Source organism: Mucilaginibacter sp. L196 (assembly GCF_009765905.1).
Lineage (GTDB): Bacteria > Bacteroidota > Bacteroidia > Sphingobacteriales > Sphingobacteriaceae > Mucilaginibacter.
On sequence record NZ_LMUO01000003.1, the window covers coordinates 1 to 57,671 of the forward strand.

Annotated in this window: 52 protein-coding genes (1 of these 52 running past the window's edge); 26 read left to right on the forward strand and 26 right to left on the reverse strand. The window is 39.9% G+C overall.

Annotated elements, in window-relative coordinates; all coding sequences use genetic code 11:
* The first annotated feature begins 352 nt into the window (after nucleotides 1-352).
* The 3 genes from GSQ74_RS00140 (at nucleotide 353) to GSQ74_RS00150 (ending at nucleotide 3,536) form a co-directional block, all read left to right on the forward strand.
* On the forward strand, nucleotides 353-1,726 hold the full coding sequence (locus tag GSQ74_RS00140; protein WP_158988820.1) for an RNA methyltransferase: 1,374 nt from the start codon (nucleotides 353-355) through the stop codon (nucleotides 1,724-1,726).
* A 133-nt stretch (nucleotides 1,727-1,859) separates the two neighbouring features.
* Nucleotides 1,860-2,963 (forward strand): PAS domain S-box protein, encoded by a 1,104-nt coding sequence (locus tag GSQ74_RS00145; RefSeq protein WP_158988822.1) that lies wholly within the window; start codon nucleotides 1,860-1,862, stop codon nucleotides 2,961-2,963.
* Between the two features lie 48 nt (nucleotides 2,964-3,011).
* Nucleotides 3,012-3,536, forward strand: coding sequence for a hypothetical protein (locus GSQ74_RS00150; protein ID WP_158988824.1), 525 nt, complete (start codon nucleotides 3,012-3,014; stop codon nucleotides 3,534-3,536).
* Nucleotides 3,537-3,542: 6 nt separating this feature from the next.
* On the opposite strand, the gene GSQ74_RS00155 is transcribed toward GSQ74_RS00150, so the two are convergent.
* The 3 genes from GSQ74_RS00155 to GSQ74_RS00165 form a co-directional block, all read right to left on the reverse strand.
* Nucleotides 3,543-3,908, reverse strand: coding sequence for a CoA-binding protein (locus GSQ74_RS00155; protein ID WP_158988826.1), 366 nt, complete (start codon nucleotides 3,906-3,908; stop codon nucleotides 3,543-3,545).
* Nucleotides 3,901-4,380 (reverse strand): DinB family protein, encoded by a 480-nt coding sequence (locus GSQ74_RS00160; protein ID WP_158988828.1) that lies wholly within the window; start codon nucleotides 4,378-4,380, stop codon nucleotides 3,901-3,903. The genes GSQ74_RS00155 and GSQ74_RS00160 overlap by 8 nt, the downstream gene beginning before the upstream one ends.
* An 83-nt stretch (nucleotides 4,381-4,463) precedes the next feature.
* The gene (locus GSQ74_RS00165; protein WP_158988830.1) at nucleotides 4,464-6,014 is read right to left on the reverse strand and encodes an NAD(P)/FAD-dependent oxidoreductase; all 1,551 of its coding nucleotides are present in this window, start codon (nucleotides 6,012-6,014) and stop codon (nucleotides 4,464-4,466) included.
* 196 nt (nucleotides 6,015-6,210) lie between these two features.
* Here GSQ74_RS00165 and GSQ74_RS00170 point away from each other — a divergent pair, with 196 nt between their 5' ends.
* Both GSQ74_RS00170 and GSQ74_RS00175 read left to right on the forward strand, forming a co-directional pair.
* Nucleotides 6,211-6,783, forward strand: a complete 573-nt coding sequence (locus tag GSQ74_RS00170) for an RNA polymerase sigma factor (protein WP_158988832.1) — start codon at nucleotides 6,211-6,213, stop codon at nucleotides 6,781-6,783.
* A gap of 305 nt (nucleotides 6,784-7,088) precedes the next feature.
* Nucleotides 7,089-7,514 (forward strand): ankyrin repeat domain-containing protein, encoded by a 426-nt coding sequence (locus tag GSQ74_RS00175; protein ID WP_158988834.1) that lies wholly within the window; start codon nucleotides 7,089-7,091, stop codon nucleotides 7,512-7,514.
* A 73-nt stretch (nucleotides 7,515-7,587) separates the two neighbouring features.
* On the opposite strand, the gene GSQ74_RS00180 is transcribed toward GSQ74_RS00175, so the two are convergent.
* The 6 genes from GSQ74_RS00180 to GSQ74_RS00205 form a co-directional block, all read right to left on the reverse strand.
* Nucleotides 7,588-9,909, reverse strand: coding sequence for a glycoside hydrolase family 65 protein (locus GSQ74_RS00180; protein ID WP_158988836.1), 2,322 nt, complete (start codon nucleotides 9,907-9,909; stop codon nucleotides 7,588-7,590).
* Nucleotides 9,910-9,970: 61 nt separating this feature from the next.
* Nucleotides 9,971-11,824, reverse strand: coding sequence for a glycoside hydrolase family 13 protein (locus tag GSQ74_RS00185; protein WP_158988838.1), 1,854 nt, complete (start codon nucleotides 11,822-11,824; stop codon nucleotides 9,971-9,973).
* A 197-nt stretch (nucleotides 11,825-12,021) separates the two neighbouring features.
* Nucleotides 12,022-12,792, reverse strand: coding sequence for a SusE domain-containing protein (locus tag GSQ74_RS00190; protein ID WP_158988840.1), 771 nt, complete (start codon nucleotides 12,790-12,792; stop codon nucleotides 12,022-12,024).
* A gap of 63 nt (nucleotides 12,793-12,855) precedes the next feature.
* Nucleotides 12,856-14,499: a RagB/SusD family nutrient uptake outer membrane protein gene (locus GSQ74_RS00195; RefSeq protein ID WP_158988842.1), complete on the reverse strand. Its 1,644-nt coding sequence runs from the start codon at nucleotides 14,497-14,499 to the stop codon at nucleotides 12,856-12,858.
* A gap of 29 nt (nucleotides 14,500-14,528) precedes the next feature.
* Nucleotides 14,529-17,528, reverse strand: a complete 3,000-nt coding sequence (locus tag GSQ74_RS00200; protein WP_158988844.1) for a SusC/RagA family TonB-linked outer membrane protein — start codon at nucleotides 17,526-17,528, stop codon at nucleotides 14,529-14,531.
* Between the two features lie 389 nt (nucleotides 17,529-17,917).
* Complete coding sequence (locus GSQ74_RS00205; RefSeq protein ID WP_158988846.1) at nucleotides 17,918-18,928, reverse strand: LacI family DNA-binding transcriptional regulator; 1,011 nt, start codon at nucleotides 18,926-18,928, stop codon at nucleotides 17,918-17,920.
* A 305-nt stretch (nucleotides 18,929-19,233) separates the two neighbouring features.
* On the opposite strand from GSQ74_RS00205, the gene GSQ74_RS00210 reads away from it, so the two are divergent.
* Nucleotides 19,234-19,959: a glycosyltransferase family 2 protein gene (locus GSQ74_RS00210; protein WP_158988848.1), complete on the forward strand. Its 726-nt coding sequence runs from the start codon at nucleotides 19,234-19,236 to the stop codon at nucleotides 19,957-19,959.
* Between the two features lie 216 nt (nucleotides 19,960-20,175).
* Here GSQ74_RS00210 and GSQ74_RS00215 read toward each other — a convergent pair whose 3' ends face one another.
* The 6 genes from GSQ74_RS00215 to GSQ74_RS00240 all read right to left on the reverse strand — a co-directional run bounded on the left by GSQ74_RS00215 (nucleotide 20,176) and on the right by GSQ74_RS00240 (nucleotide 27,988).
* Nucleotides 20,176-22,617 carry an ABC transporter permease gene (locus GSQ74_RS00215; RefSeq protein ID WP_158988850.1) on the reverse strand — a complete coding sequence of 814 codons (2,442 nt, stop codon included), beginning with the start codon at nucleotides 22,615-22,617 and terminating at the stop codon, nucleotides 20,176-20,178.
* 443 nt (nucleotides 22,618-23,060) lie between these two features.
* The gene (locus GSQ74_RS00220) at nucleotides 23,061-24,080 is read right to left on the reverse strand and encodes an asparaginase (protein ID WP_158988852.1); all 1,020 of its coding nucleotides are present in this window, start codon (nucleotides 24,078-24,080) and stop codon (nucleotides 23,061-23,063) included.
* A gap of 29 nt (nucleotides 24,081-24,109) precedes the next feature.
* Nucleotides 24,110-24,877 carry a TatD family hydrolase gene (locus tag GSQ74_RS00225; protein WP_158988854.1) on the reverse strand — a complete coding sequence of 256 codons (768 nt, stop codon included), beginning with the start codon at nucleotides 24,875-24,877 and terminating at the stop codon, nucleotides 24,110-24,112.
* Nucleotides 24,878-24,974: 97 nt separating this feature from the next.
* Nucleotides 24,975-25,937 (reverse strand): FKBP-type peptidyl-prolyl cis-trans isomerase, encoded by a 963-nt coding sequence (locus GSQ74_RS00230; protein WP_158988856.1) that lies wholly within the window; start codon nucleotides 25,935-25,937, stop codon nucleotides 24,975-24,977.
* Nucleotides 25,938-25,991: 54 nt separating this feature from the next.
* Complete coding sequence (locus GSQ74_RS00235) at nucleotides 25,992-26,972, reverse strand: FKBP-type peptidyl-prolyl cis-trans isomerase (RefSeq protein ID WP_158988858.1); 981 nt, start codon at nucleotides 26,970-26,972, stop codon at nucleotides 25,992-25,994.
* Nucleotides 26,973-26,977: 5 nt separating this feature from the next.
* Nucleotides 26,978-27,988 carry a bifunctional oligoribonuclease/PAP phosphatase NrnA gene (locus GSQ74_RS00240; RefSeq protein WP_158988860.1) on the reverse strand — a complete coding sequence of 337 codons (1,011 nt, stop codon included), beginning with the start codon at nucleotides 27,986-27,988 and terminating at the stop codon, nucleotides 26,978-26,980.
* 435 nt (nucleotides 27,989-28,423) lie between these two features.
* On the opposite strand from GSQ74_RS00240, the gene GSQ74_RS00245 reads away from it, so the two are divergent.
* Together GSQ74_RS00245 and GSQ74_RS00250 are read left to right on the forward strand one after the other, a co-directional pair.
* Entirely contained in the window at nucleotides 28,424-28,843 is a 420-nt protein-coding gene (locus GSQ74_RS00245) for a nucleoside-diphosphate kinase (RefSeq protein WP_158988862.1), read from the forward strand.
* A 120-nt stretch (nucleotides 28,844-28,963) separates the two neighbouring features.
* Entirely contained in the window at nucleotides 28,964-29,164 is a 201-nt protein-coding gene (locus GSQ74_RS00250) for a hypothetical protein (protein ID WP_158988864.1), read from the forward strand.
* Here GSQ74_RS00250 and GSQ74_RS00255 read toward each other — a convergent pair.
* Together GSQ74_RS00255 and GSQ74_RS00260 are read right to left on the reverse strand one after the other, a co-directional pair.
* Nucleotides 29,151-29,441 carry a DUF721 domain-containing protein gene (locus GSQ74_RS00255; protein ID WP_158988866.1) on the reverse strand — a complete coding sequence of 97 codons (291 nt, stop codon included), beginning with the start codon at nucleotides 29,439-29,441 and terminating at the stop codon, nucleotides 29,151-29,153. The genes GSQ74_RS00250 and GSQ74_RS00255 overlap by 14 nt on opposite strands.
* Complete coding sequence (locus GSQ74_RS00260; protein WP_158988868.1) at nucleotides 29,434-30,534, reverse strand: DNA replication/repair protein RecF; 1,101 nt, start codon at nucleotides 30,532-30,534, stop codon at nucleotides 29,434-29,436. The genes GSQ74_RS00255 and GSQ74_RS00260 overlap by 8 nt, the downstream gene beginning before the upstream one ends.
* A 224-nt stretch (nucleotides 30,535-30,758) precedes the next feature.
* Here GSQ74_RS00260 and GSQ74_RS00265 point away from each other — a divergent pair, with 224 nt between their 5' ends.
* The 3 genes from GSQ74_RS00265 to ytxJ all read left to right on the forward strand — a co-directional run bounded on the left by GSQ74_RS00265 (nucleotide 30,759) and on the right by ytxJ (nucleotide 32,588).
* A complete protein-coding gene (locus tag GSQ74_RS00265) occupies nucleotides 30,759-31,439 on the forward strand; it encodes a tetratricopeptide repeat protein (RefSeq protein ID WP_158988870.1) in 681 nt (226 codons plus the stop codon).
* Nucleotides 31,440-31,529: 90 nt separating this feature from the next.
* Nucleotides 31,530-32,024 (forward strand): 6,7-dimethyl-8-ribityllumazine synthase, encoded by a 495-nt coding sequence (gene ribH / locus GSQ74_RS00270; RefSeq protein ID WP_158988872.1) that lies wholly within the window; start codon nucleotides 31,530-31,532, stop codon nucleotides 32,022-32,024.
* Nucleotides 32,025-32,258: 234 nt separating this feature from the next.
* Nucleotides 32,259-32,588, forward strand: a complete 330-nt coding sequence (ytxJ, locus tag GSQ74_RS00275; protein WP_158988874.1) for a bacillithiol system redox-active protein YtxJ — start codon at nucleotides 32,259-32,261, stop codon at nucleotides 32,586-32,588.
* Between the two features lie 80 nt (nucleotides 32,589-32,668).
* On the opposite strand, the gene GSQ74_RS00280 is transcribed toward ytxJ, so the two are convergent.
* On the reverse strand, nucleotides 32,669-33,073 hold the full coding sequence (locus GSQ74_RS00280; RefSeq protein WP_158988876.1) for an OsmC family protein: 405 nt from the start codon (nucleotides 33,071-33,073) through the stop codon (nucleotides 32,669-32,671).
* A 158-nt stretch (nucleotides 33,074-33,231) separates the two neighbouring features.
* On the opposite strand from GSQ74_RS00280, the gene lipA reads away from it, so the two are divergent.
* From lipA to GSQ74_RS00295, 3 genes are read left to right on the forward strand one after another with little or no spacing between them, the layout of a single operon-like run.
* Nucleotides 33,232-34,110 carry a lipoyl synthase gene (lipA, locus tag GSQ74_RS00285; RefSeq protein WP_158988878.1) on the forward strand — a complete coding sequence of 293 codons (879 nt, stop codon included), beginning with the start codon at nucleotides 33,232-33,234 and terminating at the stop codon, nucleotides 34,108-34,110.
* Nucleotides 34,111-34,136: 26 nt separating this feature from the next.
* Entirely contained in the window at nucleotides 34,137-34,688 is a 552-nt protein-coding gene (locus GSQ74_RS00290) for an RNA polymerase sigma factor (RefSeq protein WP_158988880.1), read from the forward strand.
* Between the two features lie 10 nt (nucleotides 34,689-34,698).
* A complete protein-coding gene (locus GSQ74_RS00295; RefSeq protein WP_158988882.1) occupies nucleotides 34,699-35,526 on the forward strand; it encodes an anti-sigma factor domain-containing protein in 828 nt (275 codons plus the stop codon).
* A 218-nt stretch (nucleotides 35,527-35,744) separates the two neighbouring features.
* Here the strand turns inward: GSQ74_RS00295 and GSQ74_RS00300 are convergent, their stop codons facing one another.
* The 6 genes from GSQ74_RS00300 to GSQ74_RS00325 all read right to left on the reverse strand — a co-directional run bounded on the left by GSQ74_RS00300 (nucleotide 35,745) and on the right by GSQ74_RS00325 (nucleotide 42,726).
* Nucleotides 35,745-37,247: an NAD(P)H-hydrate dehydratase gene (locus GSQ74_RS00300; protein ID WP_158988884.1), complete on the reverse strand. Its 1,503-nt coding sequence runs from the start codon at nucleotides 37,245-37,247 to the stop codon at nucleotides 35,745-35,747.
* Nucleotides 37,248-37,303: 56 nt separating this feature from the next.
* The gene (locus tag GSQ74_RS00305) at nucleotides 37,304-37,558 is read right to left on the reverse strand and encodes a Txe/YoeB family addiction module toxin (RefSeq protein WP_158988886.1); all 255 of its coding nucleotides are present in this window, start codon (nucleotides 37,556-37,558) and stop codon (nucleotides 37,304-37,306) included.
* On the reverse strand, nucleotides 37,555-37,809 hold the full coding sequence (locus GSQ74_RS00310; protein ID WP_158988888.1) for a type II toxin-antitoxin system Phd/YefM family antitoxin: 255 nt from the start codon (nucleotides 37,807-37,809) through the stop codon (nucleotides 37,555-37,557). Before GSQ74_RS00310 ends, GSQ74_RS00305 begins: the two co-directional genes overlap by 4 nt.
* Before the next feature lie 86 nt (nucleotides 37,810-37,895).
* Nucleotides 37,896-38,837, reverse strand: a complete 942-nt coding sequence (locus GSQ74_RS00315) for a DUF6624 domain-containing protein (RefSeq protein WP_158988890.1) — start codon at nucleotides 38,835-38,837, stop codon at nucleotides 37,896-37,898.
* An 89-nt stretch (nucleotides 38,838-38,926) separates the two neighbouring features.
* Nucleotides 38,927-41,773: an excinuclease ABC subunit UvrA gene (gene uvrA, locus GSQ74_RS00320; RefSeq protein ID WP_158988892.1), complete on the reverse strand. Its 2,847-nt coding sequence runs from the start codon at nucleotides 41,771-41,773 to the stop codon at nucleotides 38,927-38,929.
* Between the two features lie 176 nt (nucleotides 41,774-41,949).
* On the reverse strand, nucleotides 41,950-42,726 hold the full coding sequence (locus tag GSQ74_RS00325) for a lytic transglycosylase domain-containing protein (RefSeq protein ID WP_254060776.1): 777 nt from the start codon (nucleotides 42,724-42,726) through the stop codon (nucleotides 41,950-41,952).
* A 219-nt stretch (nucleotides 42,727-42,945) separates the two neighbouring features.
* Here GSQ74_RS00325 and GSQ74_RS00330 point away from each other — a divergent pair, with 219 nt between their 5' ends.
* The 7 genes from GSQ74_RS00330 to GSQ74_RS00360 all read left to right on the forward strand — a co-directional run bounded on the left by GSQ74_RS00330 (nucleotide 42,946) and on the right by GSQ74_RS00360 (nucleotide 51,188).
* Nucleotides 42,946-44,469 (forward strand): pseudouridine synthase, encoded by a 1,524-nt coding sequence (locus GSQ74_RS00330; protein WP_158988894.1) that lies wholly within the window; start codon nucleotides 42,946-42,948, stop codon nucleotides 44,467-44,469.
* Between the two features lie 418 nt (nucleotides 44,470-44,887).
* Nucleotides 44,888-46,021, forward strand: a complete 1,134-nt coding sequence (locus tag GSQ74_RS00335) for a lactonase family protein (protein WP_158988896.1) — start codon at nucleotides 44,888-44,890, stop codon at nucleotides 46,019-46,021.
* 168 nt (nucleotides 46,022-46,189) lie between these two features.
* Nucleotides 46,190-46,993 (forward strand): DUF6515 family protein, encoded by an 804-nt coding sequence (locus GSQ74_RS00340; protein ID WP_158988898.1) that lies wholly within the window; start codon nucleotides 46,190-46,192, stop codon nucleotides 46,991-46,993.
* Nucleotides 46,994-47,157: 164 nt separating this feature from the next.
* The gene (locus GSQ74_RS00345; RefSeq protein WP_158988899.1) at nucleotides 47,158-48,324 is read left to right on the forward strand and encodes an ATP-binding protein; all 1,167 of its coding nucleotides are present in this window, start codon (nucleotides 47,158-47,160) and stop codon (nucleotides 48,322-48,324) included.
* 198 nt (nucleotides 48,325-48,522) lie between these two features.
* Nucleotides 48,523-49,197: an OmpA family protein gene (locus GSQ74_RS00350; RefSeq protein WP_158988901.1), complete on the forward strand. Its 675-nt coding sequence runs from the start codon at nucleotides 48,523-48,525 to the stop codon at nucleotides 49,195-49,197.
* A 158-nt stretch (nucleotides 49,198-49,355) separates the two neighbouring features.
* Entirely contained in the window at nucleotides 49,356-49,745 is a 390-nt protein-coding gene (locus GSQ74_RS00355; protein WP_158988902.1) for a hypothetical protein, read from the forward strand.
* Between the two features lie 81 nt (nucleotides 49,746-49,826).
* On the forward strand, nucleotides 49,827-51,188 hold the full coding sequence (locus tag GSQ74_RS00360) for a hypothetical protein (protein WP_158988903.1): 1,362 nt from the start codon (nucleotides 49,827-49,829) through the stop codon (nucleotides 51,186-51,188).
* 73 nt (nucleotides 51,189-51,261) lie between these two features.
* On the opposite strand, the gene GSQ74_RS00365 is transcribed toward GSQ74_RS00360, so the two are convergent.
* The gene (locus GSQ74_RS00365; RefSeq protein ID WP_158988904.1) at nucleotides 51,262-51,789 is read right to left on the reverse strand and encodes a YfiT family bacillithiol transferase; all 528 of its coding nucleotides are present in this window, start codon (nucleotides 51,787-51,789) and stop codon (nucleotides 51,262-51,264) included.
* A 4-nt stretch (nucleotides 51,790-51,793) separates the two neighbouring features.
* The gene (locus GSQ74_RS00370) at nucleotides 51,794-52,318 is read right to left on the reverse strand and encodes a GNAT family N-acetyltransferase (RefSeq protein ID WP_158988905.1); all 525 of its coding nucleotides are present in this window, start codon (nucleotides 52,316-52,318) and stop codon (nucleotides 51,794-51,796) included.
* A gap of 82 nt (nucleotides 52,319-52,400) precedes the next feature.
* Here GSQ74_RS00370 and GSQ74_RS00375 point away from each other — a divergent pair, with 82 nt between their 5' ends.
* The 5 genes from GSQ74_RS00375 to infB form a co-directional block, all read left to right on the forward strand.
* Nucleotides 52,401-54,773, forward strand: coding sequence for a prolyl oligopeptidase family serine peptidase (locus GSQ74_RS00375; protein ID WP_158988906.1), 2,373 nt, complete (start codon nucleotides 52,401-52,403; stop codon nucleotides 54,771-54,773).
* A 50-nt stretch (nucleotides 54,774-54,823) separates the two neighbouring features.
* The gene (locus GSQ74_RS00380) at nucleotides 54,824-55,213 is read left to right on the forward strand and encodes a hypothetical protein (RefSeq protein ID WP_158988907.1); all 390 of its coding nucleotides are present in this window, start codon (nucleotides 54,824-54,826) and stop codon (nucleotides 55,211-55,213) included.
* 105 nt (nucleotides 55,214-55,318) lie between these two features.
* The gene (gene rimP / locus GSQ74_RS00385; protein ID WP_158988909.1) at nucleotides 55,319-55,789 is read left to right on the forward strand and encodes a ribosome assembly cofactor RimP; all 471 of its coding nucleotides are present in this window, start codon (nucleotides 55,319-55,321) and stop codon (nucleotides 55,787-55,789) included.
* A 77-nt stretch (nucleotides 55,790-55,866) separates the two neighbouring features.
* Nucleotides 55,867-57,102, forward strand: coding sequence for a transcription termination factor NusA (nusA, locus tag GSQ74_RS00390; RefSeq protein ID WP_158988911.1), 1,236 nt, complete (start codon nucleotides 55,867-55,869; stop codon nucleotides 57,100-57,102).
* A 61-nt stretch (nucleotides 57,103-57,163) separates the two neighbouring features.
* Nucleotides 57,164-57,671, forward strand: the beginning of a protein-coding gene (gene infB / locus GSQ74_RS00395; RefSeq protein ID WP_158988913.1) for a translation initiation factor IF-2. Its footprint extends 2,540 nt past the window's final position; the window shows 508 of its 3,048 coding nt (coding positions 1-508); it begins with the start codon at nucleotides 57,164-57,166; its stop codon lies beyond the right edge, outside the window.

Genomic DNA, 57,671 nt, shown 5'->3' on the forward strand with positions numbered 1-57,671 from the left:
GTATAAACCTTTTTCTTATCTCCAAACTTTATTTTAAAGTTTTTTCCGCCGCTTTCCTTCTCACTTTTCTCCTTCAATTGCGGGCTGCAAAGATGCGACTTTTATAGTTATCTAACAAGTAAAAACTTACTTTATTTTAGATTATTTTATTGTCGCCAAATGTTCAAAAAACAACCGCTTTTCTTTAGCGGGGCACAAATGTAATAAGAATATCCAACCCCACAAAAACATTTTTGCAAAAACTGTGTATACATTTATAACTAACTGTTAAACAGCCGATATTAGGGCATTCTTTTTTCGCTAGTATATAGTAAACAGGGCTATTATTGAATTCGTATCTTTGAAACACGATATGGACAAGCTTAATTTCCCTCCTAATTTCTTAGAATCATTATCCGGCGAGCCGGGTTTTGACGCAGAAAACTTTATAAATACTCACGAACTTTCTGAAACGCCTACCTCTATAAGGATAAATCCTTTTAAAAAATCAGCAATAAAGGGCAATAGCCAAGTGCCCTGGTGCCCCGAAGGCTATTATTTAGATACCCGCCCGTCGTTTACATTCGATCCTTTATTCCATGCAGGATGTTATTATGTACAGGAAGCATCATCCATGTTCATCGGTCATATATTAAAAAGCATTAAGCCCGATGGCGAACCTGTGAAGATATTAGATCTGTGCGCCGCGCCCGGAGGCAAAAGCACATTGATCAATTCGGCCATGCTGCCTGAGGATTTATTAGTAGCTAACGAGATCATCAAAACACGTGTACCGGTACTTGCTGACAATTTAAGCAAATGGGGAACTGCCAATGTCATCGTAACTAATAACGATCCAAAAGATTTTACCCGCCTGAAAGGCTTTTTTGATATTATATTGGTTGATGCGCCTTGCTCCGGTTCGGGTATGTTTCGTAAAGACCCTGCGGCGATGAACGAGTGGAGCGAAAACAACGTAAACCTATGCCAGCAAAGGCAGGAAAGAATTTTGGCCGACATCTATCCATGCTTAAAAGAAGGCGGACACCTTATATATAGTACATGCTCCTACTCGCACCAGGAAAACGAAGATATTTTGGATTGGCTTTGTGAAAGTTTTGAATTGGAGAGTTTGCCTATACCTATATATAAGGAGTGGGGCATTGTTGAAACTCAATCCGAAAAGAAGAAAGCATGGGGTTATCGTTTCTATCCCGGCAAGGTAAAGGGCGAAGGATTGTTCGCCGCCTGTTTAAGGAAAACCGGAAACCAGGAAGCGATGGGTGGTTTTAAAAATAAGGAACAGCAAAAGGTGGTAGCCAAAGAACTGGACCAGGTAAAGCAATATATTAACGAGCCTGCAGAATTTTACTATTTTAAAGTAAACGACGACTGGATGGCCATCAATCGTAATCATATTGAAAGTTTGAATATTCTGAGCCGGAACCTGTATGTAAAGAAATCGGGGGTGAGGATAGGCAAACTTGCAGGCAAGGATCTGGTACCCGACCATGAGCTGGCCCTAAGCATTATTGTTAATAAAGATGCCGTTTTACAAACCGAGCTGAATAAAGACCAGGCCATACAATATTTAAGGCGGGATAATCTTAACTTAACTATAGCTGAAACTGGCTGGAGTTTAATGAACTTTGAAGGTTATGCCTTAGGCTGGGCAAAATTACTGCCTAACCGGATCAACAATTATTATCCGAAGGAGATCAGGATATTTTCACAAGCTCCGCAATAATAGCCTAACAGCTGCTGAAACTGTCATTTTTTAAAATTGTTACCATAATAGCAAGGGCATTATACAACAAGTAGTAGTTAAATTGCGTACAATAAAACGTTAGGTTTTAACCGTGGACTAAGATTTGTGTACAATGGACGTTACTGATACCACTAATAATAATATAAAAGAAGATATATTTAATCTGGAGCATTTCTTCAACTTATCCCCAGACCTGCTATGTATTGCCGGTTTTGATGGGTATTTCAAAAAGATAAACCCTGCCGTCTCCAAAACACTTGGCTATACCAATGAAGAGTTATTTTCAAGGCCGATAGATTCATTTGTTCATGCTGAGGATCGTGCGCTAACGTCGCAGAAACGGGAGAATATTAAGAAAGACAACCCACTATTGCATTTCGAAAACCGGTATATAACTAAAGACGGCGAAATTGTTTGGCTATCCTGGACATCGATGCCAATTAAAGAAGAAGGGTTGGTTTTTGCCATTGCCAAAGTTATCACCCATAAAAAGAAACTAGAGGAGGATAGAAACTCGTTATTGAATAACTTAACTTCCATCAATAACGAGTTGAAACAACTAACCTACACAACATCTCATAATTTAAGGTTGCCGGTTAGTAACCTGCTATCTATTTTTAATTTCCTGGATATATCTAAAATTCAGGACAAAGAAACGCTTGAGTTTTTTGAAATGCTTAAGATCTCTGCCGAAAGTTTAAAGGATACGTTAAACGATTATGTTGACACCTTAAGCCAGAAAAACATTTTAGAAGTACACACCGAGGAATTAAATTTAAGTGAATGCCTTAATACAATCCTGCAATCGTTAGGATCATTGATACAAGGTGCAAAAGCAAAAATAGCTATCGATTTTTCTGTGTTTGAAACTATAAACTTTAACAAGGCTTACCTGGAAAGCATATTTCTTAACCTGATTACCAACTCTATTAAATACACCAAGCCTGATACAGCCCCTGTTATTACTATTTATACCAGAGAAAGAGATAATATTAAGCAATTGGTTTTATCTGATAAAGGATTAGGGTTTGATATGGATGCTGTGAAAGACAAGATATTCGGCTTCAATCAAAAGTTCCACAATCATAGCGATAGTAAAGGCATCGGTTTATACCTTGTTTATAATCACGTTACAAGTTTAGGCGGCAAAATAGCGATTGAAAGCCGACTGAATGAGGGGGCAACCTTTATTATATCGTTCCCTAAAAGTTTTTGATTATCTATACAATAGAATATACATCTTAGCTTATCACAATTAATAAACATGAAGAACAAATTACTGCTGATTGTATTTTTTGTTGCACCATTCATATCGCAAGCTCAGGTAAAAACCGTTATCGGCAATGACATTGTAAGCTTGAAAACTTTTACTACCGTTTTGGGTGATGCTGTTAGAATGGAAAAGCTTGATGATTATTTTAAACCATTGGGCTATAAGTTTACCGGTATGGAAAATATCTCCAGGCATGGGATGCAAGGGCATCAACTAACTTACATGGGCGATCATTCGGATTTTAGGATAGATCTGGTAAACCGGTTAAAACTTAATGTTTTGTATGAAACAGCATCTGCCGATGAATACAATACCATATTAACGGATTTGCAAACCAGCAATGGCTATAAAATTGTGGATGACGCGGATAGTGGCTTAACTACCTCCATAACGTTTGCCAATAGCGAATATCTGTTTGTTTTTATGACCAGGAAAACGCAAAATGGAATGCAATATTCCATCAATGCATCAAGCAAGGTGAGTAACCTGGTGGTTAATGATGGTAATAATCAATAAGTCTTATTAATATTGCCCTATTGATAATAGCACTAAGGTGCAGGCATATTCTGTTTCAATCCCTTTTTCGTTTGCCATTTTGCGCAGCTCAGTATTTTCGGTACCGGGGTTGAAGATAATACGCTTTGGGTGTGTATTTAATATATAATCATACAAAGGTGGCTGATTTTGCGTACCTACATATAAGGTTATCGTATCAATATCATCATGTATGATTTCGGCTTTTTCAATTTGCACGCCTGCAACTTCACCAGTTTTTATGCCGACGTTAACGATACTATGCCCATGATTTACCAATCGGTTTGCGGCCAGATATGCGTAACGGCTTGAATCCGGGGTAGCGCCTAAAACCAATGTCTTTTTATCAACCATTTATAATTCTATTTAATAATGCGATTTGCCCTGCATGATAAATATGATGCTGGATTAATCCATTGATCAATGCCTCATAAGTAACTACAGGCCTGTCGCCTCGTTGATCATCTATTGGCTCGCCCCATTGTTCCTCAGGAAAGTTTTGGATGATGCCTATCAAATTTACATTAACCAACTTTAAGTCATCAACATAATTCTGCCATTTTTGCTCCTCGGGCTTACCGGTCTCAGGCCAGTCTCCGCTGGTGGGTACGCCTGCGGTCATTCCGTTCATACGGTCCATCACTTCTTCTGTCCAGGCAACCATGTGCAGTACAATTTCAGCAATATTATGCACAGAGCCGGGCGGCTTTTCATAAGCGGCTTCGAAACTAATTTTGGCGATTGTATCATATATGCCTATGCCATACCATGGGCGGCCTGATAATACTTTTTCTAATTCTTGCTGTAGTTTTTCGGATGTTGTCATTTATAAAAATTTATCGCCTATTTACCCCCTCCGTCTCCTTCGTCGACACCTCCCCCTGATATCAGGGGGAGGCCGGGTGGGGGTTAAACTAATATTTTTAAAGCCGCTGTTGCACAGTTTATACCATCAATAGCAGCAGAAATTATGCCACCGGCATAACCCGCACCTTCGCCACAAGGGAATAAGCCGGTTATCTGTGGATGTTGTAATGTTTCTTTATCTCTCGGAACTTTTACTGGTGATGATGTCCGCGATTCTACACCTACTAATATAGCCTCGTTGGTATAATAGCCTTTCATTTTTTGCCCAAACACTGGTAATGCTTTGCGCAAACGTGCATTTATCCAATCGGGCAATATCTCTTTTAACTGGGTGCTTTTTGTACCGGGTAGATAAGAGTTTTTGGGTAGATCGATAGATTGCCAGCCATTCACAAAGTCGACCATGCGTTGTGCGGGGGCAACTAAACTACCGCCGCCTGCTATAAAGGCTAGCCGCTCAATTTCCTGCTGAAACTTGAGCATTTTAAATGGATCGTTTTCATCTCCGGCTACATCCTCTAAATTAATTTGGACCACTGTACCTGAGTTAGCATAAGGATTATTCCGTTTGGATGGACTCCAGCCATTCACTACAATTTCGTTAGCTTCAGTGGCGCAGGGCGCGATGATACCGCCGGGGCACATGCAAAAGGAGAATACGCCACGACCATCAACCTGTTCAACCAAACTATAATAGGATGGTGGCAAGTCATCACCCCGAACTTCGCAATGATATTGCGCACGGTCAATAATTTCCTGCGGATGTTCAATCCGCACACCTAAAGCAAATGGCTTGGCTTCGATCAATACATTTTGGCGATGCAGCAATTCAAAAACATCACGCGCGGAGTGGCCCGTTGCCAGTATTACCGCATCAGAGTTTATTTTTTCGCCTGATGCCAGTTCAACGCCTTTAATTTTATCAAAGGATATTATCAATGAGGTAACTTTCGCATCAAAGCGAATTTCTCCGCCTGCATTGAGTATCGTCTCGCGAATAGCGGTGATGATCTGTGGTAATTTATTGGTACCGATGTGCGGGCGGGCATCAACCAAAATATCAGTTGTTGCGCCATGAGCTACAAATATCTTCAATACCTGGTTTACATCGCCCCGTTTGGTTGAACGGGTATAGAGTTTACCATCAGAATATGTACCTGCGCCGCCTTCGCCAAAGCAATAATTACTTTCGGGATTTACCAAGCCTTGTTTGTTGATGTTCGCCAAATCGCGGCGACGATCTTTTACTTCCTTGCCGCGCTCTATAATGATCGGTTTTAGTCCAAGCTCTATACACTGCAAAGCGGCAAATAAACCAGCCGGACCAGCGCCCACTATAATAACAGGCTTGGCTTCTTTTACTTCAGGATAATTTACAGTGTAAGTTTCAGGTTTAAATGGTTCATCAATATAAACCTTTAGCTGCATGCGGTAAACAACCTTTCGACCGCGTGCATCAATTGAGCGCTTTAGTATTTGGAAGCCGGTAATTTTACTAAGGGATATTTTTAATGCTGATGCTGCAAAGCCTTTTAAAACGACTTCATCTTCATGCTGCCCGGGAGGGCATACTATTTCAATTTCTTTTATCATGCTTGTTGCCGGGTTTTTATCCCGGATAGGGCAAAGATAAAAGTTTTAGATGTTATTAGCGGCAACCGTCCGCAAGCAAACGTTAAACGTCCGTTATCGAACAGTTATACAATCTCGTTTATACATAATTAACTATAAATCAATAACATAAATTAAGGGTATCAATTTTGGCATAGCCTCATCAAATAGCAAAAAGATGAGCACAGATAATTATTTAAGGTTTATATGGGAAGGTTGCCTACGTAACGAGCCTAAATACCAGGAATTACTATATAAAACGTTATCGCCAAAAATGATGGCCATTTGCATTCGTTATGCAAAAGATAAAGACGAGGCGCAGGATATTTTACAGGAAGGTTTTGTAAAACTATTTAACAACCTGCACAATTATCGTGGCGAGGGTAGCCTGGAAGGTTGGATTCGCCGCATTATGGTACATTGCGCCATATCGCGCTATCGTAAAGCGCGCACTATGGTTTTGGTTGATGATTTTGGTGAAGATAACAAGATGATGGCAGGTACCACACGTAACGATAACACCCTTGAGGCTGCTGACTTATTACAAATGATAGATCAATTGCCTGATACTTATCGTTCGGTATTTAACATGTATGCTATTGAAGGTTTTTCGCATCAGGAAATAGGGACTAAACTTGGCATGTCGGAACTGCTATCAAGAACCACTTTATGCCGCGCAAGAGGCATTTTGAAAACCAGACTGAACAAACTGAATAAATTGGAGGACAGAGAATTACATGCAGTAGCCTGAATTTAATTTAAAAATCGTATTCTATTCAGCTCTATTTTGTCATAAAAATGTCATCTGAAAATTAGAAAAATCATCTTCTATTAAACTAAAGGTTAATTTAAATCGGTGTAGATTATACACTATAGTCGCATTTTATATAAATCTCGCGCAAACTTTTGTTTGTATACCAAATACATTGTTTCATATAACGAAAGTCAAAGTTCGTCATTAAAAAAAAGCGCGAAACCTTCAATTAAACATTAATTAATTCTTTTACGTTATTAGGGTAATTTTAACCGGCTTTGGGCCCCTAATTAATTTATTAAATGAAAAAGAAAGTTATTCTATTAAGCTTATTTGTGCTGTTCTCACTACCAATTTTTGCTCAAAACATTTTTACTGCTGCCAAAACAAACGACATCCCCGGCATCAAATTCCTGTTAAACAGTGGTGTTAATGTAAATTCTCGTGACGCGCAAGGTGAAACACCCTTAATTGTTGCTGTACAAAGCGGACAATTACGCGCTGCCAAACTTTTACTTGAAGAAGATGCTGACATCAACCTTCAGGATAAAGCAGGTGATACCGCTTTAATTGACGCGGTAAATTCAGGCAATGCCGCCCTTGTAAAAACACTTATTGATCGTGGCGCTAATGTAAAAATCGCCGATAAAAATCATAAAGTTGCCGCCGATTATGCAAAAGCATCTAATAATACCGACATATTAAATTTATTGAATACCAATATTTAATATCAAAATATCTACAAAAAGGAAAGCCGGTATTTATTAAATACCGGCTTTCCTTTTTGTAATAAACTAACAATTACACCCTCACCTTATGCGCTACAAAGATTTGCGCATTTGAGTTGATATCGCAATGCTCATCAAAAACATTTACCCTCAGGTTATGGGTTGAGTAATTACTTAAGCAAATACCATCCGTATTAACCAAAACGTTGATCAATGCCCCACGAAAGGTGATGTTAAACGAATATGATTTCCATTGATTTGGTAAAAATGGGCTGAAACTTAGTTTGCCATTCTTTACCTGCATCCCGGCAAAACCTTCAACTACACTCATCCATGTGCCTGCCATTGAGGTGATATGTAAACCATCTTCCGTATCATTATTATAATCGTCCAAATCGAGCCTTGATGTACGCAGGTAAAAATTATAAGCATCATCTTCCCTACCTAAACGTGCCGCAAGTATAGCGTGTACACAAGGCGATAAAGAACTTTCATGTACCGTTAGCGGCTCATAAAACTCATAATTGCTTCGTAACGTTTCCTCATCAAATTTATCACTGAAAAAATAAAGCCCCTGTAATACGTCGGCCTGTTTAATATAGCACGACCGCAGTATCCTGTCCCAGCTCCAATTTTGGTTTAATGGCCTTTCGGCTGGATTAAGATCATTTACCGGAATTATTTCTTTATCGAGGAAACCATCCTGTTGCAAAAAGATGTTTTTTGTTTCATCCTTAGGGAAGTACATATTTTTGCAAATATGATTCCAGAAGGAAGTTTCATCTGCTTCATTAAAGTTTAGTTTTTTTATTAATTGCTGATATTTTTCAGGCGTATTTGTTTTTACATAGTTTACAGTTTCGCTCGCGTATTCCATGCTCCAGCAAGCAATGGTGCTGGTATACCAATTATTATTTACGTTATTTTCGTATTCATTTGGCCCGGTTACGCCCAGCATTACAAATTTGCCCTGGTTTTCGCTCCAGTTTACACGTTGGGCCCAAAAACGAGCTATCCCAACTAATACTTCCAGTCCGTATTCATTCAAATACGCTGCATCGCCGGTATAATTAATGTAATTATAAATGGCATAAGCTATAGCACCGTTGCGATGGATCTCTTCAAAAGTAATTTCCCATTCGTTATGACACTCTTCGCCATTCATGGTTACCATAGGGTACAAGGCTGCTCCGTCATTAAAACCAAGCTTTTGAGCGTTCTCTATAGCTTTATCAAGTTGCTTGTAACGGTAGATGAGCAGATTTTTAGTTACCTGCTGTGGTGCGGTAGCCAAATAAAAAGGCACACAATAAGCCTCTGTATCCCAATAAGTAGAACCGCCATATTTTTCGCCTGTAAAACCTTTAGGGCCTATATTTAAACGATCATCCTTACCCGTATAGGTTTGATTTAACTGAAAAATATTGAAACGGATGCCTTGCTGTGCTGCCACATCGCCTTCAATAATAATATCGTTTTCGTGCCATTTTTCCTTCCAGGCTTCTGCTTGTTCGGCTAACATTTTATCAAAACCTTTCGTGCTTACTTGGTTCAGTACTTTTGTACAGGCCGAGAGCAAATCTTCGGGTTTATAGTTTTGTGAGGATACGTTTACCGCGTATTTATATATCGTTATATTCTCACTCTTATTGGCGTTTACATTGACAACAGTTGATGTATATTTCTCTTTAGGTGTGCTGATATATTTGACATCTGCGGGTTTACCATTTTGATAAACAATGGTACAAACACCGGTACAAACCTCGTATAATGTTTTTTTAGTTCTCAGGGTTAAATAAGCCTGGTTATTATCAACCTTACTATTTACCGCATCCCAAAACTTTTCATCGTAATTAGAATCCTTATTGGCAATGTCGCCATCTATATAAGAGTTAATAGTTATTGCTCCGCTAAAATTCACCGGGGTGATTGTATATTCAATAGCACCGGCTTCTTCATCTACAATGCTGCAAAGCCGCCTGGCGTTTACCTTTATTTGTTTGCCGCTTTTCAGTTCGGCGGTAAAGGTGCGCTGCAGGTAGCCATCGCGCATGTTTAGTACTCTTTTAAACTCAAGTACTTTGCAGGTTGCCAGGTCAAGCTGTTCGTTTTCGATGTTTATATCGATGCCAATCCAGTTTGCGGCATTTAATACTTTGGCAAAGTTTTCAGGGTAACCGTTTTTCCACCAGCCAACCCTTGTTTTATCCGGATAATAAACGCCTGCTATATAACTTCCCTGTAAGGTTTTCCCGGAGTACGCTTCTTCAAAATTAGCGCGCTGCCCCATACGGCCATTGCCTATGCTAAACAGGCTCTCTGATATTTCATTAAGCTTTGGATCAAAACCCTCTTCTATTATTTGCCATTCATCAGCCTTAATGTAGTTCTTCATTTGCTAAAATATTCCTTCTCTGCGAGTAATGGTTATTGTTTTAGTTCGATTTAAATAGTGCTTATTTTTTCAACTCAAGCACTAAAGTTGTTTTACCGGGTATTGCTATTGATCCAATGTTACTTATACTCTCATTGGTGATAACATTTGTTGCCCTGGTAAATCCGGCGGTACGCTCATTAAACCTATCTGTGGTAAGCGTTTGTTCTTTTGTTTCGCCGTTATAAATTATCATGATCGTTTTGGCTGCATCGTATCGGAAGTAAACATATATGCCTTTTTCAGGTATATATTGCATTAGTTTACCGGTTTGCAAAGCGGGTGTGTGCTTTCTATAATTGGCAAGCGTGCGCACATAATTAAATGCCATTCTTTCCGAATCTGTACGACCTTCATTCGTAAATTTATTAGCCTTATCTCCTGCCCATCCGCCCGGGAAATCACTTCTCACCAACCCATCAGGATTATCAACGCCTTTCATTAATATCTCATCGCCGTAATACATTTGCGGTATACCGCGGGTAGTTAAAAGCAATGCCATTCCTGCCTTATATTTGTTGAAATCCTCGCCTACAACTGAATAGAAACGACTCATATCATGGTTATCTAAAAACACCACGTTGCGGTTTGGGTCCTGATATAAAAAATCCAGAGCCAATACTAGGTATAACCTGTTAACACCATCTGTCCAACCTTCTTTGCCATTAAGCGCTTCGGCCAATGCATCTTTTACTTGCGAATCAACTACACCCGGCAACTCTGTATCGAAACCACGGTTAACTGTATTACCTTGTGTAAAAAAGGCCTGGTTTGCAACCGACCATACCAGCGTTTCGCCATAAATAGATAAATGAGGAAACTCAGCCTTAACTTTTCTTGCCCAATCTGCCATATACTCGGCATCATTGTAAGGGTAGGTATCCAAACGGAAACCATCAACCCCGGCATATTCCACCCACCAAATATGATTTTGGGTAAGATAGTTCTGCACATAAGGATTATTCTCGTTCATATCAGCCATGCTATGATCAAACCAGCCATCAAGCATGATCTTCTTATCCATAGCAGACGCATGTGGATCCATCACGGCAGCATCCCTAAAGTTTGAGTTGGTATACTTTGGCCATTGATGCACCCAGCTTCTCATGGGCATATCTTTAATAAAATAATCATTTATGCCGGAGTGATTGTGTACCAGATCCTTAATTACTTTTAAACCCATGGCGTGGCATTTATCTACAAAAGCTTTATACAACGCATTTGTGCCAAATCGAGGGTCGACATAATAATGATCAGTTACCGCGTAGCCGTGGTAGGATGCATGTGGCATATCATTAGTAATTTCAGGCGTTAGCCATACGGTGGTAACCCCCAGATCTTTCAAATAATCCAAATGATTCATCACACCCTGTATGTCACCGCCGTGGCGGGCATACATTTGGCTGCGGTCAACTTTCATCTCTGCCATTCCGGGGATAGAATCATTAGAAGGATCGCCGTTTGAGAAGCGATCAGGCATAATCAAATAAATTAAATCCTTATCGGTAACGCCCTGCGCCCTGTTAGGGGAGTGGTCGCGTTGTTTCAATTCATATTTATATTGGAGATTAGCTGCTCTCGTTTTTATGAAAGATATGGTAAACGCGCCGGGTTTTGCAGCTGCGGATATATCCAGATCTAAAAATAGATAGTTTGGATTTTCAACCTTATGAACCTGCGTAAGCTTTACGCCGGGATAATTAAGTTTTACCGCGCGTTCAGCAATTTTATCACCATGTACAATTAGCTGAAGTTTAGGGTTTTTCATGCCAACCCACCAAAACATGGGTTCAACACGCTCAAGTGCCGGTATTTGTGCAAATGCACTGGCTGACAGAAACAGTAAAAAAACAATAAGAGCTAACTTAATTTTCATAGTGATATAGTATTGAAGAATTCAGGGGTAGATTTATTACAACAAAAGTTAGGGTGTGTTTTTGTTGGTGTTAATTAACAATACAGTTTGTATTGTATGATGATCGGGCGGTTTTGCTATACCCCGATTGTTAAATGCAACAATCGGGGTAAACAAAATTTATAATAACCACTAGGCAATTTTATTAAATATTACTACTATTTAAAACCAATAGTAAGTGCATTAATATCAAATGTTATAGTATAAGTACCTGCGGCTGCTGGGGCGCTTATATTATTATTAGCACCTATGGTTAACACACTGGTTGGAACAGTACTAGTAGCTGTAGCATATTTTATATTATAGCTATTTTTTACAGGTAAAATCAAAAATTGATTGTTACCACTTCCAGCTTGAAAAGTGAATGTTCCAGTGTAAGTACCATTTGATGTAAGAGATACTAAACTATCGGGCGATGCCGCATTCCAACCCTGAAAAGCTCCTACAATATAGATGTATGATGCTAAACTATACGGTGTAACGGTAACTGGCAACACATTTGAGTAACTGGCTACTTCAGGGCTAAGCGCATACTGAACACGTACATTTACATTTGATGTAACGCCGCCGGGTACAATTTGTAATAATGCAGTGTTTAAAACTGAGGTACTGAGGCCTAGTGTAAGTGAACCTGAGTTGAATGCTATAGTAGCCGGATGTTTCCAATTATCACCTATAGAATCAATTTGCAACGCATTAGTTACAGATGCCTTAAAGTTATCCTGTGATGCTGTTGCGGTAAATGTAATTACTTTAGTAGCTGTATCGGCGGCATTGGCTTTAACCAATACTACTGTTGATCCTGATGCTGATAATGTTCCCGGAGTACCGCCATTGCTTACCACTTTAGGGTCGTTCTTTGTACACGAGGCAAGCATTAGCATCCCTACACTGCTAAATGCTAAAAAACTTAATATTAACTTTTTCATTTTTTTCATTTTTTAAATTAAACATGCCTATTTATAAGTAATTAACTTATAATACTCACTTTATTAATACCCCGGATTTTGTTTGAGGTTAGGATTTGCAGCCAAATCCGTTGCTGGTAACGGGAATAAATTCCGATAAGAAGCGACACCTGTTCCATTAGCAACGCCGCCTTTAAATGGCCATAGGTATGTTGAGCTTGTAAATAAACCGTAACGGATCAAATCTGTACGACGGAAACCTTCCCAAAACAACTCGCGTGCACGCTCATCTAAAATAAATTGAAGCGTAAGTTGCGCTGCCACAATGTCACCGGCATGGCCTCCATATGCGCGTTCACGAATTAAATTAACGTAGTTTAGTGCCGTGCCCTGATCAGTTCCTGCGGCGCCGTTTAATGCTGCCTCTGCATATATCAAATACATTTCGGGCACACGGAACAATGGTAAATCAACGTCGCTATAGGTATTGCTCGAGCCTTGCGCACCTGTACTGGTAACGTTTCTAAATTTAGTAACGGCTATACCATCAGTAAATGTTAACACATTATTAATAGTTGCGCTTTGGCCAGGATACCAGAATTGTGCACGTGAATCTGCATTTCCATTACTTGGGAACTGTGAACCATCGGTAGTTGCCGGCGCAGGGAATAAACTAATGATATTACTTGTGGTTCTTGACCCATCATAACCACCACTAATTCCAAAAAGGTCAGGTGGCATTGAACCTCCAACAGGAGCGTGCGTTAAATATTGTGAACCGCCATAAGTTTCTGATTTGGTACCATTATAATTGATAGTTAAAATGAATTCACTTATTTTACCACCACCAGATACGGTATTTAAAGAATCATCGGCCAGCATCAAATTTTGAAAGTTTGATATCAATCCATAATTAGAAGTTCCAATAACCTTTGAAGCATAAGTTGCAGCATCTGCATAATCTGCTGTGCCGGTATATACAGCTGCATTAAGATAAACACGTGCCAGTAATGCCCAAACAGCAGCCTCATCAGCGCGGCCATATAGATTTTGATTGGGTTTAACCATTAATGGGTCAATCGCCTTTAATTCACTTACAATGTAAGCATAAAGGTTTTTCCTTGTGATCTGCGGAGGAATAGTTGAACCAATTGTGGTAGCATCAGTTGCAAATGGCGGATTACCAAAAACATCCATCATTACCCAGTACTGATAAGCACGCAAAAAACGAGCTTCGGCGGCATAATAAGCAATGTTAGTTGCATCGGCGCCTGTAATGCCACGCTTTGCAACCATTGCAGGTGTTGATTGCTGTAAAAAGTTGTTACATAGTGTTATCTGATATAATGACCGGTAATATAAGCCTTGAGAAATGGCATTAGTTGCATCCCATGACATTGAATGCAGTGGCTGTACGCCCGGGTCAGTATAAGTTATAACAGCTTCATCGGTTGGTAATTCTTCACAATTCCAGAATTCACGAAAAAAGTCAGATGTGCCTTCATCAACACCCTGTATATCAGGAGATCCTGCAGGTCCTTCATTTCCGGTAAGGGCAAAAGCACCATAAACTTTCGCCATCGCCTGGGTATAACCCAAAGGTGTACTGAATACCTGTTGCGAAGTAACCTCATTATTAGGCGAAAGGATAAGATTTTTTTTGCACGATGTTATGCTAAAGGCTACTATGCCCGCTAATAACACCATATTTATTGTATGTCTTTTCATTTTCATTTATGTTGTAAATAAACTAAATTTTATAAAGTAAGGTTTAAACCTAAGGTATAAGTCCTTGGTCGTGGATATTCGTTGTTATCGATACCTGTTGTTGATTCAGGGTCTACACCTGTATATTTGGTAATGATAAACACATTTTGCACGTTACCTGTAACTTTAAGGTCGCCGGTATTTTTAAATACTTTACCAAAATTATAACCAATGTGCGTATTATCCATTCTAAAGAATGATGCATTTTGTATATAGTAACTAGATAAATATTGTGCTGTTGTAAAACCGGATTTTAAAACATCGCTCGAGCCATTTTCAATTATACCTAATCCGTTTATGAAGTTTTGTCCATAACCTGTACTTGACGCGATATTATTATAAACATAGTTGCCAAAGTTAGCACGTGCAGAGAAACCGATGCTCCATTTTTTATCCCTGAATTCTGAATTAAATCCAAAATATTCTTGTGGATCTGGGCTATGGTTTACTAACAGGTCACTACTATTGATTACGCCATCGCCATTCTGATCAACATATACCCCTTCAAGTGGTTTGCCATTTGTACCATAAACTTGTTGATAGGTATAAAATGCGTTTTTAGTATAACCTACTTGGTCTATCTGTATAGTTGTACCCACGCCACCAGAAATGCCACCTACTGGTAAACCCGGGAAATTTGGATTAGGAACCTCCGTTAAGTTCGTAATTTTATTTCGGTTGATAGTCATGTTAATATTGGCGCTCCATGATATATCTTTAGTAGTTATTAGTTGGCCTGTAATGTTAAATTCAACACCTTTATCCTGCATACTGCCCACATTTGCAACAATAGTGTTTGCAAAATTAGATAGCGCTGGTTCATTAATAGTAGCCAACAAGTCGGTTGTGGTACGATAGTAAAAATCAACACTACCTGAAATACGGCCATTTAAGAAACCATAATCAACACCAAAATTGCTGGTTGCTGTTTTTTCCCAGGTTCTGCCAGGGTAAAATGCTCCCGGCCTGTAGCCTTCGTAATAAGTATCACCTAACCGGTATTGTGCAGTACTGTTACTTAGTGAATAGTCAGATAAATAATCATAATCACCTATTCCGTCCTGATTACCCGTTTTACCATATCCGATCCGGAATTTAAGTTCAGTTAAAACTTGGTTCCCTTTCAGAAAATCTTCATTACTGGCAACCCATGCCGCAGCTACGGCCGGAAAATTTCCTGTACGGATGCCCGGTTCAAACCTGGTTGATACGTCACTACGGAACGAACCGGTTAACAAATACTTATCGTCATAGCTATAATTTACACGGCCATAAAATGACGTTAAATCATATTGCCCAATCCCGGTAGCATAAGTTGGTATAGTAGTTGGATTTATTATATTGTTAGCAAAATATGTTGCATAGTTATAAGTGGTTGTTGAAAAGTTTTGGTCTGAGTAACCTGCAACCGCGTCAACATGGCTCTTTGCTGATTTAAAATCATGTGAATAGCTTAAATGCCCATCCATAGTGCTATTGCCTACAGTAGCTTTATATTTTGTGTTAGATCCAAAATATGTTGTCCCGTTTACAATGGTACCCGGTTGTTGTGAAGCTGCGTATGCAGGATAGTCTGTATATCCTGAACCATTTGAGCCATCATAGCCATAGCTTACATTAACATGTAGATCCGGAAAAAAATGAACCTTGTAGTCTAAAGCTAAGCTACCAATACCCCTGTAAACGGTACTTCTGTTTTGCTCTTCTTCCAGTACACCAAGTGGGTTTAAAGGTGCAAGGCTTTTTAAGGCTTCAGGATTGGTTGATGTTGGCGCTAAAATCTCATAATAGCCACCGTAACTACTGTTGCCTGAATAAACCGGATCTGTAGGATTAAAGTTGTTTGCATCGCCAATAGCGGATGTGTTAGCAAATCTTTGTGTTTGCCTTGAGCCTAAAAAGTTGAAGTCAACCTTTAAATGATCACTAAAAAAGCTTGGACTTAAATTGATGCCCGTTGTATAACGGTTTAAGTTGCTTGTTTTTAAAATACCGTTTTGATCAGTATATCCAACAGAAACACGATATGGTAAAATCCCGGTTGTGCCAGATATACTTAAGTTATTATCATTGCTAACTGCGGTTTGATAAATTTCTTTTTGCCAGTCGGTATTAGCTGTACCCAACTGTGCAATATCAGCAGCGGTACCATTCGCTTCTACATAGCTGTGGAATTGGTCTGGGGAAAGTACCGGCGCTTCTTTGGTTATTTTACTAACCGATAGCTGAGTACTAAAATTAATCACCGGCTTGCCTGCTTTTCCTTTTTTAGTAGTGATAATAATTACACCATTTGATGCTCTGTTACCATAAATAGCCGCGGCTGACGCGTCTTTTAATATGGAGAAACTTGCGATATCATTAGGGTTAATCAAATCCAGTGGACTTGCTGCACCACTTATCGCATCGTTACTTAAAGGGACCCCATCAATTACGATTAACGGTTGATTGCTTCCATTTACCGAAGCACCGCCGCGGATAAGTATTTGGCTGCCAGAACCCGGAGAACCATCGTTTGAAATAATAGAAACACCTGCAACTTTACCTTGAATTAACTGTTCCGGGGTAGTTACATCACCAGTATTAAAATCCTTAGCTGTAACAGTCGCGATTGATCCTGTTAAATCCTTTTTCCTTTCGGTACCATAACCAATTACCACAACCTCATTTAAATCATTGGCTGTGGGTAATAAATTGATATTTACGGTAACGTTCCCGGAAGCATTTACAATTTTATCAACAGGTTGATAACCGACAAATGTTACGTGTAATGTTACTGTACCTGAAACTCCTGTTATGCGGAAAATACCGTTAACATCTGTTCCTGCTCCTTGTTGAGTTCCTTTTACCGTAACGGCAGCGCCGGGTAACGGTTGATTTGTTTCATCAACAACTTTACCTGTAATTACGCCTGATTGCGCGAATACAGCAGTTGCCGAAAAAACAAATAACAAAAGGAATACATACTTGATTAAGTAAGTGTTTTTCATTAATTTTTGGTTTTTAGTTTTAAACTGGTTAATTTTTAGCACGAAGTACTGATGTAAAATTAGATTTAACCCATGTAGCAGCAAACTTTAGGAACAACAAGTTATTAACATTTATTGAAAATTTAGTGAAGCAATATTCTATGCATTAAATGTAATATTTACATTTAAATAACTAATTGATATTAAACATTTTACGGTAACATATGTTATAATAATTGATATTTTATTTTTTGAATTGGAGAGAATTGGTTTCCGGGAATGTTCCCGATTGTTGAAAAAAGTGTTAATAACTTTTGTGGGCACCGGTGAAAATTCTGCCCAAAAAGGATAAAAAGGATAAACTTTTTGCAAATATCGCAATTTAGCTTTGCTCGATTTAGCAAATAAGTTTATAAAGTAGAACTGCGAGGGATAATTTTGGATGCTAATACTATCTGATCAGTAACGGGCTCATCCTGGGTAAGCATTTTGAATAACAGGGTGGCTGCCTGTATGCCCAATTCATAAGCTGGCTGCGTTATAGTGGTAAGGGCCGGGTTTAATAAAGGTGCTATCTCAAGGCTGGAAAAGCTAATAACCTTTACCTGGTTAGGTATACTGATACCCAGATCGTGGCAAACATAATAGGTAGCAAAAGCCAAACGCTCAACCGAAGCGAAAATGCCATCAATGGTAAGTGTTTTAAACGCGTTTGTAAGTATGGCGTAATTCAAATTAATATCGTTACTGCAATCAACTATTAATTCATCTACAAAAGGCAAGTTTGCGTGCCTAAGGGCATCCAGGTATCCCTGCATACGCATTTTTCCGATTGATAACTGTTTGTTGGTAACCAGGAAGGCAATGTTTTTACACCCGGCCTGAACCAAATGCATGGTGGCTTCAAAGCTGCTGGCATAATCGTCAGTTACCACTTTGGCCGTGTTTATATCATCGTAAACCCTATCAAAAAAAACAAGTGGAATTTGCTGTTGCTCCAGCTTCTTCATGTAACTGTGATCATTAGCTTCGCCGGATACCGACATAATGATTCCATCCGCGCGGCCGTTATATAAATCGTTTACGTAAGCTACTTCACTTTCAAAGTTGTCGGCCGTTAAATAAATCAGCAAATGATACCCTTTTTCACGGGCTACTGTTTCAATACCATCTATAGCTTGCGAGAAGAAGTTGTTGGCAATCTCAGGAACTATAATAGCAATGTTTTTGCTCTTTTGGGCTCTTAAATTACTGGCGTGATGGTTAGGTTGATAATTAAGCTCTTTAGCGACTTTAAGTATGCGTTCCTTTGTTTCCAGGTTAATATCACTATGTCCGGTAAAAGCTCTGGACACGGTAGACTTAGACAAGTTGAGGTGACGCGCCAGTTCTTTTATATTAATATTTCCATTATTAGCCATCTTACAACCTGATTATCAAGCGTAATTGCAAAGGGGTTAGGTCGCAATTAGCTGCCACAAATTTATTTTCAACGTGTGATTTTAACGATAAAATATTTTATAAGTGCTAATGTAACCTTAATTTCAAGAAATAAAATAATTAGCGTATTTAAATAATCCGATCATCATACATTTATGATTGACACCAATTAAAGTGTTCTTTTAACATTTTTGCATTTTACACTTCGGTAATTAAATAAGCAATGTACCGGTGATATTTTTATATTAGCTAAGAATTTATAAAAAAACAGGCAGAAATCCCCCAAATGGCTATACAAAAATTATCGATAATTATTCCTGCATATAACGAAGGCCGCACCATACATTTAATACTCGATAAAGTAAAATCAGTTGAGTTACTTAATAATATCAGTAAGGAATTAATCATCGTTAATGATTGCTCAACAGATGATACTGAACAGGCAATAGAAACTTATATTGCAGAGAACCCGGATATGTCTATCCAATATTTCAAGCATGCCCATAACCAGGGTAAAGGCGCCGCCATACATACCGGGATACAAAAAGCTACGGGTGAATACCTCATTATACAGGATGCTGATTTAGAATATGACCCTGAGGAGTATAATGACCTGTTAAAACCGGTTATAAAAGGTTTTGCCGATGTTGTTTTTGGGTCGAGGTTTATGGGAGGGAACCCGCATAGGGTATTATTCTTTTGGCATACTATAGGTAACAAGTTTTTAACCATGCTAACCAACATGTACAGTAACCTTAACCTAACGGATATGGAAACCTGCTACAAATTATTTGATACCAAAATGATCCAGTCCATCAACCTTGAAGAAAGCAGATTTGGATTTGAACCTGAAGTAACTGTAAAAATATCCCGGATACCTAATGTACGGATATATGAAGTTGGCATATCTTACTACGGCCGTACCTATGCCGAAGGCAAAAAGATAGGCTGGAAGGATGGATTCAGGGCGATATACTGCATACTGAAATACGGTTTATTCAAAGCTAAATAACACTGGGTGTACCACGTTACAAGTGAAACACCTGGTACATTTGGTACACTTTTACCCCTTAAAAGCGGTTTTTCATTACTAAAAAGGTGGTTTTTAGAATAAAAAATAGCTAAAATAAAGACTAAATCAACACAAAAAAGGTCTAAAATCGCTTAAAAACACTTCAAATTAGCCTGTTTTTCGATTAAAAAAGCTTGTTTTTCACCCAAAAATACCTTATTCGCTCCTTAAACTGATTACCGGGTTGGACATAGCTGCCCCTATTGTTTTAAATGCGATGGTAAAAAATGCAATAATTACACCTGCCGACAAGGATAACATAAAAGTTAACCATCCTATCTCTATCCGGTACGGGAAATCGCTCAGCCATTTATTCATATAGTACCAGGCTAATGGTAAGGCTATCAGGTTAGCAATTAATACCAGCTTAAAATATTTTTTATAAAACAGCACAACTATACTGCTTACACTGGCACCAATCACCTTTCTTATTCCTATTTCTTTAGCACGTTGATTTAAACTATGTGTTATCAAGCCTAATAACCCCAATCCGGATATCAGTATAGCTATAACAGTACAGGTAGCCATCATTTGTTGCTCCCGCTGATCCTGCAGATAATCCCATTTAAAGTTATCATTTAAAAAATCGTAGCTAAATGGGGTATCGGGATTTAGCGTTTTCCATACTTGCTGACTATATTTAATAGCCGCCGCCACATTATTGCCTTTAACTTTGGCTATAATAGTGCTAAACCGCATAGGATTTGCAGGCATGATCATACACGGGCCAATTGCTGCATGCAACGAAAAATAGTGGTAATCCTTCATCACGCCCATAATTTTATAGTTATAAACCACACCGTTATAAAAACGCGACAAATAATTGCCCGGCGCGGTATAAGGATTCAGGCCTAATGCTTTCGCGGCCTCTTCGTTTATGATTACTTGTCTGCCGATGTCAGTCGCTTCCAAATCGAGCGCTGTATTTTTATTGGCAAAATTGACAGGCGTAAAATTCGTTCCTGATATTAGTTTGATGCCTATCGTTTTTACATAATTATCATCAACCAGGTTCAAAAAAACGTCATGTTTGTCGTTAACTGTTTTCCCCTGCGCATACATATTCATATCGCCCGAAATAAGGCCGCTTGCCGCCGCACTCACTTGTTGAAAATTGGGGTTGTTAGCCAGTTGATCCCTGTAATAAGCAATATTATTCCGGGCTTGGTCGGTATTTAAATTGATAACCAATTGCTGATCCTGATCGAAGCCCGGTTTGGCATTTATCATAAAGTTTAATTGCTTCCATATCACCAGCGTGGCAAATATGAGGCAGGTTGAGATGATAAATTGCATCGATACCAATACCGTACGAATATTTACCAGACTTGATGAATCGCTTGCTTTTCCCTTAAGCACCTTTACCGGGTTAAATGCCGACAAGTACCAAGCCGGGTAAAGCCCCGCCAACAAACCGGTTAGTAACGTTACCAGCAGCATCCATAAAATAAGTGTACTATTCTCCGGCGCGAAAAAGGATAATTCCTGCCCCGTCATCGTGTTAAAAACAGGCAGCAACAGGAACGCGAGCAGGATAGCCACCAATAATGCCATCAGACTGATAGCAACCGTTTCCATTAAAAACTGGTAACGTATAGCCGATCTATCCGCCCCCATTACCCTGCGCACGCCAACCTCGCGGGCCCGATCAATGGCTTGCGCGGTTGATAAATTCATGTAGTTAATACATCCCAGCAATAGTATCGTTAAAGCTATGCTGCCCAACAGGTACAGGTATTTCATGTTGCCCTGTTTAACCTCCATATAGCTTTGGTATTGCGATGAATGCAAATGAATATCTGTAAGCGATTGTAATGAATTGCTGATATTATCATTTGTCGCCTTCATATCAGTAGCGGCATGTCTTTGCGTATACGCCTTTAGTTCTTTAATAACATGCTGCTTATTGCTGCCGGATTTTAGGCTCACATAGCAATAGTAGTTAGGATCAACGACCCAATTATGTACAGAGGCGATTTTCTCGCGGACACCATTGCTATTATTGGAAGCGAAAAAATCAGCATTAAAATGATTCAGAAAGTCTTTTTTAAACACCCCCGTAATGGTGTAGATGTTATTATCCGTTTTAATGGTTCTACCTACGGCACTACTATTACCAAAAAGTTTTTGCGCAAGCATTTCAGACAATACTATCGCATTTGGTGAACTAAAAGCAGAGCTACGATTTCCTTGAGAAAAATGGAAAGAAAATATATCGAAAAACGATGCATCGGCCCAATAACCATTGTCTACAGTATAAGGTGTGTGGTCGTTACCATCATTCACCTGTATCACACAGGTACATTTGGAAGCATCAAGCCTGCTTACCTGTTTTATTTCGGGTATTTCACTTTTTAAATAAGTGGCATAAGGCATTACCGTAGTAGGGGCGGTGCTGCCTTCTTTAAATATGCTCGTTACCCGGTAAATATCGCCTGCATTATCAAAACCTTTATCAAAGCTGAACTCGTGCTGCACAAATAGAAAAACCAGGGCGCAACAAGCCAAACCTATCGCCAGGCCAAAAACATTAATAAATGTGGTAGTCTTTCTTTTCCAAAGATTGCGCAAGGCAAGTTTAAAGTAGCTTTTGAACATAATCGTTAGGTTATATTCAAAAGTAGAGGATTTACACTAAAGCACTAAGCTATAGCTAGTTATTTAACAGAATTTAACTTATGATGTTATTAGAAAACCTGCTCATCCTTGTCATTCTGAACGCAGTGAAGAATCTGTACGTTGACTTTTTAACCATGTCATTGCGAGGAACGAAGCAATCGCGAACTATGCAAGACCACTTTTCTACGTGCGATTGCTTAGTTCCTTACAGCAATGACAAGCTCTTTTATAAACTCCTTGTCATTCTGAACGTAGTGAAGAATCTTCTAAAAGCGATAATCAAACTTTGTATGTCGAAGAAGATTCTTCGTACCTCAGAATGACAAATCATATAATCCAGATACACATTCCTTTCCTTACCCTCTATGCGTCGCAGACGGAGAGAGGGTCGACAAGCGAAGCGAAGTCGGGGTGAGTAAACGCTATGATACCGTTATCTCGCCTCTCAAATCAGTCTCCAACCATTCTTTCACCTGCAAAGGATCATTGGTTTGGCCTAACAGGTACATCATTTTGGTAACAGCGGCTTCAAAGGTCATGTCATAACCATTGGCTATACCCATGTCTTTTAACTCTTTACTGGTTTCGTAACGACCTAACTCAACAGTGCCAACTTTACATTGTGAAATATCCAGTATTACTTTCCCGCTAGCGATAGCTTCTTTCAGCAGATCAATAAACCATTGCTCAGTTGTGGTATTACCGGCACCAAATGTTTCCATCACAACACCACGAACATCCGCCCTTAAAATAGTACCTACCACCTTAGGGCTTATGCCCGGGTATAATTTAAGTACAGCAACATCGCTAACCAGGTTTTTATGCACAATCATGGGCGCATCAGCAGGCTGACGAATATCATTTGCACTAAAACGAAGGTGTACACCAGACTCTGCCAATATCGGGTAATTCGGTGAGCGGAAGGCTTCGAATTTTGATGAGTTATATTTAAACGAACGGTTACCCCTGAACAGCTTATAATCAAAATAGATACAAACTTCAGGCACGCGCGCGCGGTCATTCTTTTTAGCATTGGCAATTTCGATGGCTGTCATCAAATTTTCCTTTGCATCGGTACGTATAGCGCTGATTGGCAATTGTGATCCGGTAAAAATTATGGGCTTGGCCAAATTCTCCAGCATAAAACTCATTACCGATGCCGTGTACGACATCGTATCTGATCCATGCAGTATCACAAAACCATCAACATCGTCGTAATTCGACTCTATTAGTCCTGCTAGTTCACTCCAAATCTCCGGATTCATGTTTGATGAATCGATGATCTTATCAAAAGAGTGTACCTTAATTTTACAGTTTAATCTATCAAGCTCAGGAACATTGTCCATTATTTGCTCAAAGTTTATGGGTTTGAGCACCTTTGTAGTAGGGTCGCTCATCATACCAATTGTCCCTCCGGTATAGATGATAAGAATCTGGCTCATGAATGGCTAAAATCAAATGTATAAATTAATTATATACCAAATATCTTCTTTGAATTTTCTGTGGTGATAGCAGCCACAGCTTCAACATTAAGCTGGTATAGCTCCGCAACCTTTTCGGCAATGTAAATTAAGTATGAACTTTCATTAGGCTTACCCCGGTACGGAACGGGGGAAAGGTACGGAGAATCTGTTTCTAAAACGATATGCCGTAAATCAATTTCCTGTAAAAATTTGTCTAAGCCACCGTTTTTATAGGTAACTACGCCGCCAATCCCTAAATAAAAACCTAAATCAATAGCTTTTAACGCTTGCTCATGGTTGCCGGTAAAACAATGTAAAATGCCGCGCAAATCTTCGCTACGCTCTTCTTCTAACACCTCAAAAACTTCGTTGAAAGCTTCGCGGCAATGGATAACGATGGGCAATTTTAACTCCTTCGCTTTTTTTATCTGTGCCTTAAATGCAAGTACCTGCTCGGGCAATGTGGTTTTATCCCAATACAAATCAATACCAATTTCGCCTATAGCATATATTTTACGGCCCAGCTGCGTATTCCAAATGGTTTCGAGTACAGTTTCCCAATCGGCCTTAACCGAGCAGGGATGCAGGCCAAGCATTGGGTAACAAATAGCAGGGTACTCTGCCGCCAGATCAAAAACTTGCGTAGCCGATGAAACATCAACATTGGGTAAAAATAATCGGCCGATGTCGTTTTGCGTGCAACGTTGCATTAATGCCGCACGCTTTTCATCATCTGTTTCGTAATATAGGTGGGTATGCGTATCGGTAAGTAACATGGTACAAAAATAAAAAAGCCTCCCGGTTATCAGGAGGCTTAACATAAAATAGTTGCCAATTTAGGCTAAAGCCAAATAATCAACAGTAGGCTTTATATTAATTGTTTGTTTTTTTAACCGGATAATGATGTTTTTTCGCAAGTGGCTTTTTAGCTACTATTGCATGTTTAATACGTTTTACGCTAACCAGCTCTACATCAAAAACCAATGTACTGGCAGGTGGTATAGGGCCGCTGCCCTCGTTACCATAAGCCAATGCTGATGGGATAATGAATATAGCTTTTTCGCCTTCGTGCAATAATAATAAACCTTCGTCCCAACCTTTTATAACCTGGCTGGTATTAACCGGGAATTTAATAGGCTCATAAGTACGGCCCGGCTGATCCAGATCAGACATTTTAGCGACTGCTGCAATGTTTGAATCAAATACCTGCCCACTTAATAATTTGCCTACATAATTTACTGATACAGTGTCGCCGGTAAGCGGCCTTGGTTTAAGCGATGTTTTTGTGATCACATACTTTAACCCTGATGGCGTAGTTCTTACTACCAGTTTATTATCAGCAATGTATTTGGCTGCTTGCGCGCCTTCTTCTGATTTTACTTTTTCAATATCAGCATTACGCTCAGCAATAGCATCGTTTAACGATTGGATCTTTTGAACTTTTATGTAAAAGTTGATGTTGCTGCCTTTCGGGAAAAATGGTGGGCGACTTTCCTCATGTCCATTAAAAACAGAATCTGCGGGCATTTTTACCAATGCGCTGTCGTTTGCAGCCAATAATGGAAATATGTCCATCATATCGGTAAGTGCTTGCGATGGTTGTACCTGTATTTTAATAGGATGCCCCATAGTATAAGTACTTGAAATTACCGAATCCTTATCTGTTTTTTGAATAACATCAATGGTGATAACATCATTTTGTTTTATTTTTTCACCCGGATTATGAGTGAAGATAACATACTGTACGCCTCTGGCCGTACGCTGCAAATCAGTTTGCGCTTTTACCGAAATAGTACTTGCGCAAAGCAGCAAAATACCGAAAATATATTTTTTCATATAAATAAAAAAACCTTCCCGTGTTAGCGGGAAGGTATGTATGTTTTGAGGTTATTATTTTCTAACCGGTTGGCCTTGTGGCATAGTCGGCATTATTGGGGCTACCGGTTTTGGCGCATTCGGGTTTGGTTTGATGATATCAACCAATTCAATTTCAAATGCTATTGGAGTGTATGGGCCAATGATTGAAATACCACGCTCGCCATAAGCAAGGCTTGATGGTACAATAAAGATGGCTTTAGAACCTTTGTTTAACAATTGCAAACCTTCGTCCCATCCTGGTATAACTCTTTTTTGGCCTACAGGGATATGAATAGGTTTGTATTGACGCATTGGATCTACAGGCATTTTACCTTTAACAGCTTCGTCTTTAACTGATGTATCAAATACTTTTCCGTTAAGTAATTTACCGGTATAGTTTACAACTGCTGTATCACCAATAACAGCGTTAGGGCCTGTACCTTGTTGTGTAATTACATAGTATAAGCTATCAGGTGTTTCTTTAACAGCCAGTTTGTTATCAGCAATATAGTTTTTGATCAATCCTGGTTCGCGGTTTTTGAAAACAAGTGCTTGGCTTTTGATGTAATCAGTAATCTCAGTTTGGAAAACCTGGTCGCTAAGTGTGCCTTTAGCAATAACTTTGTTTACTTTAATAGTGTAAACTAAGTATTTGCCTTTAAAGCCCGGTGGCTTAGGTTGTCCTTTTTTGAACATTGAGTCGGCAGCGATTTTGATAGTCGCGCTATCACCTTCAGATAATTTTTCTAATCCTGTAAAAATATCACCTTTAAACTGTGGTTTAGGAACCAAAGTTTCTACCGGATGACCTTGCTCATAAGTGCTGAATAAAACTGAATCGTCATCTCTTCTAGCGATAAGGTTAACGCTAACAAAATCACCAGTTTGAATTTTCGGTCCGCCTTTATCTACATAAATATTATAAAGCAATCCTCCGTCATCTTTTTTAAATCCGCCATTGCAGCTTGCTAATCCCACTGACGCAAGGGCTAAAAACATTAGGGTTTTTTTCATTTTAATTATTGAATTAATAAATTTTTATATTTAGGTAAAATTAATTTAAACTGTTCCACAGTCTCTTGCAGACTGTCTGATGATACTCCTCCGGCTGCGTTACGATGCCCGCCGCCGCTAAAATACTTTTTACAAATTTCATTTGCCGGAAAATCGCCTTTCGAGCGCAAAGATAGTTTTACTTTATCTTTCCGTTCAACCATAAATGCAGCTAAACGCACATTACTTATTGATAATGCATAGTTAACAATTCCTTCCGTATCTCCGGTAATTACATCGTATTCTTTCAGCTCGTCGGCAGTAACTGTTATCAGCGCTGTATTGAATTCATTAAAAACCTGTAATTTATTGGCTAAACAATGGCCTAAAAATCTAAGCCTCATTTCGGTCGAATCATTATAAACCAGCTCATGTATACGAGCGTTAGGCGCACCTGCGTCAATAAGATCGGCAACTATACGGTGCACTGCAGATGTCGTATTCGGCAAACGGAATGATGCTGAATCCGTCATGATACCTGTATAAAGGCAACTCGCCACATCAGCATTAACCAATTCTTTATGGCCAAGCACTTCAACAATAAACGTATATATTAATTGCGCGGTAGCGCAGGCATTTATATCCCAGTGGCGATAATCATCAAAATCCTGTGGTTCCAGGTGATGATCGATCATAATTTTCAGCGCGTTGCTTTCACCCACTTTTTCGCCCATCTCATTAATACGCCCAAGCGCGTTAAAATCAAGGCAAAATATCATATCCGCCTCCGCTATAAGCTGGTCGGCAATGGCTACGTTATCAGTATATATAATAACATCGCCATTGCCCGGCATCCAGTTTAAAAACTGGGGATAATCTGTTGGGGTAATAACTTGTGCATGATGCCCTTGCTGTATTAAATAATTATATAAGCCCAACGACGAACCCATAGCATCACCATCAGGTTTATGATGGGTAGTAATAACTATTTTCTGGGGCTGAGCTAAAAGATCAATAAGCGAAGCGGTATCTAACATCAAATTTTAAAAAAGAGTTGCAAAGCTAAATAAATTTCCAACTGATTGACAGATAAGTAAAACATTTTTTTGTTCAGGTGTTTATAAACGTTAAAGTTGTATATATAGTATATAAATAGGGCAATCGCCTTTAAGAATTTTAAGTGCTTTGTAGTTAGATGGCTTTAACCTCCCCCAATATAAATGCGGGCCCTATCCCCTCCTTTCCCTGAAATAGGGAAAGGAGGGGATAGGGTAAAACATCCGACTGGCTTTAAAACCTCCATATTTATTATAGTTATAAAATGCAGGCCCTGTGCCGATACCTTTCCCTGGAGTCAGGGAAAGGAGGAGGATAGGGTAAACCAAGCGATTAACTTTAATTTTACTATACAAACCAACACTTTATACTTAAATTAAAAACGCTACTTTTGCACCAATTTTTAAAAAACAGATATGGCAAGTAACAGAACATTCACAATGGTTAAGCCTGACGCGGTTGCAGCAGGGCACACAGGTGCAATTATTGACCAGATTATAAAAAGCGGCTTTAAATTAGTTGCTATGAAATACCTTTTTTTAAGCCCTGAAAAAGCAGGTCAGTTTTATGCGGTACACAGCGAACGCCCTTTTTACAAGGATTTAGTTGCTTTTATGTCTTCAGGCCCGATTGTAGCTGCAATACTTGAAAAAGACAACGCTATTGAAGATTACCGTAAACTAATTGGCGCAACAGACCCAACTAAGGCTGAAGCTGGAACTATCCGTAACTTATTTGCAAAATCAATTGATGCAAATGCTGTACATGGTTCTGATTCTGACGAGAATGCGCAGATCGAAGGAAGCTTCTTCTTTTCGGCTTTCGAGCAATTTTAACCCTCGGTTAACGTTTTAAAACTGGTAAAACAAAATGCGGAAATATAAATCCGATATTTTGTTTTATCAGTTTTATATATTTACATTTACTCTCCTAAACGGATTTTAAATCAATAAGTTATGAAAAGCATATTCAAATTAATGATATACTCAGCAATAGTAGTATCATTATGCGTTTCTGTCGCTTTACTGTTTAAAAACCACCCCGAAGTTCAACTTTCTTTCTTACTTCCCGGCATATTCATTTTTGTTTACTCAAAAATCAGGGACGAAGTTTATGTAAGCCTGCCCACACGTTTACGTATGGCTAGAGGAAGATAATCTCTTCAACTAATATCTCTTTCGCTTTATCGTTTATCTTGGTTATTATCTGGTTGCGCATCAGCATCAGCTCATTTTTTATTACTGACGATTCTATACGCAGGTAAAGCTTTTTATCGTGTATAAAAATCTCCTTAGTACGATTAGCTACCGATTTACCAACCAGTTCGGGCCAATGGGCCACAATACCGGTTTCCTCAAAACGTTTTTTGATTTTATAAACGTTAAGCATTTGCTCAATAGCTTCTTTTAATGATTTATCGTTGGCTTTACGCATCAATTTCCCCTCCGGTAACTTTAAATAATTTAACCGCCACGCCCATATCATTAAATATGGCCTGCACCCGGCTTAAACTGGTGTCGGTAATAAAAACCTGGCCGAAATCATTATCGCTCACCATCTGCATTAGTTTGGTAACACGTTTATCATCCAGCTTATCAAAAATATCATCCAGCAACAATAAAGGCTTAAATCCCTTTTGTTGTGTTAAAAAAGTATACTGTGCCAGCTTAAGCGCTATTAAAAACGATTTCTGCTGCCCCTGCGATCCAAACTTTTTCATTGGCAAGCCATGTATGGTAAATTGCAGCTCGTCTTTATGTATGCCGGCGGTAGTTCGTTCAAGTACCCGATCGCGCTCAATGCTCTTTTTTAATAAAGCCGCGAAATCATCCTGCAATAACTGCGACTCATATATAAGGTCTACCTTTTCAGCATCGCCTGTTAAAAACTGGTAATGCTGATTGAATATCTCGGTAAAGCCCTGCATAAAAAGCTTACGCTTATTAAATATACTATTACCGGCCTCAATTAATTGCTCATCCATCACTTCTAACAAATGCGGATCATATCTGCCCGTATCTGCTATCAGCTTTAAAAAAGCGTTACGGTTACCTAATACCTTATTATATACTATCACTTCATCCAGGTAATGGTTATCGGTTTGCGATAGTACGTTATCAATAAACTTGCGCCGTTCCTCACTGCCTTCGGTAATAATACTCGTATCATAAGGCGAGATCATCACCAAAGGAAACAGTCCGATATGATCGGCCAAACGGGTGTAATCCTTTTTATTATGCTTGAATTGTTTTTTCTGGTTACGCTTTACCGCGCAGGCAATTTTTTCAGGCTTATTGTTTTTGCTGAAGTTGCCATTGATGATGAAGAAATCCGTTCCCTGTTTGATCTGTTGGGTATCAATCGGGTTAAAATAGCTTTTACATAACGACAGGTAATGTATCGCATCCAGCAAATTAGTTTTACCCGCGCCATTATCCCCGGTAAACGCATTTACCCCTTCGCTGAAGGTTAATTCGGCTTCGGAATAATTTTTAAAGTTGATTACGGATAGTTGCTGCAGATACATATTGAAGTGCCCCAAAGTTAGTGATTAGTTTTGAGTGAATGAGTGAGGTAGTGAATGAGTGATTGTAAAAACCAGCATGCTATAATCATTGCCTTATTAACTCACTCATCACCAAATAATAATCACTAAATCGTTCATTCACTCAATCACTAAATAATTCACACAAAAGCTATTGCGAGAAATTTATAAAACCGTAAGTTTGCAAACTTAATTTTAGAACAGAAATGGCCATAAAGCAGGATAACACAAGGATTGTTGCAAATACTAACAACGATCTGGGACAGACAGGTAAATTTGTACGCGAAAATCAAAAAAGCTTATTATTTATAGTTGCAGCAATAGTTGTAATGGCTGTAGGTTATTTTTTATACCTTAAAATGTACCTTGCCCCTCGCGAAGTTCAGGCTGCTAACCAAATGCACGTAGCACAGGATTTCTGGGAAAGAAAAGATTGGGATAAAGCCATCAATGGTGATGCAGGCTACCCTGGTTTCGCCAAAATATTGAGCGATTACAGCAATACCAAAGCTGCTAACCTTGCTTATTTTTACTTAGGCACTGCCTATTTAAATAAAGGCGATTACAATAAAGCTATTGATAATTTAACCAACTATCATGGTGATGATACCATGGTTGCTGCTGAAGCTTTAGGCTGCACAGGTGATGCTTATGTTGAATTAAAAAACTACGACAAAGCTGAAACCTATTTCAAAAAAGCGGCTGATATGGCGAAAAATAAGTTTTTATCGCCGATGTACCTTAAAAAATTAGGCTTGGTTTACGAAGCCGAAAACGACAATAAATCAGCTGAGGAAACTTATAAAAAGATCAAATCTGATTACTTCGGCAGCGCCGAAGCACAAAATATTGACGAATACATAGCCCGCGCGCAAGCTAAGTTGTAATTGATTTCGAATTTCGGATATTCAATTTCGGATTTATAGCATTTGTAAATCCTTGAATCCGAAATCGTAAATCGCAAATCCGAAATCAAAATGTCTAGTCAACATAAAAATTTAAGCGATTTCTCTAACAGCGAAGTACCTTCGGGCGCTTCATACCGTTTTGGCATTGTAGTAGCCGAATGGAACGCTGAGATAACTAATGCCTTATACCAGGGCGCTTATGAAAGCTTGCTTAAATATGGCACCCCTGCCGAAAATATTTTCACTTACCCTGTTCCGGGTAGCTTTGAATTAACATCCGGCGCCGACCTGCTATTACAAAAAGGGAATTTAGATGCTGTTATTTGTTTAGGCTGCGTTATACAAGGCGAAACAAGGCATTTTGATTTTATTTGTAACGCGGTAGCAAATGGTGTGAGTAATGTTGCTATAAAATACTCAAAACCTGTTATATTTGGAGTATTAACCACAGATGACCACCAACAGGCATTTGACCGCGCCGGGGGCAAACATGGCAACAAAGGCGACGAGGCGGCAGTAACAGCTATAAAAATGGCTCATTTAGCTGAAACCTTGAAAGCTTAATTTACGTTAAAACTAAAAAGTTATAAAATGAAAAAATTACTTTATATAGCTGTTATAGCTTTAACATTAGGTAGCCTTGCTTCTTGCTCAAACAAGCTTTGCCCGGCTTACAACACTTATCCTCGCAGCGGACGCTAATCTTAACGTGTCATTTTATTATCAAAAAGCTTAAAACTAAATACAGCATTACACTGTAATTACGTTAGGCAAGCTTAAATACAATATTTTTGTAACATGAATTGGACATCGTTAGACTCGGCGAATCAGATAGATACGATCAAGCAGCAAACCGGCTACAGCTTAATTTTTAAGCACAGCACACGCTGCTCTATCAGCATGATGGCAAAAAGGCGCTTTGAAATGGATATGGATAAATTGCCTGCCGATATGCCCTTATATTTTTTAGATCTTATAAAATACCGCGATCTATCAAGCAAAATTGCGGAAGATTTTCAGGTTCACCACGAATCACCTCAAATGCTGTTGATTAAAGACGGCGACTGCATACTCGACCAATCTCACGGACAAATTTCTGTGGAAGAGGCGATGGAAGTGCTTGTGTAGCCCCACCCAAACCCTCCCCGGAAGGGAGGGCTTTAAAAGACTTTTCAAGTCTCCCCTTCCGGGAGAGATTTAGAGGGGGCTCATACCCACCCAAAATCAATCGTTTGCTTTAAATCCGGATGCAGGCTCGCATGTACCGGGCAACCATGAGCAGCAAGCTCTAATATTTTCTTTTCTTTATCCGAATATTCTGACGGGAATTTAATATTCACAATAATTTCACCCACACGGCGCGGGTTGGCAGCCATTACCTTGGTTACTTCGGCCTTTGCACCATCCATATTAATATTATGTGTGCGTGCCGCGATGGCCATGGTGGTTAATATACAACCTGCCAATGACTCTGCTAGCAAATCAGTTGGCGAAAATGCTTCACCCTTGCCCTGGTTATCTGTTGGCGCATCAGTTAAAATTTTAGTGCCCGATTGTAAATGTGTTGCCTCTGTGCGAAGATCGCCTAAATAAGTTGTTTCAATTGTTGCCATAGTTTATTCGCCTAACCCCCTAAAGTAGGAGCCCGGGTAAGCAAATTTAGCTTTATCATTTTTAATGCAGAAATTTCCAGTCTGTAATTTTGCAGTAATAAATTCAACATATTGTTCCCCCTTTAGGGGGTTAGGGGGTTTTTGCCTACATTTGTATTATGATTGATCTGCCAGTAATTCCTGCACAGCCGGTTAACCGCAAGCCTGATTGGCTTAGGGTTAAGCTTCCTGTGGGAAAAGAGTATGCCCAGGTTCGTAGTTTGGTTGATACACACAAGCTGCACACGATTTGCGAAAGCGGTAATTGCCCCAATATGGGCGAATGCTGGGGCGCAGGCACAGCTACGTTTATGATATTGGGTAATATATGTACCCGTTCATGTTCATTTTGCGCGGTAGCAACCGGCAGACCATTAGCTGTTGATATAGATGAACCTGCCCGTGTAGCCAACTCGGTTAAGTTGATGCAGGTAAAACACTGCGTAATTACATCAGTAGATAGAGATGATTTAAAAGATGGTGGTTCCATTATTTGGGCCGAAACCATTAACGCTATACGCAGGGAAAGCCCTGAAACTACTTTAGAAACCTTATTACCTGATTTCCGTGGCGTTTGGGAAAACCTTGACCGCGTGCTTGAAACTAGGCCTGAGGTTGTTTCACATAATTTAGAGACCGTACGTCGTTTAACCAAAGAAGTACGCATCCAGGCTAAATATGATCGCAGTTTGGAAGCCCTTAACCGCATATCAAAATCGGGCTTGCGTACAAAATCGGGCATTATGCTTGGTTTGGGCGAAAAGGAAGAGGATGTTTTGGAAGCGATGGATGACCTATTAAATGCAGGTGTGCAAATACTCACCTTAGGTCAGTATCTACAACCAACACGCAACCATCACCCGGTGATTGATTGGATTCATCCGGACCAATTTAGTTTTTACAAACAAGTTGGCCTTGATAAGGGTTTTAGATATGTGGAAAGTGGGCCATTAGTTCGTTCATCATACCATGCTGAAAAACACTTGTTTGAAATCTGATAATTCTTTATATCTTCACAACGAAGTTGAGCAACAAAAGTAAAATATCATTATCGGAAGAGGAATTAGTGCTTGCACTAAGGCGCCACGAAAAAATCGCGGTGGAAGCATTATATGATATGTATTCCTCTTCGTTGTATGGAGTTATATCCCGCATTATTGTTGACACTGCCGTGGCAGAAGACGTTTTACAAGAGACTTTTGTAAAAATATGGCACTCTTTTGCCAGTTATAGCACAGAAAAGGGCCGTTTATTTACGTGGATGGTAAATATTGCCCGAAACCTGGCTATTGATAAACTCCGCTCAAAGGATTTTAAGAACCAGAACAAAAACCAAGAACTTGAAATTAACGTAACTTTCATAGACGAACAAAGAAACACAGTTTACAAACCTGAGTTGCTTGGTATTAAGGACTTAGTGCAAACACTAAAAGCCGACCAGAAAGAAATTCTTGAATTGGTTTACTTTAAGGGTTACACCCATGTGGAAGCTGCCGATGAATTAGGCATACCATTAGGAACCATTAAAACCCGCTTAAGAATGGCAATACAACAACTCAGAAAACATTTTAATTGAAAGTTTGAAAGTGGAAGATATTAAAGCATATATTGAATCAGGGATATTGGAACTTTACGTTCTGGGGGATGTAACCCCAAGCGAAAAGTTGCATGTGGAGGAGATGGCATCCAAGCATCCGGTTATTAAAGCCGAGTTGGGTGAGATAGAGCGTTCAATGGAATTATTTGCTTCAGCAAATGCTGTAGAACCATCCGCACAATTACGTGATAGAGTATTAAACAGTCTGCTTACCAATTTTGGGGATGATAACAATTTCCCATCAAAACACCCACAACCTGTTAAGGATAATGTTATTGCTATGGCTGCACCAAAGGCCAATAGTTTTTATAAATATGCATTCGCGGCTTGCCTCCCGTTATTAATAGCAAGTATTGTAGTCTTATTTAGTGTTTACAATAAATTGGAGAATGCCAATACGCAATTAATCGCATTAAACTCCACTAATCAAAAATTCAGTTCAACGGTTAATTTTATGGACCGCCAGCTGAGCATCTATCGTGATACATCTTTTAAAGTTATCAAACTAAAAGGAACAGCCAATCATGCTAATGCATTAATGCTGATAGCTTTTAGTCCCGCTAAAAAGAAAGTTGTAATAGACATGGCCGACCTTAAAATGCCTGCGAATGACAAAGAACACCAATATCAGCTTTGGGCATTAGTGAGCGGTAAACCTGTTAGCTTAGGTGTATTTGATAAGGATGCCGCCGATAGCTCTTTGATGAAAGAAATGAAGTCGGTGCCTGTAGCTCAGGCATTTGCAGTAACTCTTGAACCAAGAGGCGGCAGTATTAACCCAACAATGGATCAGATGATGGTAATTGGCACACTTTAACCCTGAAAGATACTTTTCAGATTGTTAAATTTATGTTAAAAACACCTATTTATAGGTAAAACCTCCTAACTCAATAAAATAATAAACTTTATCCGTCGTTTTTGTAACTAATAGGGTGCGCTTAGCGTCTTATGTACACTAACATCGAGTATTTAGTTCTTTATAAGATCAGTTAATAGTTAATAAAAAAGGGTTGTTTAATACTGACGACCCTTTTTTTATGCCGTAAATTTCGCTATGGTTATAGGCAATTGACTAATCAATTTACCCGGCAGCACCACATGCATCCGATTAGGGAGCGCCAACTCATCCCCAGCCTTCCCGTGTATATAAGTGCCAATAATACAGGCATCCCGCGATGAGTATCTCTGAGCCAATAAAGCCGTTATTATCCCGGTAAGCACATCACCCATACCACCACTTGCCATAGATGCATTGCTTGTCGAATTAAAATAAGCCTTACCCTCCGGTGTAGCGGTTATGGTATAATCGTTTTTTAGTACGATACATATTTTATGCTCTTTAGCTTTTTCGATAGCGGTTTGTAAACGTTGCCACCAGCCGTTGCTTTCACCAAAAAGGCGGTCAAATTCTTTCATATGCGGGGTTATAATACTGCCTTCCGGTATCATAGCCCAAAGCTGCTTATGTTCAGCAAGAATGTTTAGGGCATCAGCATCAATAACAATAGGCTTTTTATAGTTTGTTAAAATATCGCACAAAAGATTTAATGAGTTTTCATCATTACCCAATCCCGGGCCTATACCCATCGTACTAAATGTATCCCAGCCGATCTGAGGCAAATCATTTCCCTGGCGTACAATCGCCATAATTTCGGGCAGATAGCTGTTTAATGCAATTAATCCGCTCTCGGGTACGCAGGCTGTAGTTAAACCAGCGCCCGCATGCGCACAGGCAGATGAACATAGCAAAGCCGCACCCATGGTTTTAGCTTGCCCGGCCACAATAAGCGCATGGCCAAATGTTCCTTTATTACTGAATTTATGGCGGGGTTTCATCAGTTGCCTGATGTCCTTTTCAGTTATAAACTGATAAGGTGAATTAAGCGACATTACAAACTTGTCATCAATCCCAATATTAACAGTCTCCCAGCACTCCATTACAGGGCCAGATTCCGGCAATAAAAAATTAATCTTAGGTTGTTGGAAGGTAATAACCAACTTGGCTTTTAATACGATACTATCAGGTTTAGTTTCACCTTCAGAAAAAAAACCAGTAGGAATATCAACAGCAACTACCGTTTTTTCTAAGGAGTTCAGGTGCTTTACTAATTTTTCGTAATCGCCATGCAGCGGTTTATTCAAACCGCTGCCCAGCATGGCATCAATTAAAACCGGACTGTCTTCATCAGGAAAACCATCTCCCGGCTTAATTTCCGTTACCGTAATAGTACTTTGCAGCTTTTTCAGGTTGACATTAAAGTCGTCCGATGCTTTATCAGAAAATCGGGTGACCTTGATATTTACAGCCTTATAATGATGCCCATGCAATATCCGCGCGATCGCTAAACCATCACCACCATTATTGCCCGTTCCACAATAGATAGAAATAGCCTGCTTCTTATCCGGAAAATGATTCACAAACCAACCCACAAAAGCTTTAGCCGCTCGCTCCATTAAATTAACAGAACTTATGGGTTCATTAACGATGGTATAAGCATCAGCTTCGCGAATTTGAGGGGATGTGAGTAACGGTAGCATATTTCATAAAGTTATGATTTATGCTTTTTGTTTTGAGATATTATTCAGTGAATAAATTAATAATGATATCTGCATTGCAGAATAACTATCGAATCATTTTCAACCTTGTAAACCAGTCGATGTTCTAAATTTATTCTCCTCGACCACCATCCGGCAAGATTATGTTTCAGCGGTTCTGGTTTTCCGCTTCCTTCAAATGGCATACGCTCAACTTCTTTTATTAAGGTGTTTATTTTCTTAAGCATAGACTTATCTGTGCCCTGCCAATATAAATAATCTTCCCAGGCAGTATCTATGAAAATTATTTTCATTCTTCAATAAGACCTTTTTCCTGACCTAAGCCTTTTTCATAATCTTCAATACCCTTTAATAGTCTTGTGGCATTATTGGGACTTTTAAGCAAGTAAAAAGTTTCTTCCATACTTTCATAGTCAGATTTGGAAAGCACTACAACATCTTCTCCGTTTGCGCTGGTAACATATAATGGGGTATGATTATTACGAACCTTATCCAAATAAGATTTTAGCTGTTGGCGAAATGATGTATATGTTGTAACCTGCATGGCTTTCAAATTTAAATAAAGATAAAAAAGAATACCAACACGTACAACTTTATGTACATGTTATTTATGCTTTTTGTTTTATGCATTTATTGTTTGGGTAATTTATAATCAATACCCCAATCTTTTGCATAATCCTCAAGCGGGTTTAAGCCAACTGCTTCTCTTCGTTTATCTACATTAGGCTCATCTTCAATTGGAGAAATATAATATTTACCTGTTTTGTTATCCCGCCCTATCTGGCTACCATAAATTTGCTTTTTGCCATTTTCCAATGCCGATCTATCCTCCATTAAAGCCAATTGCGAAGCTTGCGCTTTACCATTTTTAACCGCGGCACGCATCATTGGCAAATATTTGTCCCTTGTTAAACTATCGGCATGTTGTATAACCAAAAAAAGGGTAACATTCCCCTTACTTCCAACTATCTCCGGCCCCACCCAGCCATATTTATTTAAAACAGCTTCAACTTTTATAAGGTTGATGCTATCGCTTTTACTCATAGCAGCCCATAAGGCATTCATCTCTTTTGAATTATCGCCGTATTTATTTTCAATTGCCTGAATTTGCTGCCTGCCACTCTGATCAGAATCATAAATGCTATCTAACTCCCTGGTCAGTGGCTTGTTGTAGTTTGCTTCAGCCTTGTCTTTGTTTTTTTGTATGATGACCAATAAAGGCGCCCAGCGTTTATCTGCATGCAAGCTATTCAGATCCGCATCTACAATAATATGATCGTAACTGGTATAGCTGCCGTTAGCTGCAATTAATTGCAAATTACTAAATGCACTATCAGGATAATTGGCTTGCGACCATGAGCAGGCAGCATCATAACGGTCTCTAGCTGTAGCCAGATTATGATACCGTTGAAATGCGCTTGAAAAAGTAAGGGCGGAATTTTTATAATCTTTAGTGAGGTATAGAGAATCGGCTTTTCTGGTTAAAGATTTATAGACATGGCGTTCGTTATTCTGTGCAAAAACAGGTGATAGAGAAGCAAGGCTGATAACAAGCAAAATTATTTTTTTCATACTGAAATATTTAGGTTTACTAATTAACTAAATATTTAGTTAATTAGTAAACCTTATAAAAAAATAATTAATAGCTTTAAGAAACAGGATTATTTTATCCCCATTTCCTTTTTCAAAAATTGCCCGGTAAAGCTTTCTTTCACTTTACACAAACCTTCCGGTGTACCGCTAAATAATATTTTGCCACCGCCTGAACCTCCCTCGGGGCCAAGATCAACCACATAGTCAACTGTTTTAATCACATCAAGGTTGTGTTCTATTACTAAAACGGTGTTGCCTTTATCAACCAATTGATTTAATACACCAAGAAGCACGTTAATATCTTCGAAATGCAAACCCGTTGTTGGTTCATCTAAAATATAAAAGGTATTACCGGTATCTTTTTTGGATAGTTCGGTTGCCAGCTTAACACGTTGCGCCTCACCACCTGATAATGTGGTAGAGGCCTGCCCTAAACGGATATAGCCCAAACCAACATCCAATAAAGTTTTAACCTTACGATAGATTGCGGGGATATGCTCAAAAAATGGCGTAGCATCTTCAATGCTCATATCCAACACATCACTGATGGATTTGCCACGATAGCGAACCTCTAAAGTTTCACGGTTATATCTTCTCCCGCCGCACTCTTCACAAGGCACTTGTACGTCAGGCAAAAAATTCATTTCAATCACTTTCATGCCCGCGCCCTGACAAGTTTCGCATCTGCCACCTTTTACGTTGAATGAGAAACGCCCCGGTTTATAACCACGAATACGTGATTCCGGCAAAGCCACAAATAAGTTCCTGATATCAGAGAACACACCGGTATAAGTAGCCGGGTTTGACCGTGGCGTACGGCCGATTGGTGTTTGATCAATCTCGATCACCTTATCAATATGTTCTAAGCCCTCAATTTTATCATAAGGCAAAGGATGCTTTTTAGCCCTGAAGAAATGATGATTTAAAACAGGATATAAAGTCTCCGTTATTAAGCTTGATTTACCGCTACCAGATACACCGGTAACGCCGATCATCTTACCTAATGGAAAATCAACACTTACCTTTTTAAGGTTATGACCGGTTGCCTTTTTCAGGCTGAGCGTTTTTCCATTGCCTTCACGTCTTTTTTCGGGAATAGCGATCTCTCGCTCACCGTTAATGTATGACGTAGTAAGGGTGTGCACCTTCATTAATTCGGCAGGCGTGCCCTGGGCAACAATTTGTCCGCCATGTACGCCGGCTGCCGGGCCCATGTCAATCACGTGGTCAGCTTCCAGTATCATATCCTTATCGTGCTCTACTACCAAAACGGTATTACCCAAATCGCGCAGATTTTTTAGTGCGGTGATGAGCCTGGCATTATCACGCTGATGCAGTCCGATACTCGGCTCATCCAGAATGTACATTACATTCATTAACTGTGAACCGATCTGTGTAGCCAGCCTGATACGCTGCGCTTCACCACCCGATAATGTTTTGGCGGTACGGTCAAGCGTTAAATAGCTCAAACCAACATCCAGCAAAAACACAATACGGGCGCGGATCTCTTTTAATATTTCTTTGGCGATAACATTCTGGCGCTCGGTTAAACGATCTTCAAGATTATTAAACCAACCCTGCAGATCATTAATATCCATGGTAGCCAACTCGAAGATGTTCTTACCATCCACCTTAAAGTGTAACGATTCTTTTTTAAGTCGGGCACCCTCACATACCGGGCAGGTTTTTAGTACGCGATAGTTTTCCATGTCATCCATGCCCTCATCACTACGGCGTTCCTGCTGTTCTTCCAGCATGCGGATCACACCGTCGAAAGTGATCTGGTAGCTTTGAACATTCCATTTATTGTACTCAACCGCGACAGTTATCATTTCCGGCGTGCCGTTCAAAATAATGTCGAGTTTTTCTCTTTCCAATTTCTCAATCGGTACAGATAAACTAAACTCATATTTCTTAGCCAATGCTTTTAACACCTGGAATATCCATGTTTCGCGAAATTCACCCAAAGGCGCTAAGCCACCATTCAGGATGCTCAATTTGGGGTTAGGGATTACTGAAGCTTCATCAACCTCAAAAATATATCCTAATCCATTACACTTTTCGCAAGCGCCATAAGGTGAATTGAATGAGAATGTGTTTGGCTGAGGCTCATCATAAGAAATACCCGAAACCGGATCCATCAAAAATTTACTGAAATAGGCAACATTGTTATCCTTATCGCCAATCCTGATGATGCCTTTTGATATTTTTAAAGCCGCTTGTATCGAAGTATATAAACGCTTGCTGTTTTCATCGCTCACCTGCAACCGGTCAACCACAATATCAATATCGTGGATCTTGTAACGGTCGACTTGCATTTTGGGCTCAACATCCGCGATAGCGCCATCAATCCAAACCTTTAAATAGCCTTGTTTACGTATCTGTTCAAACAATTCGCGGTAATGGCCTTTACGGGCTTTAACTACCGGGGCAAGAATGTTTATAGGCTGACCATCAAAGCGTTCGTAAATGGTTTTCAATATCTGATCTTCAGACATGCGTTCCATTTTCTCGCCGGTTTCATACGAAAAGGCTTCGCCCGTACGGGCGAAAAGTAAACGCATAAAATCATAGATCTCGGTAATGGTACCAACGGTAGACCGTGGGTTTTTACTGGTTGTTTTTTGCTCTATAGCGATAACCGGGCTCAGGCCTGAAACCTTGTCAACATCCGGGCGCTCCATGCCGCCCATAAACTGGCGGGAGTAGGCCGAAAATGTTTCCATGTAACGGCGCTGCCCTTCGGCATAGATAGTATCAAAGGCCAACGACGATTTTCCGCTACCACTCAATCCGGTAATTACTACCAGCTGATTGCGCGGAAAAGAAACATCAATATTTTTTAAGTTATGTACCCGGGCCCCGTAAACTTCAACTTCACTTTGCTCACCCAGATCGAGAGGTTTTTCAATCATATTTTATTTAGATATATTGATTTAAGTTGGTTCAAACTGACTGATTAAGTACTTTTAACTCAATCAACTACTCACTTAATCCAACCTAATCAACCAAACCGCAAATATACGCAAAAAAAAGCCCGATTCGCTTAGCGCGGACCGGGCTGATAAGTGCTCCGTAATCTTTTTACAAATTAATTATATGCCAGCATTTGCGAGGTTTGCGTGTGCGCGTAAATTGGTTTAAAACCATAACTTACAGGCTTGCTGATAACCTCTTTCATGGCAATTAGGTTGTATACATACACACCGGTTTCGCGGTTTAAATGCATACGGAAATAATTGTCCTCGTTTTGCTTGGTAATCTGTCTTTGTAATTTAATCTCTCCGTTGTTGTAGGCCGCCGCCGCCAGGGTCCAGCTATTAAATTCGCCGTAAAGCTCTTTAATATACTTGCATGCCGCGATGGTTGATTTACGAACGTTTAACCGTTCATCAACACCGTGGCCTACTTTTAAACCGTAAGTACGTGCAGTACCGGGCATAAACTGCCAGATACCTTTTGCACCTTTGGGCGATGTGCCACTGCACAATCCCGATTCAACTAAAGGGATGTACTTAAAATCTTCCGGGATACCATACATCCTGAGGATGGGCTCGATAATAGGAAAAAGCTTTTGTGCTTTAAATTGCAATACATTTGATTGTATCGACAAAAAATTATGCTGCTTAATGGAGTGCCTCAACTTGGTATTTACGCGGGCATCATTTACCGGCAATGCCTCATTGGCAAAGTTATAATCGGTAGATGGCCTATTTTTTGTAAACAGAAAATTAGTTGAGTGTTCAGTTGCAATATTGATGGGTTTTGACACCGCTGAATCACTAATTGCAAACCGGGAGATGATAACCAGCACGAACATTACGGAGCACGTAATTAGGTGTTTTTTAATCATTCCTGTTTTTATCATATTTATTATGTAAGTGAAAACTCGCTGCAAAGGTAAGGATATTAATCAGATTATCAAATACTTACCAAAACCTTAGTGTTTTAGGGCCGTCAAAAAGCGCCCAAAATCGTTGTTTAAAGCCTTTAAACGTAGATTCTGATCATCAACAAAAAAATAAAATTATTGTTTAAAAAACCGTAACTTTGACCCTCACGCTGCGAAAGCGCTAAACAAAAAATTATGGCATTTAAGAGACCACCTACCGGCCGCGACAGCGCTCCGGGCAGATCATCAAACAGGACAAATAAGTCCGATGACAGGCCAAAAAGACCCGCCTCAAAAGGCAAATCATCAGGTTCCGACAAAACAGATTGGAACAAACCCCCTAAAAAAGAAAGCGCATCAGAACGCCCGGGCGAAAGAAGAAGAACAGCAGGCAGCAGGCCTAGTGCAGGCAAAAATGAAGGCGGCGATTTTAAAAGCAGCTTTACCGGCGGCGAGAAAAAAGCATACGCTCCACGCAAACCATATTCAGGCAGGCCAAGCGATGGCGGTGATGACAGGAAAGCACCCGGACGCAGTAAACCTTATTCAGGCAGGGTAAGTTCAGCAGATAGCAGCAGCGACCGTCCAAAAAGAAGTTTTGGTGGCGATGAAGGCGGCGAAAAGAAATCATACTCAGCACCACGCAATAAATCATATTCAGGAAGAGCAGGTTCATCAGACGACCGTCCGAAAAGAAGTTCTGGCGGCGATGCAACCGGCGACAAAAAACCGTTCTCTTCTCCACGCAAAAAATCTTACTCAGGTAGGCCAACAGGAGATAGTGAAGGTGGTGAAAGAAAAACAGGTACAGAAGGTGCAAGATCAGGCGAGCGTAAATTCGCGCCAAAGTCTTCAACCGGTGGTACTTTCAAAAAACGCGAAGGCGCAACAAGCGAACCTTTCCGCAAATCACCAAAATCATCATATAATAAAATAACTCCGGATAGGGACGCGCCTGCTAAAACCATGCGTAGCCGTAAAGAAAAACCAAAAGACGATTCAGGTCTTATTCGGTTAAATCGTTATATAGCTAACGCAGGTATCTGCTCTCGCCGTAAGGCTGATGAACTAATCGAAGCAGGTGTAGTTTCAGTAAATGGTATCGTTATAAACGAATTAGGTCATAAAATTGACCCGATAAAAGATGAGATCCGTTACAATGGCGAGCTGTTGAAACGTGAGAAAATGGTTTATGTATTGTTAAATAAACCAAAGGATTACATCACCACAACAGAAGACCCGCAGGAACGCCGTACCGTAATGCATTTGGTTGAAAAAGCCAGCAGGGAACGTATTTATCCTATCGGCCGTTTAGACAGGAACACCACTGGTTTATTATTAATGACCAATGATGGTGATCTTGCTGATAAACTTTCGCATCCACGCAGTAACATTACAAAATTATATCAGGTTGAACTGAACAAAAGTTTAGCCCAGGGCGATATGAACAAGATCCAATACGGTTTGGAGTTGGAAGATGGTGTAATTAAACCGGATTCTATTTCATACGTAACAGGTGGTTCAAAAAGAGAAATTGGTATCCAGATTCACAGCGGCAAAAACCGTATTGTACGCCGTATATTTGAGCACTTAGGTTACGAGGTAGTAAAGCTTGACCGTGTAATTTATGCAGGTCTTACTAAAAAAGACCTAACCCGTGGTCGCTGGCGTTACCTTGATGAAAAAGAGATAATCCAATTGAAACATCTGATTAAATAATTTTTTCAGTCAATACCTGATCGTCGTTAGGCATTGACGGTATAACCTTGCTTGCGATTTGACTCACCCGATCGTCGCTGCGCGGAAAGAGGGAAAGGAAAATAAAACGTTAGTAAAATCAATTTAAAACTCATTTCCCTCTTTCCGCCAAAGGCGAAGAGAGGGCCGACCAGCGCAGCGTAGTCGGGGTGAGTTAACTGTGCGGCTTGGCATTTGCACTAATATCGCTCATACCCGTTGCCTGTGTCCCCACAGGCAATTAGCTGTTTGTGAGGACACAAACAGCGGGTATAGATCAAATAATTCCAAGATATATTTAACGTTGAAAGTTCAGTTTAAAAGCATTGCATGCTTTTAAACTGAACTTTTTTGCTTTTAGCGCCTAATTACTAACTTGCGCCTCATAAATCCAATCTCCATGAAAAAATTATTGCTGATTATCGCTTTGCTATCTCCTGCGTTAACTTTCGCGCAGCATAAAAAACCTCTTCCTTCAACTTTCAATCTGGTCATAGGCACCTATACCACCGGCGCAAGCAAAGGCATTTATGTTTATCGCTTTTATGAAGATAAAGGCAGGGTGGCTTATTTAAATGAGATTGATGATGTTACCAATCCATCATACGTAACCACATCGGCAGATAATAAGTTTTTATACGCCGTTAATGAAGGCCCGCAGGGTGGCGTAAGCTCATTTACTTTTGATGGTAAAACAGGCAAAATGGTATTTATCAATAAACGGCCAACCCAGGGCGCTGATCCATGTTATATTCTTGAAGATAAAGAGCAACGTAATATTTTTATTGCTAATTATACCAGCGGCAGCTTGGCGGTTTTCCCAATTAATAAAGATGGTTCTATTGCTCCTCTATCGCAACTAATTCAGGACTCAGGCAGCAGTGTTGTTAAAGACAGGCAGGAGGGGCCGCATGTGCATAACGCGATATTAACAAATAATGAGAAATATCTGCTATATACCGATTTGGGTACCGACAAAGTAAACATCATGCGTTATAAAGCATCTAAAACCCCACCACTTACACCATCCGACCCTGCTTCGATAAGTGTTGCGGCTGGTAATGGCCCGCGCCACCTGGTTTTTTCTGAGGGTGATAAATATTTATACCTGATACAGGAAATAGGTGGCTTTATCAATACATACTCGTATGATAACGGCAACCTGAAGCAAATACAATCAGTAAGCATGCTTACGCCTGAGATGAAAGGCAATATCGGCTCGGCCGCTATTAAAATCTCTCCTGATGGTAAGTTCCTGTATGCGTCAAACCGTGGCAATGCCAATGATATTGTACAATATGCCATCGACCCGAATAATGGCACGCTGACTTTTGTATCACGCACCTCATCATTAGGTAAAGGCCCACGCGATTTCGCGATAGACCCAAGCGGCAAATTCTTAGTGGTAGCCAACCAAAACAGCGACAGCGTATTGGTTTATCGCCTTGACCCGACAACCGGCAAACCAGGCACAATTGTTACCCGTTTACAGGTTGGCAATCCGGTTTGTTTAAAGTTTGTTCCGGCGGAATAAAATGATAATAATTTATAGTAAAATGCACCCATTCTGTCACCACAAAATCACATCAAAAATATTACACAATACATTAAACTTTTTGTTCTACTTTTAGTCAAACATTTATAATAGGGTTTTTATACTTTATATGTTAAATGTTAGTTTAATAAATGTTTAATTTTTATTATGAAAAGGTTATATAAATACGTATCCGGTTTAGCTTTAGCCGGGATACTTTCGGTAGCAGTTGTTGCAACTGCAAGTGCACAACGTGGCGGCGGTTCCCACGGCGGCGGCGGTGGGGGCGGTGGCTTCCATGGTGGTGGGGGTGGTGTTAGCAGCGGCGGTTTTCGCAGCTCTTCATACGCAAGCGCATACCGCGGTGGCGTTGGTACTCGTGCGGCGGGGTTCCGTGGCGCAGGTTATAACCGTGGCGGTTTTTACAGGCCCGGCTTTGGCTATTATGGCTATCCGCATCTTGGCTTTTATTTAGGTGTATTGCCTTTTGGCTATTACCCATTTTATTGGGGTGATGCTTTGTACTACTATTATGGTGGCGTATTTTACAGCCCATATGATGGTGGTGGCTACCAGGTTACTGTTCCACCGGTTGGCGCGGCTATTCCAAGCTTGCCACAGGGTGCAAAATCTATCATGATTGATGGACAGCAGTTCTATGAATTGAACGGTGTGTATTACAAAGCTGTTATTAACGATCAGCAAAAAACTGTTTACGTTGTTGCAGGCCGCGATGGTGTGTTAAATACCGATGGCAGTACTGCTGCTGATGGCAGCGAAGTTGCAGCACCGCAAGTTGGTGATATTGTAAATGAATTGCCTGACGGTTGCCACAAAGTGACCTTAAACGGTAAGAAATACTACGTATCGCCAAATGATATATACTACCAGGCTTATACCGACCAAAACGGAAACGAAGGTTACCGTATTGCCAGCGTACCTGACAATAACGACCAGGACCAGGATAACTAATCCATTCCGGGGTATCCATCTATAAAAAATCTGCAAGAACAGGCTTAAAGCTTTGTTTTTGCAGATTTTTATTTTTTATGCGATTTTTTTTAATTAAAATTATACTCTTAATGGTTTACGGGCCAATTAATTACACATTAAACCTTGCTGAATAATTAATTTAAATGTCTTTTCGCAAAAAACGTTCGCTTTCCCAGGTAACCAATATTAAAAATCATAACCCGAATGACGAAGCCCTAAAAAAGTCGGAAGCTAACCTGCGTACCATTTTTGATAATACTGATTCCGCTTACATTTTATTTGATACCAATCTCCAGATCCTTTCATTTAATTTATTGGCCCAAAAGTTCTCTGAGGGATATAATAAAAAAACACTACGTATTGGCAGGTATATCAATGAGTACTTTTCGGCAGAAAGATGGCTCGTGATATTAGAGGTACTTGAAAAGCTAGCCGCCGGAGAAACCATTAGTTATGAATTAAGTGTTATAGATGACAGCGGAACTACCAATTGGCACCACGTACGCTGGCTAAACGTTAAAAATAACGACAATAAAAACTGGGGATACATTTTAACGAACAAGGATATTACCGAAATCAAAACAGCAACACTGGAGCGTGAACGTATAACCAATGATTTAACGCAGCATAATCGTGACCTGGAACAATTTACCTACATTATATCCCATAACCTGCGTGCGCCTGTTGCCAACATATTAGGGTTAACCAATATTTTAAAGGACCACGGCCAGGGTATGGACGAGGAAACGCAACAAGAAGTGATTGACCGCATATTTACTTCAACCAAAAATATTGATACTACAATAAAGGATCTGAACCAAATACTACAAACCCGCAAACCAGTAGGTAGCAAAAAGGAAAGAGTAGATTTTGAGGCGATGGTTGATGCAGTTAAAACAAGCCTCCGCAACATTATAGCGTTAGAGAAAGTAAAGATCAACTGCGATTTTACCCCGGTAGATTCCATGTTTACTACACGCAGCTATTTGTACAGTATTTTTTACAACCTCACTTCCAATAGTATTAAATACCGCAAAGCGGATATTCCTCCTATTATCAACATAACCAGTCAAAAAATAGACGATATTATAGAGTTACGCTTTAAAGACAACGGCAAAGGCATCGATCTGGATAAAAACGCCGAAGATGTTTTCGGTTTATACAAACGCTTTGATACCTCTGTAGAGGGCAAAGGTATGGGCTTATTTATGGTTAAAACACAAGTTGCGGCGCTCGGTGGCTCCATACATCTTGAAAGCAAACTTGGCGAGGGTACTGAATTCATATTGCAATTCAATCAGCCCGCCTAGTTTATTTTTGTACTAAAAACGGTGCAACTAATCGTAATCAGGTAAATATCTTTCGTTTTCTGAACCGCAAAACTTTCCTTAACCGCAAAAAAATGTTGCTACAGTAGCTAATCACTGCTTTATACGGCATTGGTAATCTATTATATGCGTTTGGCATTCGCTTTGCAATTGTGTGTACACAATATCCACCCACAAAAAATGAATGCTCATAAAATTAAACCTGCTGTATTTGGTATAGCTATAATAATGCTTGGTATTATGGCTAGCAGTTGCGGCTCGTTTAACCGAACGCAGCGTGGTGCATCAATAGGTGCCGGCGCGGGCGCAACTGTAGGTGCCGTAATTGGCAAAACTGCCGGCAACGTTGCGCTAGGCGCTATCATTGGCGGCGCGGTGGGAGGCACAGCAGGTGCATACATAGCCCATAAAATAAACCAGGTTGATTATTTAGATAAGCCTATCCCCGGTGCAAGAATTGTTCACAGGGGCGATACCACATTTGTAAAGTTTGCTAACGCGATAATTTTTGACCAGGGTAGTACCGACCTTAAACCGAATGCCCAGGCTGATATTAAAAATTTAGCCGATGCCTTGCAAGCTAATCCGCAAACCAATATCGCGATTATAGGCCATACTGATAGTTTAGGCACTTCGGAGTATAATATGGATCTTTCTGTAAAAAGAGCGCAGTCGGTAAAATCAGCATTAGTTAGCGATGGCATCAATGATACACGCTTAACTGCTATTGGCAAAGGTTCAGCACAGCCGGATGCGGATAACAAAACAGCCGAAGGGCGGGCTAAAAATCGCCGGGTGGTTATTATTATTACCAATAGCGAACTAAAGGAACGTGCCGCTAAAAATAGCCAATAAAGTAAAAACTATCGTAATTACGAGGCACGAAGCAATGACGCTTTGTTTCTGCGTTTGTACAAAAAATATTGAATCATTTCTTAACAGCTTCTTGGTTTAACAGTGGGTTTTATTCTTTATGACTTGTAATCAACACGTTTATGCGTTAGCTTTGTTGTATGGTAAAAAAATCAGGCGCTTTATTGTTAACCATGCTGTATGTAATTACAGTAATTGGTTTCGCGCTTAATTTGCACTACTGCGGCAAGGTAATTACCGATGTTAAGATTAATGCCCCTTTACATGGTTGCATTAAAAGCCCTATGGCATCGAAAATGAAATGCTGCACACAAAAGCATTTTGATATTAAAATTAAAGATGCACATGAAAATGGCGCAGCATCAATTTTAGCAAAAGTCTTTGCTTTTCAATTACCGGTTGCCTTATTTACCCATCTTGCATTCATTGCCCACCCCGCATTATTTCAAAAATCCTTTTACGAAGCACCACCCGAACCCGGGCAATACAGCGTAGCTGTCTTTGTAAAGAACTGCACTTTCCGTATTTGATCAGTTAGTCGTATTTCCACATTTATCGCGGTAAATCTTACCGCCTGTTTATTTATTTTTAATTTTTTTTAAGCAGAAGATATGAGAACATATTTTTTATTAATGCTAACATTGGTTGCCTATTCTTCCTTCGCGCAGCAGCCCATGAAGATGGATACCACTAAAAAGAAACCATCATCAACCATGGATATGGATGGGATGGATATGGGCGATATGAAAATGGATAATTCCAAACCCATGACGATGAACAGCCAGTATTCGCTGGATATTCCCATGAACCGTGATGGTTCGGGCACATCTTGGGTACCGGACGAAACCCCTATGTATGCCTACATGATCCCGGCTAACGGTTGGATGACTATGATACACGGCAGCTTTTTTGCCCGCTATGACAATCAGGATCTATTTAAAAAAGGATCGCGTGGCGGCAAACAGTTTGACGTACCCGATTGGATGATGGCGATGACCCAACATAAAGTTGGCAGCGGCGGTTTATTCTCTGTAAACACCATGTTCTCGTTTGATCCGTTTTTGGTTGGGCCGGGCGGCTACCCGCTGCTTTACCAAACAGGTGAATCATACAAAGGGAAAAAACTGGTAGACACACAGCACCCGCATGATCTGTTTGCCGAACTAAGTGTAAACTACACGCAAAAGATAGCCAAGGATGCAGATCTTTCGTTTTCCTTCGGTGATCCGGGCGAGCCAGCTTTAGGTCCACCGGTATTTATGCACCGTTTATCAGCCATGAATGATCCGGATGCTCCGCTGGGACACCATTATCAGGATGCTTCCCATATCACTTTTGGTGTGGCTACTTTGGGTTTGAGGATAAGCAATGTAAAACTGGAAGGATCGATATTTACAGGCCGGGAACCAGATGAGTTTCGCTATAATTTTGATCCGATGCGATTTGATTCCTATTCTGTTCGCCTGTCCTATAACCCATCAAAAGAATGGGCGCTACAGGTTTCAAATGGCTGGATAAAAAGTCCGGAAGCACTTGAGCCGTTGCAGAATGTGATCCGCTCTACTGCATCAGTCATCCACACTAAAATGCTGAATGAGGATAGCTACATAGCCACTACATTAGTTTACGGACAAAACCATTATTCCGACAATCAAAAAACACTTCCTTCAGTATTACTGGAAAACAGTTTCCAGTGGCACAAAGTAGCGATTTATGACCGTTACGAATATGTATCCAAAGATGCCGATGAGCTGGATTTAACGGGCGAGTTTCCGGCAAATCCAAATTTTAATATTAACGCCATCACATTAGGTGTTAACCGCATCTTCAGTACATTTAAGCAAACCAACATAACCGGTGGCGTACAAGCAACCGCCAATATATCGCCAACAGCATTGCATTCGCTTTACGGCAGCGCACCAATTGGGTTTGAGGTATATATCAGGATAACACCTGCTTTATTGAAGATGTAATTAGTCTGAACCAGGATTTAACAGATTTTATTGATTTACAGGATGCTTATATCTTGCAATTCAATAAAATCTGTTAAATCCTGGTTCTTATCGTTTCTGTTATATGCGCCAAATGATGCCTCCCGTGCCAGGCATATAAACCAAGCGCACGTTTAAGCGATATGGTTTGGCCCGATTCAGGATTAGTAAAAGTACGGCTCCACTCATTTTCGGTGAAGCTTTCCAGCAGGTTAACCCAATGGATATGTACCCCTTCCAAAATCCTTAATGAGGATTCTACCGGTAATCGATAATCGGGTTGTAATGCCCAGTAAGCTTCTTCGTAAGGTTTTATGGTAGGGTTATCTTCGGTCAATGCCAATTTAAATCGCACAATAGAGTTCATGTGGCTATCCGCTACGTGGTGTACCACTTGCCTTAAAGTCCAGCCGCCGGTGCGGTACGGGGTATCCAATTGCTTATCATTTAAACTGATAATAGCCTGGCGCATTTGGCCCGGCAACATTTTAATTTCGTTTATCCAATACCTGATGTCGTCATCAGTATATGATGCCGGTGGCGTGAATTTCCCCACTGGGTATTTCATTTGTTCGTCTGTCATAGTTTTAGTTTATATTTTTCTTTACAATACCGTAAATATGTTCGTCTAAAATTTCACCGTTCTTAAAGATATTATTTTTCAATATTCCTTCTTTTAAATAACCCGCCTTTTCCAATACACGCATAGACACAGGATTATTATCAAATACAACGGCGCGGATACTGATGATATCTAAATGTTTAAAAGCATAATCAGTAATAAGTTTTACAGCTTCAGTCACAATACCCTTTCCCCAATATTGTTCACTTACCCAATAACCTAAAAGCGGCGCTTTGGTATAAACATCAATCCTAAATTCAAGGCTTATTATCCCTATAACATCCTCGTTTATAGCTATTGCAAAACAGGTTATCGGATCCTGCCCTACTTTGCTATTAATAAAACTTTCGGCATCCTCAAGAGTATAGGGGAAGGGGAATCTATTAAACAAGAACCTACTGATGTTTGGGTTATTTGCATGCAATTGCAATGTAGGAGCATCGGCCAAATTAAGTTCACGAAGCGTAAAATCATGTCTTTTTAGTTCCATAACCGTAACATTGCAATTGTTAAAAATAACAATATTAGTTAAACTGCTATATTGCAAATTATATTACCTCATTATTCCTTCTATGAAAAAACTTTTTACGCTACTATTCATAGCTGCCAGCATTAATACTTTTGCCCAAAAGTTAGACACGCTGACTATCGAAAAAATAATGCGCGACCCAAAGTGGATCGGCGTAGCACCATCCGACATTAAATGGAGCGACGATGGCAAAAAGATTTATTTTAAATGGAACCCCGACAATACTTTTAGGGATGAATTATACGCCATCACCCCCTATAACCTCACCCCACAAAAAGTAAGTGATAAAGAACAACACGAAATAACACCCAATTACGGCAGTAAATGGAACCGGGCGCACACTTTAAAAGTTTACTCGTGTGGTGGCGACATCTACCTGGAGAACATAAAATCAGGCAAAAACATACAGCTTACCCGCACTACCGATAACGAAAACTCGCCAACCTTTAATGCCGATGGAACCGAAGTTTTATTTATTAAAGCTGATAACCTGTACGCGCTAAAACTTAACGGCGGAGAGCTGATACAGCTAACCAATTTTGTAGCATCGGCCCAAAAGAATAAAACTAACGATGAAACCGAGCAGACAAAATGGCTAAAACAACAACAGCTTGAATTATTCGACATAATCAAATTGGATGATAAAAATAAAAAGTTGGATGCTGAGGAAAAAAAGAAATTTCAACCTAAAAAGATAAAAGAACTGGTAACCGATGGTCGGGATATTGACAATGTGGAGCTCAGTCCGGACGGCAGGTATATTACTTATCGTTTAATCAAATCCGCGGATGATAAAAATACCATCGTACCAAATTACGTAACCGCAAGCGGTTATACGGAGGACATACAAAACCGCACCAAGGTGGGCGGCCCTCAACCGGTTTGCGAATCATTTATTTATGATATGCAGCGTGATTCGGCTTACAGCATCAACACCAAAAACATTGTTGGCATAAAGGATCTGCCTGATTATGTAAAAGATTATCCTGCTGAATTAGCGGACCGCAACAAACTAAACGAAGACCGCAAAGTGGTTGTTAACGGCCCAATATGGAACGAAGATGGCAAGCACGCCATTGTGGTAGTGAATGCCATTGATAACAAAGACCGCTGGATCATGTCGCTGGATGTACAAAACGGCGCTTTATCGCTGCTCGACAGGCAGCATAACGATGCCTGGGTTGGCGGCGCACCGGGCATTGAAGATGATTGGTACTCTACCGGAAATATTGATTGGCTGGATAATGATCATTTTTACTATCAGAGCGAAGCGAGCGGTTACAGCCATATTTACGTTTGCAACATTAATAATGGCGATAAAAAACAATTAACCAGCGGCAAATGGGAGGTACAAAACCTGCAATTATCGCACGATAAAAAAACGTTCTACTTCAATGCTAACATTAACCATCCCGGCGATTACCAGTATTACCGTTTGGCGGTAAGCGGCGGCGAGCCGGTTAAATTAACTTCTATTAAAGGAGATAATGATGTATCGCTTTCACCTGATGAAAAATGGCTGGCAATAAGGTATTCGTACACCAACAAACCGTGGGAATTATATCTGCAAGCAAATAAACCCGGTGCAAAAGCAGTGCAGGTAACACGGTCAACCTCTGCGGAATTTAACTCTTATGCCTGGCGGGATGCACCTATCATCACTTTTAAAAACCGTTACGGCAGCGATGTTTATGCCCGGTTATATCTGCCTAAAAATCCCGATCCGGCTAAACCGGCAGTTATTTTTGTGCATGGCGCGGGTTATCTACAAAACGAGATGTACGCATGGAGCTATTATTTCCGCGAAACAATGTTTAACAACATGCTGACTGATCAGGGTTATACCGTTTTAGATATTGATTATTCTGGCAGTGCTGGTTATGGTCGGGATTGGCGCACGGCCATCTATCGCCACATGGGTGGTAAGGATTTAAGCGACCAGGTAGATGGTGTTAAATATCTGGTTGATAATTATGGGGTAAACCCTAAACATGTGGGCATCTACGGCGGTTCATACGGTGGATTTATGACTTTAATGGCGATGTTTACCGCACCTGATGTATTTAAATCAGGTGCCGCTATACGTTCCGTAACGGATTGGGCGCATTATAACCACGAGTATACCGCCGATATTCTAAATGAACCTTATAACGATGAAAAAGCGTATCGTTTAAGTTCGCCAATTTATTTCGCGGATGGGTTGAAAGGAAACCTATTAATGCTGCATGGCATGGTGGATCAGAATGTAAACTTTCAGGATATTGTTAGGCTTACTCAAAAATTGATCGAGTTACATAAAGAAAACTGGTGGCTGGCCCCATACCCGGTAGAAGATCATGCCTTTGAACAACCCAGTAGCTGGGCCGACGAATACAAGCGTATTTATAAGCTTTTCCAGGAAACGTTGAAGAATTAATATTTTGCTTATCCGGGATGAAAAAATCAATCTTCATAATCATATTATTAATGGCCTTTGGCTGTAGACATAAAAACAATGCGCCTGCAATTCAAATTAGGCTGATCGATAGTAATAAAACCCTGAAAATATCAGGCTTGGATTATGCCATTCTGCAAGACATTAACCGTGATACCACCATCAACGTATGGCAAAATTTAATACAGGTTTATCGCATGCCTGCCGATACGGATATGAAGGATTTCCAACCTATACAACCAGGCAAATACATGGTGCGCGATAGCGCGGTGGTTTTCATTCCGGATACCCCTTTTAAGGCTCATCAAACTTATTTTATGCGCTATTATCATTACGATAAGGGCAGTACCGCCTGGGATTACATCAAAAACCACCAAAAACCGGGCAAAAAGCAATATCAGGACTTGATTTTTAAGCAATAAACTATTTGAAAATCAAATAATATACACTATATTTGCATTCAAATTAAATGGAGGGGGCGCTGAGCCCCCTCTTTTAGTTATCAATCAAAATTATCAAACCGGATAATGAATATTGAAAATAAAGTAAAAGAACTGGTAGAAGAGAAGATAGCGGAGTTAAAACGCCCCGATTTGTTTTTGGTTGATGTAAAAATGCACGCCAACGGAAAACTGATCATATTAGTGGATGGCGACAACGGTATAGGTATTGCGGATTGTGCAGCCATAAGCCGTTACGTTGGTTTTAAGTTAGAAGAAGACAACGTAATCGAAGAAGCTTATAACTTAGAGGTTTCGTCGCCGGGGTTGGATACGCCACTTACATCAGTAAGGCAGTATACCAAAAACATAGGTCGCGACCTGGCTATAAAAATGGTTGATGGCGCAAAGCGCGAAGGCAAACTAACCGCCCTTGCGGAAGATGCCATAGTAATTGAAGAACAAATTAAACAAAAAGGGAAAAAAGCCGAAGTAATTGAAAGCGTTATCCCGATAGATAAAATAACAGAAACGAAGGTTTTAATATCATTCAAGTAAGGAACCATCATGAGCGGCCACTTAAACAAGCTCATGATAGCTTCATTACCATTGAAAAAAAAACAATTTAATGAAAAATGAGCAATATTAATTTAATTGATTCTTTTCAGGAATTTAAAGATTTCAAAAACATCGATCGTCCAACTATGATGAGCGTTCTTGAGGACGTTTTCAGAAGCATGATCCGTAAAAAGTATGGCAATGATGAAAATTGCGATGTAATTGTAAACACAGATAATGGTGACCTTGAAATTTGGCGCACACGTGTGGTTATGGAAGACGGGTTTAGTGAGGATGATGACCTGGAAATTGAATTAGCGGAAGCGAAAACGCTTGACCCGGATTTAGAAGTGGGTGATGAGTACATTGAACAGATCACTTTAGAAAGCTTTGGCCGCCGCGCTATTTTAGCAGCACGCCAAACATTGGTTTCTAAAATCCTGGAACTGGAGAAAGACGAAATATTCAAAAAATATAAAGATCGCGTAGGCGAAATTGTAACCGGCGAAGTTTACCAGGTTTGGAAAAAAGAAACTTTGGTGCTTGATGATGAAGGTAACGAGTTATTATTACCTAAAACTGAGCAGATACCTGCCGATTACTTCAAAAAAGGTGATAGCGTAAAAGCGGTAGTATCAAAGGTTGATATGATGAATAGCAACCCTAAGATCATCATCTCACGTACTGCTCCTGAGTTTTTACAACGTTTGTTCGAGCAGGAAGTACCAGAAATTTTCGATGGCTTAATCACTATCAAGAAAATTGTACGCGAACCGGGCGAACGCGCTAAGGTAGCTGTAGAATCATATGACGACCGTATTGACCCGGTTGGTGCTTGCGTTGGTATGAAAGGATCACGTATACATGGTATCGTTCGGGAGTTGAAGAACGAGAACATTGATGTGATAAACTACACCAACAATTTACAGTTATATATACAACGTGCTTTATCGCCGGCTAAAATCACATCTATTAAGTTAGATGATGAGAAAAAAACTGCCGCAGTTTATTTAAAACCCGACCAGGTATCATTAGCAATCGGTCGTGGTGGGCATAACATTAAACTGGCAGGTAAATTAACAGGTTATGAAATTGATGTTTACCGTGAGGCTGACGAACAGGATGAGGATGTGGACATCGAAGAATTTTCAGACGAGATTGACAGCTGGATTTTGGACGAATTTAAACGCATTGGTTTAGATACGGCAAAATCAGTACTGGCATTAACAGTGGGCGAATTGGTGAAACGTACCGATTTAGAAGAAGAAACTGTTAAGGAAGTATTATCAATACTGCAAGCGGAGTTTGAATAAAGGTGATAACCAAAATTAAAATCGTATTTTTGCAAATAAATAAGGGAAGAAAAATTAATAAATGTCAGAAGACAAATCTATAAAGTTATTTAAAGCAGTAAAAGAGCTGAACATTGGTATGGGTACCATTGTCGATTTTTTGGCTAAAAAAGGTTACAAGGTTGAGAAACAACCTATGGCTAAGCTGGACAACGACATGTACAATGCTTTGTTAAAAGAATTTGCTTTTGATAAGAGCATTAAGGAAGAAGCCAAGCAGATCAATATTGGTAAAATTAGGAAGGATGAGCCTGAACAGGCCAAGCCTGCTGATTTCCGTCGTTCACGTGATTTTGAGAATGAAGAAATTCTGATCAAAAACGCGGGTAACTACGCGCCTCAGCAAGCCGAAAAATCAAAACCGGAACCCGAAGTTAAAAAGGCAGAAGAGCAGCAAGCTCCTACTTTACCGGGTGTAAAAGTTGTTGGCAGCATCAACCTTAATGATCTGAACGCTAAACCACAATTTGGCGATAAAAAAGAAACACCTGAGGTTAAACAGGAAGAAGCCCCCGCGCCGCAACCTGAAC

Excerpts from the sequence above, each read along its gene's own strand:
- GSQ74_RS00240 (WP_158988860.1), bottom strand. The coding sequence starts at position 27,988 with ATGTTAGATACCGCTTCGCTTATTGATCTTTTAGCTCAGCCCCAGAAA.
- GSQ74_RS00145 (WP_158988822.1), top strand. The coding sequence starts at position 1,860 with ATGGACGTTACTGATACCACTAATAATAATATAAAAGAAGATATATTT.
- GSQ74_RS00150 (WP_158988824.1), top strand. The coding sequence starts at position 3,012 with ATGAAGAACAAATTACTGCTGATTGTATTTTTTGTTGCACCATTCATA.
- GSQ74_RS00160 (WP_158988828.1), bottom strand. The coding sequence starts at position 4,380 with ATGACAACATCCGAAAAACTACAGCAAGAATTAGAAAAAGTATTATCA.
- GSQ74_RS00235 (WP_158988858.1), bottom strand. The coding sequence starts at position 26,972 with ATGAAAAAAACCCTAATGTTTTTAGCCCTTGCGTCAGTGGGATTAGCA.
- GSQ74_RS00195 (WP_158988842.1), bottom strand. The coding sequence starts at position 14,499 with ATGAAAAGACATACAATAAATATGGTGTTATTAGCGGGCATAGTAGCC.
- GSQ74_RS00210 (WP_158988848.1), top strand. The coding sequence starts at position 19,234 with ATGGCTATACAAAAATTATCGATAATTATTCCTGCATATAACGAAGGC.
- uvrA (WP_158988892.1), bottom strand. The coding sequence starts at position 41,773 with ATGATTGAAAAACCTCTCGATCTGGGTGAGCAAAGTGAAGTTGAAGTT.
- GSQ74_RS00370 (WP_158988905.1), bottom strand. The coding sequence starts at position 52,318 with ATGGAACTAAAAAGACATGATTTTACGCTTCGTGAACTTAATTTGGCC.
- GSQ74_RS00165 (WP_158988830.1), bottom strand. The coding sequence starts at position 6,014 with ATGATAAAAGAAATTGAAATAGTATGCCCTCCCGGGCAGCATGAAGAT.
- GSQ74_RS00225 (WP_158988854.1), bottom strand. The coding sequence starts at position 24,877 with ATGTTACTTACCGATACGCATACCCACCTATATTACGAAACAGATGAT.
- GSQ74_RS00170 (WP_158988832.1), top strand. The coding sequence starts at position 6,211 with ATGAGCACAGATAATTATTTAAGGTTTATATGGGAAGGTTGCCTACGT.
- ytxJ (WP_158988874.1), top strand. The coding sequence starts at position 32,259 with ATGAATTGGACATCGTTAGACTCGGCGAATCAGATAGATACGATCAAG.
- GSQ74_RS00250 (WP_158988864.1), top strand. The coding sequence starts at position 28,964 with ATGAAAAGCATATTCAAATTAATGATATACTCAGCAATAGTAGTATCA.
- GSQ74_RS00360 (WP_158988903.1), top strand. The coding sequence starts at position 49,827 with ATGAGAACATATTTTTTATTAATGCTAACATTGGTTGCCTATTCTTCC.
- GSQ74_RS00175 (WP_158988834.1), top strand. The coding sequence starts at position 7,089 with ATGAAAAAGAAAGTTATTCTATTAAGCTTATTTGTGCTGTTCTCACTA.
- GSQ74_RS00315 (WP_158988890.1), bottom strand. The coding sequence starts at position 38,837 with ATGAAAAAAATAATTTTGCTTGTTATCAGCCTTGCTTCTCTATCACCT.
- rimP (WP_158988909.1), top strand. The coding sequence starts at position 55,319 with ATGAATATTGAAAATAAAGTAAAAGAACTGGTAGAAGAGAAGATAGCG.
- GSQ74_RS00380 (WP_158988907.1), top strand. The coding sequence starts at position 54,824 with ATGGCCTTTGGCTGTAGACATAAAAACAATGCGCCTGCAATTCAAATT.
- GSQ74_RS00310 (WP_158988888.1), bottom strand. The coding sequence starts at position 37,809 with ATGCAGGTTACAACATATACATCATTTCGCCAACAGCTAAAATCTTAT.
- GSQ74_RS00335 (WP_158988896.1), top strand. The coding sequence starts at position 44,888 with ATGAAAAAATTATTGCTGATTATCGCTTTGCTATCTCCTGCGTTAACT.
- GSQ74_RS00350 (WP_158988901.1), top strand. The coding sequence starts at position 48,523 with ATGAATGCTCATAAAATTAAACCTGCTGTATTTGGTATAGCTATAATA.
- GSQ74_RS00355 (WP_158988902.1), top strand. The coding sequence starts at position 49,356 with ATGGTAAAAAAATCAGGCGCTTTATTGTTAACCATGCTGTATGTAATT.
- GSQ74_RS00200 (WP_158988844.1), bottom strand. The coding sequence starts at position 17,528 with ATGAAAAACACTTACTTAATCAAGTATGTATTCCTTTTGTTATTTGTT.
- GSQ74_RS00180 (WP_158988836.1), bottom strand. The coding sequence starts at position 9,909 with ATGAAGAACTACATTAAGGCTGATGAATGGCAAATAATAGAAGAGGGT.
- GSQ74_RS00265 (WP_158988870.1), top strand. The coding sequence starts at position 30,759 with ATGGCCATAAAGCAGGATAACACAAGGATTGTTGCAAATACTAACAAC.
- GSQ74_RS00305 (WP_158988886.1), bottom strand. The coding sequence starts at position 37,558 with ATGAAAATAATTTTCATAGATACTGCCTGGGAAGATTATTTATATTGG.
- GSQ74_RS00190 (WP_158988840.1), bottom strand. The coding sequence starts at position 12,792 with ATGAAAAAGTTAATATTAAGTTTTTTAGCATTTAGCAGTGTAGGGATG.
- GSQ74_RS00280 (WP_158988876.1), bottom strand. The coding sequence starts at position 33,073 with ATGGCAACAATTGAAACAACTTATTTAGGCGATCTTCGCACAGAGGCA.
- lipA (WP_158988878.1), top strand. The coding sequence starts at position 33,232 with ATGATTGATCTGCCAGTAATTCCTGCACAGCCGGTTAACCGCAAGCCT.
- GSQ74_RS00300 (WP_158988884.1), bottom strand. The coding sequence starts at position 37,247 with ATGCTACCGTTACTCACATCCCCTCAAATTCGCGAAGCTGATGCTTAT.
- GSQ74_RS00330 (WP_158988894.1), top strand. The coding sequence starts at position 42,946 with ATGGCATTTAAGAGACCACCTACCGGCCGCGACAGCGCTCCGGGCAGA.
- GSQ74_RS00340 (WP_158988898.1), top strand. The coding sequence starts at position 46,190 with ATGAAAAGGTTATATAAATACGTATCCGGTTTAGCTTTAGCCGGGATA.
- GSQ74_RS00140 (WP_158988820.1), top strand. The coding sequence starts at position 353 with ATGGACAAGCTTAATTTCCCTCCTAATTTCTTAGAATCATTATCCGGC.
- GSQ74_RS00205 (WP_158988846.1), bottom strand. The coding sequence starts at position 18,928 with ATGGCTAATAATGGAAATATTAATATAAAAGAACTGGCGCGTCACCTC.
- GSQ74_RS00245 (WP_158988862.1), top strand. The coding sequence starts at position 28,424 with ATGGCAAGTAACAGAACATTCACAATGGTTAAGCCTGACGCGGTTGCA.
- GSQ74_RS00325 (WP_254060776.1), bottom strand. The coding sequence starts at position 42,726 with ATGATAAAAACAGGAATGATTAAAAAACACCTAATTACGTGCTCCGTA.
- GSQ74_RS00255 (WP_158988866.1), bottom strand. The coding sequence starts at position 29,441 with ATGCGTAAAGCCAACGATAAATCATTAAAAGAAGCTATTGAGCAAATG.
- ribH (WP_158988872.1), top strand. The coding sequence starts at position 31,530 with ATGTCTAGTCAACATAAAAATTTAAGCGATTTCTCTAACAGCGAAGTA.
- GSQ74_RS00345 (WP_158988899.1), top strand. The coding sequence starts at position 47,158 with ATGTCTTTTCGCAAAAAACGTTCGCTTTCCCAGGTAACCAATATTAAA.
- GSQ74_RS00260 (WP_158988868.1), bottom strand. The coding sequence starts at position 30,534 with ATGTATCTGCAGCAACTATCCGTAATCAACTTTAAAAATTATTCCGAA.
- GSQ74_RS00365 (WP_158988904.1), bottom strand. The coding sequence starts at position 51,789 with ATGACAGACGAACAAATGAAATACCCAGTGGGGAAATTCACGCCACCG.
- GSQ74_RS00215 (WP_158988850.1), bottom strand. The coding sequence starts at position 22,617 with ATGTTCAAAAGCTACTTTAAACTTGCCTTGCGCAATCTTTGGAAAAGA.
- GSQ74_RS00375 (WP_158988906.1), top strand. The coding sequence starts at position 52,401 with ATGAAAAAACTTTTTACGCTACTATTCATAGCTGCCAGCATTAATACT.
- GSQ74_RS00185 (WP_158988838.1), bottom strand. The coding sequence starts at position 11,824 with ATGAAAATTAAGTTAGCTCTTATTGTTTTTTTACTGTTTCTGTCAGCC.
- GSQ74_RS00155 (WP_158988826.1), bottom strand. The coding sequence starts at position 3,908 with ATGGTTGATAAAAAGACATTGGTTTTAGGCGCTACCCCGGATTCAAGC.
- GSQ74_RS00230 (WP_158988856.1), bottom strand. The coding sequence starts at position 25,937 with ATGAAAAAATATATTTTCGGTATTTTGCTGCTTTGCGCAAGTACTATT.
- nusA (WP_158988911.1), top strand. The coding sequence starts at position 55,867 with ATGAGCAATATTAATTTAATTGATTCTTTTCAGGAATTTAAAGATTTC.
- GSQ74_RS00220 (WP_158988852.1), bottom strand. The coding sequence starts at position 24,080 with ATGAGCCAGATTCTTATCATCTATACCGGAGGGACAATTGGTATGATG.